This is a genomic window from Acidovorax sp. GW821-FHT10E04, assembly GCF_059415185.1.
The window spans coordinates 56542-113650 of sequence record NZ_JBWKMT010000001.1; the positions used below are offsets into that span (position 1 = coordinate 56542).

Here is a 57109-nt window from a genome sequence, read left to right on the forward strand (position 1 = left end):
AGGAGAGGACTCGAACCTCCACGATGTTACTCGCTAGTACCTGAAACTAGTGCGTCTACCAATTCCGCCACCTGGGCTTTCAGATCAGCCTCGAATTATAGAACAAGTAATTGCGGCTTCTGGCGAGTGGATGAAGATTTTTTTAAATTCATTCCGCCAGCGTCCCGGGAAGCGGCGTCGGGGTATGGAGGCGGGAAATAAAAAAGCCGCTGTATTCACAGCGGCTTCGATATTTTGAAAACCTTCACAGGTTCTCGTTAAACTTGGTGCCCAGGAGAGGACTCGAACCTCCACGATGTTACTCGCTAGTACCTGAAACTAGTGCGTCTACCAATTCCGCCACCTGGGCATTTCAGGAAAGACTAAGATTGTATATCAAAAAAACCACCCCCGGCGCGCAGTCCGCGCATCTGTCGGACGAAATTGAAGGCAGCGTGCAGGGGCACCGTGACGGACACGGTTTTGTCATCCGCGACGATGGCGAAGGCGACATCTATATCCCCCCCAACGAAATGCGCGCTGTCCTGCACAAGGACCGCGTGCGCGTGCGCATCGTGCGCCAGGACCGGCGCGGCCGCCCCGAGGGCCGCGTGGTCGAGATCATCGAGCGCCCGCCCCAGCCCATCATCGGCCGCCTGCTGCAGGAAAGCGGCGTGTGGCTGGTGGCGCCCGAGGACAAGCGCTACGGGCAGGATGTACTGATCCCCAAGGGTGCCACCGGCGCCGCCAAGCCCGGCCAGGTGGTCGTGGTCGAATTGACCGAGCCGCCGGCCCTGTTCGGCCAGCCCGTGGGCCGCATCACCGAAGTGCTCGGCGAGGTGGATGACCCCGGCATGGAGATCGAGATCGCGGTGCGCAAGTACGGCGTGCCGCACGAGTTCTCGGCCGAGTGCCTGGCCCAGGCCAAGGAACTGCCCGACAAGGTGCGCGCGCAGGACAAGAAGCGCCGCGTGGACCTGACCGACGTGCCCCTGGTCACCATCGACGGCGAGGACGCGCGCGACTTCGATGACGCCGTGTACTGCGAGCCCGCCAAGGTCGGCCGCGCCAAGGGCTGGCGCCTGCTGGTGGCCATCGCCGACGTGAGCCACTATGTGGAGACCGGCAGCGCCATCGACATTGATGCCTATGACCGCGCCACCAGCGTCTACTTCCCGCGCCGCGTGATCCCCATGCTGCCCGAGAAGCTCTCCAACGGCCTGTGCTCGCTCAACCCCGAGGTCGAGCGCCTGTGCATGGTCTGCGACATGCTGGTCACCGCCAAGGGCGAGGTGCATGCCTACCAGTTCTACCCGGCCGTGATGTTCAGCCATGCGCGGTTCACGTACACCGAGGTCGCGGCCATTCTGGCCAACACGCGCGGGCCCGAGGCCAGCAAGCGCAAGGACCGCGTGAAGGACCTGCTCAACCTGCATGACGTGTACCGCGCCCTGCTGGTGGCGCGCCAGCAGCGTGGCGCGGTGGACTTCGAGACCACCGAGACGCAGATCATCTGCGACGAGAACGGCCGCATCGAGAAGATCGTGCCGCGCACCCGCAACGATGCGCACAAGCTCATCGAAGAGGCCATGCTGGCCGCCAACGTGTGCAGCGCCGACTTCATCGCGCAGGGCGGCCAGCCCGGCCTGTTCCGCGTGCACGAAGGCCCCACGCCCGAGAAGCAGGAAATCCTGCGCAACTACCTCAAGGCCATGGCCGTGGGCATGACCATCGGCGACGATCCCAAGCCCGCCGAGTTCCAGGCCATCGCCGAGGCCACCAAGGACCGGCCGGACGCGCAGCAGATCCACACCATGCTGCTGCGCTCCATGCAGCAGGCCATCTACACGCCCGTCAACAGCGGCCACTTCGGCCTGGCGTTCGAGGCCTACACGCACTTCACCAGCCCCATCCGGCGCTATCCCGACCTGCTGGTGCACCGGGTCATCAAGGCCATCCTGGGCAAGACCAAATACGCGCTGCCGTCGCTGCCGACGCCGGGCGAGGCCCACGCCAAGCTGGCCAAGCGCCTGGCCGCCCGCGTGGCGGCGCCCGGCACCAAGCCGCGCAAGGAAGTGAAGCCGCCGAGCCGCGATACGCAGGCCTGGGAGGCCGCGGGCCTGCACTGCAGCGCCAACGAGCGCCGTGCCGACGAGGCCAGCCGCGACGTGGAAGCCTGGCTCAAGTGCAAGTACATGCGCGAGCACCTGGGCGAGGAGTACAGCGGCGTGGTCAGCGCGGCGACGAGCTTCGGCATCTTCGTCACGCTCGACGCGATGTACGTCGAAGGCCTGGTGCACATCACCGAGCTGGGTGGCGAGTACTTCAAGTTCGACGAGGCGCGCCAGGAGCTGCGCGGCGAGCGCACCGGCATCCGTTACGCCATCGGCGCGCGGGTGCGGGTGCAGGTCAGCCGCGTGGACCTCGATGGCCGCAAGATCGACTTCCGCCTGGTGCGCGAGGGGGAGGAGCTGCTCGGCCGCGCGCTCAAGGACAAGGGCGTTGCCTCCGACGGCCCCGGCGGCGCGCGCAAGGCGGGGGGCCGCCCGGCAGCCCGCAAGCGTGGCCCCGCGCCCGAGGCGTCCAGCACCGAACTCGCATCGCTCACGCGTGAGCGCGCGGCCCGCTCGCCCATCCAGGAGCTCAAGGCCTCGGTGAAAAAGGCCGCGGCCGGCAGCAAGTCCGGCAAGGGCAAGGGGCGCAAGCCGCGCCGTGGCTGACCCCCGCGGCTTCCACCCGGGGTGAACCGTCTCCCGGGCGGGAGTTTGCTATATATTTGATAGCTTCCAGCGCTTTCCAGAAGAGCGCCAGGGGTCGATTCAATGGGATTTTTCTGGCATGGAGCGGGAGGGCCGCGCCCCGGGGTGTCGCAGGAATTCCGCATACCGCAGCGCCGTGTCCCGGGGCGCTTCCATCATCGGCAGGTGGCCCACCCCGCGCAGTGCCTCCACCTGTGCTCCCGGCAGGGCCGCCTTCAGGGGCCGCATGCCGGAGGGGTGGAAGACGCGGTCACTTTCGCCCCACAGGACCAGAGTGGGGTGCTGCTCGAGGGCGGCGAGCTTTTCCTGCAGCAGATAGCGGTCCTTGAGCTGTGCATCCCAGAGCCGCGCATTCGATGCCGCGTTGCGCAGCGCGTCCTGCTGCGTGGCGTGCAGGATGGGATACGGCAGGAAAGGGTGTTTCTCGAACACCAGCGCCATCATGGCGTCGAACGCCGCGGGGTCGTGCGCCACGAGCGGGCGCTGCCCGCTGTCGATGAGGTGGTCCATGGCGCTGGGTTGCGGTGAACGGATGCCGTGTGGTGCTCCGATGAAGGCCACGCTCGCCACGCGCTCGGGGTGTGTTGCGGCGAACAGCGCCGCGATCGTGCCCCCCATGGAGTTGCCTGCCAGATGGGCCTTTTCAATGCCCAGTGCATCGAGCAGGCTGCGCAGGCGTTCGGTGTGGGCGGCGTAGTCATAGGCCTGGTCCTCGCGGCGCGTGCTTTCTCCGAACCCCGGCAGGTCTGGCGCGATCACCCGGTGGGTGGCTGTGAGCGGGCGGGCGAACTCCACCCAGTGGTCCTTCTCTGCAAAGATGCCGTGCAAGAGGACGACCGGAACGCGGGGGGAACTGGTGGCGCCCTGCGCCGGGGGCCCTGGCGTGGCGCCGCTGTCCAGGTAGTGGATCTGGTGCATCGCGGCGGCGACGGTCTTTTCCTCCAGGCCCGACAGGCTGCGATTGAGCGCGAGCAAGGGCTCCGTGAACAACGAGGGGGCACCGTGGTACAGCGCCGTGGCGGCGAGCGCGAAAGCTGCCACGGCAGCAAGGACAATGCGTTTCAAGGATGGGTCTCCAGAGGTTGTCGTGGGTGGGCCGGCGCACGCCTGTCCTGCCCGCGCGGGGGCATTGGAATGGGGGGCATGGACGGGGATGGCGAAGGCTATCGGGAACCGTGCGAGAAAACTTGTATGTTTGGGCTATGCGCATGCCAGCACGGAACACACTGACCTTGGGCGCCGACCTTGCGCTGTATCTGGGCGACCTTCCCTCCACGGGCTGGCACTGCCATGCGTCGCCGGTGCTGCTCATCGGCCTGTCGGGGCGCTTTGCCTTGCACTGGCAGCCGGGGCGGGTGGAGACGTGCCATAGCGCGCTGGTGGCCGCCGGGGTGGAACATGTGTTCGACCCCTGCGGAGAGCACGTGGCGCTGATGTACCTGGAGCCCGACTCTCCCGAGGCGCGGGGTCTGCGGGGCCCGTTCCAGCAGCACGATGGCGTGGTCCTCGACGCGGCCAGGGCCGTGGGTTCGCGCAGCGCCATGGACGCTTACCTGCGCCACTTCGATCTGCAGGCCCTGCTGCGGTGCGGGGGCGGGCATGCGGCGGCGCCCCTGGATCCGCGCGTGGCGCGCAGCCTGCTGGCCCTGCGAAGCCCCCGGGACGGGCGGTGGGCGCGCGAGGGGCTGGCGTCGTCCGTGCAGCTGTCGGCCTCGCGCTTCAACCACCTGTTCCGGGCAGAGATGGGCGTCAGCCTGCGCCGCTACCAGGTGTGGTCGCAGGTGCGGCTGGCCATGGCGAACCTCGCGGTCAGCCCCCGGCTGACGGATGCTGCGCTGCAGGGCGCGTTCTCCGATTCGGCGCATTTCAGCCGCATGTTCCGGCAGAACTTTGGCATGACCCCCTCCAGCGTGCTCAAGCCCCTGAAGGAGGTCACGCTGGTGGGCCGGTGAAGGCCTCCTTGGCGGCGGTGGGCGGCGTGCGGCCTCGGCCGTGGCGCGGACAACGCGCTGGCCGTGCCGTCAGCCGCCCGCGCGCCGCGCGAGCCCGCTGGCGGTGAGCGCCAGCCCGGCCGGCCAGGCATCTGCCGCCAGCCCGTGGCCATACACCGCCTCGCAGGCGGCGCGCAGGGCACTGGCCCCGGCGGCCATGTGCGCCGCGACCATGCCGGCGAGCACATCCCCCGTGCCCGCGGTGGCCAGCCGTGCATTGCCCGTGGGGTTGATCGCGGGCACGCGGCCCGGGGCCGCCACCACCGTGCCCGAGCCCTTGAGCACGGCCACGCAGTTGAACTGCGAGGCCAGTTGCTGGGCCGCGTCCAGGCGGTCCGCCTGCACCTCGGCGGTGGACAGGCCCAGCAGCCGGGCGGCCTCCAGAGGGTGGGGCGTCAGCACCGTGGGCAAGCCGTGCTGGCCGCGCGCCACCACCAGCGCGTGCAGGGCAGCCTGGCTGGCGATGGTGTTGAGGGCATCGGCGTCCAGCACCAGCCGCGCCGAGCGCGTGATGACGCCCGGCAGCACATGGGCGACGGCCTGGCCGCCGCCGCAGCCGCAGACCACGGTGAGCTGTTCCAGCGCCAGGGCGTCGAAGCGGCGGAACATCAGCTCGGGTTGCTGCAGGTCCAGCTCCAGATGGCCGCCGTCGAGCAGGGCCACCAGCACACGCCCCGCGCCGCCATGCAAGGCCGCGGACGCGGCCAGCAGGGCGGCGCCCGCCATGCCCATGCCACGCCCCGCCAGCCCCTCTCCCCCCACCACGGCCACGTCGCCATAGCTGCCCTTGTGGCTGGCATGGGCGCGTGGTGCCGCCAGCGCGGGGCCACAAAGCCAGGCGCTGGGGGGCTCGTGCCCGGCCTCCGTGCCCAGCGCGTCAAACCACACCCTGCCCGTGGCGTCACGCCCCGCGCCGGTGAAGAGGCCGGGCTTGAGGGTGAGCAGGCTCAGCGTGTGCCGCGCGGCGCGCGGCGGGTGGGCCGCGTCGGGCGCGAAGCCCGCCGCGAACTGTCCCGTATCGGCGTCCAGACCGCTGGGCAGGTCCACCGCCAGCACGGGCGCGGGGCTGCGCTGCAGGGCCTCCAGGCAGCGGCGCAGCCGCTCGTCCGGTGCGCGGGCCGGGGGGCTGGCGGGGTTGGTTCCCACACCGATGCCCAGCAGCGCGTCGATGCACAGGTCGGAGGCCGTGAGGTCTTCGGGGGCGCTGTCGGCCCACAGCACGCCCGCGTCCCGCGCGCGTTCCCACGAACGGCGGGCATCGGCGGGGGCGCGGTCCGGGTTGCCCAGCCAGGTGACCACCACGCGCCGTCCGTCGCGCTGCAGGTGCAGGGCGGCCTCCAGGCCGTCGCCGCCGTTGTTGCCGGGGCCACAGGCTATCCACACGGTGCGGGCATGGGGCGCGAGCGCCCGGGCCAGGCGGGCCACGGCCAGGCCCGCCCGCTGCATCAGCGTGTGCGGGGGCAGGGCGGCGGCGGCCTGCTGCTCCATGCGCCGCGTGGCTGCCGTGTTGAACAGAGGGTGCGGCTGCTGGGGCGTGATGGGGTGCATGGGCGGGGGCTGGCAGGTGGTGGCGGGTGGTGGTCGGGGTAGGTGCCGGGGGCGGCGGGCTCAGGGCTTCGCCGTGGAGCGGTGGTCGTAGGCCAGCTCCATCCGGTAGGCCAGGCCCAGGAACAGCGATTGCGCGAGGCTCAGCGTGCTGGTGAGCGAGCGGAAACCAAAGGTGGCACCGTCCTGCGCGATCAGGGTGGCGCTGGCCAGGGCCGCGAGCGGGCTCAGCTGGCTGTCGGTGATGGCAAGCAGGCGCGCGCCGCGCGCCACCGCCGCCTGCGCGAGCTCCAGAGTCTCCTGCGCGTAGGGCTCGAACGAGACGGCGACCAGCACATCGCCGGGCGCCAGCGCGCGCAGCTCGCCCTGGTGCATGAAACCCAGCCCGTGCAGCCAGTGCACCGGCTTGGCCGTGTGCTGCAGCGCGTAGGCCAGGTAGGCGCCCACCGGAAACGCGCGGCGCGATGCGGCCAGCCAGAGCGCGGGGGCCTGCAGCATCAGCTCCACCGCCGCATCGAACTGTGCGTCCGGCAGGTTGCGCTGCAGCGCCTGCAGGCTGTCGATGTTGCCGTCGATCACCTCGTGCGCGAGCTGGGCGGCCGACCGCGCGCTGCCGCCGGGCACGATCAGTTCGCGGATGCGTTCCTGGTAGTTGCGGTTGGGGGCCAGCTGCCGCACGGCTCCGGCGCGGAACAGGGCCTGCATTTCCGTGTAGCCCGAAAACCCGAAATGCTTGGCAAACCGCACCAGTGCCGACGGCTGCACGCCGCATTGCGCGGCCGTGGCCTGCACGCCATCGAGCGCCAGCTGGTCGCGTTGCTTCTCGACATAGCGCGCGATGGTCTTGAGCTGGCGGCTCAAGGGCTCGAAGCCCGCATGCACGGCCGCCAGGAACGCGTCCGCGTCGGGGTAGGGGGCGGACGCGGTGCCGGGGGGCGTGGCAATGGGATCGGCCAGGGTATTTCTATTTTTCATTAAATTGGAAAATATTTTCTATTTTGGGCTATCATAGGCGCAACGAACCATTATCCGGCGCGCGCTTTCCCGCCGCCGCGCCCTTGCGGAGACCCGTGCATGCTCTCTTTTCCTTCCAACCGGTCCTTTGACGTGGCCTGCCTGGGCCGGCTGGCCGTGGACCTCTATGCCCAGCAGATCGGCTGCAGCCTGGAGGCCGCGACCAGTTTCGCCAAATACCTGGGAGGCTCGTCGGCCAACATCGCCTTTGGCACCGCCCGGCTGGGGCTGCGCTCGGCCATGGTGTCGCGCGTGGGCAATGAGCAGAACGGCCGCTTCCTGCTCGACACCCTGCGGCGCGAGGGCTGCGACGTGAGCCAGGTGCAGGTGGACGACCAGCGCCTGACGGGCATGGTGCTGCTGGGCATCAAGGACCAGGACACCTTCCCCCTGCTTTTCGCCCGCGAGAACTGCGCCGACATGGCGCTGGACGCCGACGCGATCAGCGAGGAGTTCCTGGCGCGCTGCCGCAGCCTGGTGGTCACAGGAACGCACCTGAGCACGCCCACCGTGCTGGCCGCGAGCCGCCGCGCGCTGGACATCGCGCAGCGCCATGGCCTGGTGCGGGTGCTGGACATCGACTACCGCCCCGTGCTGTGGGGGCTGGCCGCCAAGGGCGATGGCGAAACGCGCTACGTGGGCAGCGACGCGGTGAGCCGCCACCTGCAGGCGCAGCTCGGATCGTTCGAACTCATCATCGGCACCGAAGAGGAGTGGCTGATCGCCGGCGGCGTGCCCGGGGACCTGATGGCCAGCCTGCGCGCAGTGCGCGGGCACACACAGGCCGTGCTGGTGGTCAAGCGGGGCCCGCTGGGCTGCAGCATCATCGAGGGGGCGGTGCCCGCCGCCCTGGACGATGCGCCCACGGTGCTGGGCGAGCGCATCGAGGTGCTCAACGTGCTGGGCGCGGGCGATGCCTTCGCGTCGGGCCTGCTGTCGGGCCTGCTGCGGGGCAAGACCCTGGTCGAGTCGGCGGCGATCGCCAATGCCTGCGGGGCCATCGTGGTGTCGCGCCACGGCTGCGCGCCCGCCATGCCCACACCGGCCGAGCTGGCCCACTGGTTCTCGGGGCACCGCCACCCCCGGCCCGACCAGGACCCGCAACTGGCCCATCTGCACCGGGTGACGGCGGCGCGGCCGCAGTGGCCCGAGCTGTTCGTGCTGGCCTACGACCACCGCGCCCAGTTTGAAGACCTGGCGCGCCAGGCCGGAGCGCAGGGCGCACGCCTGCCCGTGCTCAAGCAGCTGCTCAACGCCGTGGTGGCCGAGGTCGAGCGGGATCCCGGGTGCGGGGGGCGCATGGGCGTGCTGATCGACGGACGCATCGGCGAGGCCGCGCTGCACGGCGCCACGGGCCGGGGCTGGTGGCTGGGGCGCCCGATCGAGCGGCCCGGCTCGCGCCCGCTGCGTTTCGACGGCACGCATTCGCTGGCCTCGCAGCTGGTGCACTGGCCGCGCGAGCAGGTCGTGAAATGCCTGGTGTTCTACCACCCGGACGACGCGGCCGCGCTGCGCGCCGAGCAGGACGAGTGGCTGCAGCAGGTGTGGGAGGCCACGCGCGCCAGCGGGCATGAACTGCTGCTGGAGGTGATTCCGCCCAAGGACATGCTGGCCCCGGGCGATACCGGCGAGGCCGTGCTGCGCGCCATCCGCCACTTCTACGGGATCGGCCTCAAGCCCGAGTGGTGGAAGGTCGGCGCCATGGCCGCGCGCCACTGGGAGGCGCTGGACGCCCTGGTGCGCGAGCGCGACCCGTACTGCCGTGGCGCGGTGATCCTGGGGCTGTCGCAGCCGGTGGAGCAGCTCATCGCAGGCTTTGTCGAGGCGCGCGCGCCCATCGTCAAGGGCTTCATGATCGGGCGCACCGTCTGGGCCGGGCCCAGCCTGGCCTGGCTCAAGGGCGAGATCGACGACGCCGGGCTGCAGGCCCAGGTGGCCGCCAATTTCCGCCGCCTCATCGCGGGCTGGCGCGACAGCCGCCCGGCGCAGGCCGCCACCGCCCCCGACGCCGCGGGAGTGCCCGCATGACACTGCTTGTCAAGGCCAACCCGTCGGGCCGGGTGGTGGTGGATGTGACGCCGGCCACGGCCGGATGGACCCACGTGGGGTTCAAGGCCCTGCGCCTGGGCGCGGGGGACGAGGAGTCGCTGGCCACCGGCGTGCGCGAGCTGTGCATCACGGTGCTCAGCGGGCAGGTGGACGTGCACGTGGGGGCACAGGCCTACCGGGCCCTGGGCAGCCGTGCCTCGGTGTTCGAGGAGGCCTCGCCCACGGCCGTGTATGTGCCGCCAGACCGGGCGGTGCGCATCGTGGCGCGGGGCGCCGCCGAGGTGGCGTTGAGCAGCGCGCCGGCGCGCGGCCTGTATCCCGAGCGGGTGATCGAACCCGCGCAGATGCAGCGCAGCGTGCGCGGGCAGGGCAGCAACACGCGCCACGTCTGCGACATCCTGCCCGAGTCGCAGCCCGCCGAAGGCCTGCTGGTCGTGGAGGTGATCACCCCGGCCGGGCATTCATCGAGCTATCCGCCGCACAAGCACGACAGCGCCGACGCGGGCCAGCCACACGCCGAAACCGTGCTCGAGGAAACCTACTACCACCAGCTCCATCCCGCGCAGGGATTCGCCTTTCAGCGCGTGTACACCGACGACCGCTCGCTGGACGAATCCATGGCCGTGGAACACCGCGACACGGTGATGGTGCCGCGCGGCTACCACCCCTGCGTGGCCCCGCATGGCTACGACCTGTACTACCTCAACACCATGGCGGGGCCCGAGCGCCGCTGGGCGTTCAGGAACGATCCCGCGCATGCCTGGATGGTCGCGCCGCGCTGATGCTATTTATTTGATAGCTGCTGGCGCAATCGCATCAAGCGCAAGAGCGCAAAAACACCAAAAATTTCCGAAAAGGTTCACAGAAAACCTTGCCCCTGAACCGCCAACCTCTGGAGACAAACACACCATGAAACGCAACACCCTTCGCATCCTTGCCGGTGCACTGCTCGCCTGCACGCTCGGCGCCCAGGCGCAGACCGCCGCCTACCCGTCCCAGCCCGTCAAATGGGTGGTTCCCTATGCGCCCGGCGGCACCACCGACGTGATCGCGCGCAGCCTGGCCGTGCGCATGGGGCAGGACCTGGGCCAGCCCGTGGTGGTGGACAACAAGCCGGGCGCGGCCAGCATCATCGGCGCCACCTTCATCGCGCGCTCCGCGGCCGACGGCTACACCGTGGGCACGGCCGATTCGGGCACGCTGGCCTTCAACCCGGCCATGTATTCCGCGCTGAGCTACAACGCCGAGAAGGACTTCAGCTTCATCGGCGGCCTGGGCCGCATGCCCCTGGTGCTGGCCGTGCACCCCGACTTCCCGGCCCGGAACATGCAGGAGTTCCTGGCCCAGGTGCGCAAGAGCCCGGGGACCGTCTCGTCGGCCTCGTCGGGCCCGGGCTCTCCGCTGCACGTGGCGCTGGAACTGTTCAAGCAGCGCACCGGCACGGACATCCTGCATGTCCCCTACAAGGGCTCGGCCCCGGCGCTGCAGGACCTCATGGCGGGCCAGGTGCAGTCGATGTTCGTCGACCTTCCGCCCAGCCTGTCGATGATCAAGGCGGGCAAGGTGCGCGTGCTGGCCGTGGCCACGCCGCAGCGGCTGTCCATCCTGCCCGATGTGCCCACCATGGCCGAGGCCGGCGTACCCGGCTTCGAGGCCTATGCGTGGCAGGGGTTCGTGGGCCCGGCCCGGATGCCTGCGGCGGTGGTGGAGCGCCTGAACAAGGACCTGGCGGCCGCCCTGCGCCATCCCGAGACGCGCGCCAAGCTCGAAGAGATCGGCATCCAGCCGCTGTCCATGACGCCCCAGCAGTTCACCGACTTCGTGCGCAGCGAACAGAAGCTGTGGGCGGGCGTGATCCGCGCCGCCAACATCCGCCTTGATTGACCGGGCCGATACGACCCCAGATTCCCGACACGAGACACCACGCCATGACCGTTTCCCTGAACCGCCGCCATGCCTGCGCTGCCCTGGCCAGCCTGGCCGCAGGTACCATGCTGCCCGCCGCCGCCCAGACCGCGGCCTATCCCGGCAAGCCCATTGAGCTCATCGTGCCCTTCGCCGCGGGCGGCGGCACCGATGTGCTGGCCCGGGCGCTGGCCGAGGCGGCGCGCAAGCACCTGCCGCAGGACCTGATCGTTCTCAACAAGGCGGGCGCCAGCGGCGCCGTGGGCTGGACCGAGCTGGCCAATGCCCGGCCCGACGGCTACAAGCTGGCCATCATCACGGTGGAGATCACGATGATCCCCCACATGGGCATCACCAGGATCACGGCCGACAGCCTGACCCCCATCGCGCGGCTGAACGCCGACCCGGCCACGCTGGCCGTGCGCGCGGACTCCCCCCTGCGCACCATCGAGGACCTGCTGGCGGCCGCCCGCAAGAACCCGGGCGGCGTGCGCGTGGGCAATGCGGGGCCGGGCTCGCTGGGGCATCTGGCGGCCGCGGCGCTGGAGGACAAGGTGGGCGTGTCGTTCAACCATGCGCCGTACCGCGGTGCCAACCCCGCCGTGCTGGACCTGCTGGGCGGGCACATCGAGGTGGTGGCCGTCACGCCGGTGGAGGTGGCCACCTATGTGGCGGCGGGCAAGATCCGCCCGCTGGCCGTGATGTCCGAGCAGCGCATCGCCGCCGGGTGGGAGGCGGTGCCCACGCTCAAGGAACGCAAGATCGACCTCGTGATCGGGGGCTGGCGCGGTCTGGCCGCGCCCAAGGGCACTCCGCCCGAAGTGGTGGCGGTATTGCGCGCCGCCATCGCCAAGACCCTGCAGGAGCCCGCGCTGCGCGACACCATGGCCCGCCAGAACATGGGGGAGGGCTACCTGGACCAGGCGGACTTCAACGCCCTGATCGCACGGGACAACGCCACGTTCAAGCAACTGGTGGACAGGCTGGGCATCAAGGCCTGAGAAGCCGCCGAACCTGCAGGCCCGCCCTGCGGCGCCCCACGGGGCCGCTGCGGGCGGTTTTCTTTTTTTGGGTGTGCGTCCGCCGGGTCCACGGTGTCCGCCTCGCGGTGGGCATGGCCGCACGGCTTCCCCCGTCCCGGGGGCCGCGGCCCGCGCACGGCCTCATGTCCCGAAGCCGGGGGCAAAGGCCTCGCGCAGCCATTCCACGAACACCGACACCGAACGCGGCACATGGGCCGAGTAGGGACGTATCGCGTGGATCGTCTCGCTGAAGGTGCCCACGGAGCGCCAGTCGGGCAGCACCTGGATGAGCTTGCCCGACTGCAGCGCGGCCTGCGCGCTGAAGTCGGGGACCAGCGCGATGCCCAGGCCCGCCAGGGCCGCGTCGCGCAGGGCCTCGCTGTTGCTGGCGGCCAGCGGCCCGGCCACGGGCACGGTCAGTCGGGGGGCGGTGCCCGGCACCACGGGCTCGAAGGTCCAGGCCGGAGCTTCCTGGGTGCGGGGGTAGTGCAGGCAGTCGTGCCCGCGCAGGTCGCCGGGCGTGCGGGGCAGACCGGCGCGGCGCAGGTAGGCGCGGCTGGCCACCAGCACGGACCGCGTGGTGCACAGCAGCCAGGCCACATGGGTGTCGGGGGCCACGGCGGTGTGGCGGATGGCCAGGTCCAGCCCTTCGAGCGTCAGCGAGCGCAGGTTGTCCGACAGGTCCAGCTCCAGCCGCACTTCGGGATAGGCGCGCACGAACACGGGCAGCCGGGGCACCAGTTGCTGGCGTGCCAGCGCGACGGGGGCGGTCACGCGCAGGCGGCCCTGGGGCACGCCGGCGCGGTCGCGCACGCTCGCAAAGCTCTCGGCGATGCTGTCGAACGCGCCCCGCGTGTCGTCCACCAGCTGCCGCCCCGCCTCGGTCAGGCCCACGCTGCGCGTGGTGCGCCGCACCAGCGGCACGCCTGCCGCGCGTTCCAGCTCCGCGATGTGCTGGCTCATGGCCGCCTTGCTCACGCCCAGGCGCGCGGCGGCGCCGGTGTAGCTGCCCTGTTCGCCCAGCACGACAAGCCAGTGCAGGTGCGACCACAGGGCTTCGGGTTTGGGATGGATTGTCGATTTCATGGCGCTATTGTTCATCAATGTGAACAATCAATTCACCGCCACGGTCTTGGCGCGGCGGGTTGTCGCTCCTAGACTGCAGGCCACTTTCCACCGTTCTTTGAAAGAGGTTTGCATGACCACCGCCACCCAGCCGGCCCCCATTGGCCACTACATCCACGGCCAGCGCACCATGGGCACCAGCACACGCAGCCAGGACGTGACCAATCCCGCCACGGGCGCCGTGACGGGCCGCGTGGCGCTGGCCCACCGCGCCGATGTGGATGCGGCCGTGGCCGCCGCGCAGGCCGCCTTTCCCGCCTGGGCGGACACGCCGCCCATCCGCCGCGCCCGCGTGCTGTTCAAGTTCCTGGAGCTGGTCAACCAGCACAAGGATGCGCTGGCCCGCGCCATCACGGCCGAGCATGGCAAGGTGTTCACCGATGCGCAGGGCGAGGTGGCGCGCGGCATCGACATCATCGAGTTCGCCTGCGGCGTTCCGCAACTGCTCAAGGGCGATTTCACCGACCAGGTGAGCACCGGCATCGACAACTGGACGCTGCGCCAGCCCCTGGGCGTGGTGGCGGGGATCACGCCTTTCAACTTTCCGGTCATGGTGCCCATGTGGATGTTTCCGGTGGCCATCGCGACCGGCAACACCTTCGTGCTCAAGCCCAGCCCCACCGATCCCACGGCCTCGCTGCTCATGGCCGACCTGTTCCGGCAGGCGGGCCTGCCCGACGGCGTCTTCAACGTGGTGCAGGGCGACAAGGAGGCGGTGGATGCGCTCATCGAGCACCCCGATGTCCGGGCGATCAGCTTTGTCGGCTCCACCCCCATCGCCAACTACATCTACGAGACCGGCGCCCGCCACGGCAAGCGTGTGCAGGCCCTGGGCGGCGCCAAGAACCACATGATCGTCATGCCCGATGCCGACATGGACCAGGCCGTGGACGCCCTCATTGGCGCGGGCTACGGATCGGCCGGTGAGCGCTGCATGGCCATCAGCGTGGCCGTGCTGGTGGGAGATGCCGCCGACAAGGTGGTGCCCAAGCTCGTCGAGCGCGCGAAGGCGCTCAAGGTGCTCGACGGCACGAACTTGGCGGCGGAAATGGGCCCCATCGTCACCCGCGCGGCCCACGAGCGCATCTCGGGCTACATCGACCTGGGCGTGAAGGAGGGCGCGCAATTGCTGGTGGATGGCCGCGGCTTTGACGCGGCGCAGGCCGGCGAGGGCTGCGAAGGCGGCTTCTGGATGGGAGGCACCCTGTTCGACCATGTCACGCCGCAGATGCGCATCTACCGGGAGGAGATCTTCGGCCCGGTGCTGGCGGTGGTGCGCGCCAAGGATTTTGGCGAGGCCGTGAAGCTGGTCAACGACCATGAGTTCGGCAACGGCGTGGCCTGCTTCACGCGCGACGGCAACGTGGCCCGCGAGTTCGGCCGCCGCATCCAGGCTGGCATGGTCGGCATCAACGTGCCGATTCCCGTGCCCATGGCCTGGCATGGCTTTGGCGGCTGGAAGCGCAGCCTGTTTGGCGACATGCACGCCTACGGCGAGGAAGGCGTGCGCTTCTACACCAAGCAAAAGAGCATCATGCAGCGCTGGCCTGAAAGCACGCCCAAGGGGGCCGAGTTCGTGATGCCGACGGCCAAGTAGGACCCGGCGCGCGGTCGCTGGAATGGGGCTTTGGCCCCATTTTTTCGTGGCCGCCGCGCGTTGCCGCGGGCCCTTTCTATCCCCGCGCCCAGCGTCCCTGGCGGGTTTGCCGGGCCTCCCGTTCCGGGGGGACTCCAGCACGCTCTAGAAACGCTGGATGCCGAACTCCTCGAGGCCGATCTCGGGGCTGCGCTGGCCGATCAGGTCCGCCACGGCCCGGGCGCTCCCGCAGGCCAGGGCCCAGCCGCCGGCGCCGTGGCCCGTGTTGAGCCACAGCCCCGGCACCCCGCTGGGGCCCACCACGGGGGCCGCGTCGGGGAGCATGGTGCGCGCGCCGCGCCAAACCTGCAGCCCCGAGGACAGCTGCGCCCCTCCGGGGAACCAGTCGTTGAGCGTGCGGTACAGGCGCTGCAGGGTGGGCGCATGGTGGTCCGCGTCGGCGCCCGCCAGCTCCGCGCCACCGGCAATGCGCACACGCTGCCCCAGGCGGGTGATGGAGATCTGCTGGGCCATGTCCACCACGCTGGCGCGTGGCGCGTGCGTGGACTCGCGCAGGGGCGCGCTGACCGAATAGCCGTACACGGCGGTCATCGGCAGGCGCAGCCCCAGCGGCGGCAGCAGCGCGGCCGAGGCCATGCCCGCGCACAGCACCACGGCATCGAAGCGGCGCAGCTCGGGCTCGCCTGGCACCGCAATGCCCAGGGGGCTGGTGCCGATGCGTTCGACACGGGTGTTGAACGCGAACTGCACGCCCGAACCTTGCGTGCCCTGGCGCAGCAGTTGCGCGAACAGGCGGCAGTTGCCGGCGCTGGCGTCCGGCAGGTGGATGGCGCAGGCCAGCGGGGCATCGGGGGACAGCCCGGGCTCGATGTGGCGCGCCGTCGCGGCATCGATCTCGCGTGCCGCCACGCCGCAGTCGCGCAGCACCTGCAGGGCCGGCTGCAGCGCGGCCTGCTCCTGCTCGCTGCGCAGCAGCACCAGGCGTCCGTCACTGGATTCGAAATCCAGCTCGTGCTGGCTGGCGATGGCCTTCAGGCGCTCCTGGCTGTACCGCGCCAGTTGCTCCAGAGCCGGGGCCGGCGCGCTGTTGGCGCGTGCCGCGCGGCGCCAGCGCCACAGCCAGGCCAGATGGTCCTGGCCCAGGCCGGACGCCAGCCGCAGCGTGGCGTGGGCGCCCATGAGCCGCAGCGCCTGGCCGAAGCCGGGCAGGGCCCAGGGGCTGAGCACGTGGGAGCCCAGCAGGCCGGCCGTGGCAAAACTGGCTTCTTCGGCGGCAGCGCTGCGCTGCTCGAACACGGTGACCTCGTGGCCGTCGCTGGCCAGCTCATAGGCAGTGGTGACGCCGACAATGCCGGCGCCCACGATGGCAATCTTCATGAATTTGGGTGTTTTTAGCCTCTAGAGCTTGATTATCAAGCGCTTGCAGCTATTGTTTTTGTAGTATTTTTTCGATTTGCAGGCCCGTGTTGAGCACGGTGTCATCCCGCAGGGCCCCGTGCCAGACCATCAGGCCCACCGGGAGTTCCCCCGGTACATGGCAGGGCAGGGACAGCGCGCAGCCGTCCAGCAGATTGACGGCGCTGGTATTGCGCAGCAGCAGGGTGTTGACGCGGAAGAACTCGGCGTCGCGCGCCGCATCCTGCGCGGCGTCCTGGCCGCCGGCCGGGGCCACATCCGCCAGGGCGGGGGCCACGATGGGCACGGTGGGGGACAGCAGGACGTCGTAGCCTTCCATGCACGCGTGCATGCGGGCCATCCAGTGCTGGCGGGCCTGCAGCAGGTCGATGTATTCCCATGCCATCAGCGCCGCACCCTTGTCGATGCGCGCACGCACACGGGGGTCGTAGCGCGTGCCCGCGCGCTGCAGCAGTTCGCGGTGCCAGGCGTAGGCTTCGGGCGCGGAGAAGCCATGCACCGGCTGCTCCTGCATGGGGGACATGTCGATGGTGTCGATGGTGGCGCCCGCCGCGCGCAGCGCGGACAGGGTGCGCTCGAACGCCCGGGCCACCGTGGCGTCCATGCCGTCCAGGAAGACCGTCGAGGGGACGGCCAGGCGGTATTGCGACAGCGGTGCCAGGCTGCGCGTGACGCTCCGGGCGGCCAGCACCTCGTGCGCCACGATGGCATCGCGCACGCTGCGGGTCATGGCGCAGGCCGTGTCGAGCGTGGTGGACAGCGGGACGGCCCCGGCCGTGGGGACCAGCCGCGCGGTGTTCTTGAAGCCCACGATGCCGTTGAGCGCCGCCGGAATGCGGATCGACCCTCCCGTGTCCGACCCCAGTCCGATGAACGCCGCCCCCGTGGCCACCGATACGGCGGCACCCGACGACGAGCCGCCGGGAACCCGTGGCGCGCCGGGCAATGCGCCCGATCGGGCATCGAAGGCCGCGGGCGTGCCGAAGTGCGGATTCACCCCCACGCCTGAAAACGCGAACTCCACCATGTTCGTGCGGCCGATGACAACGCCACCCGCGGCACGCAGGCGCGCCACCGCGGGGCTGTCGGCCGCTGCGGCGGGCGCATCCGCCAGCACCGTGGAGCCGGCGGGCGTGGGCTGGCCGGCGATGTCGAACAGGTCCTTGACCGATACCGCCAGGCCGGCCAGGGGCAGGCGGTCCAGGCCGGCTTGCACCGCCTTGGTGCGTGCTTCCGCGAACAGCGTGCGCGCGAAACTGTGGGTGTTCGCAGGGGACTGGGCGGCTTCGATGCAACGTTCCAGCTCTGCGGGCACGGCGGTGGTGCCGTCCCGCAGGCGGTCGCGGGTGGCGATCAGGTCAGGGAGCATGGGTGTGCTAGAATCTTTGGGTTTTGCTGGGAGCGGTAACGCGGGCAAGGGGCAGTGCAATCCGGTGTGATCGGGCATTGTCGCAATGTGCGTGTGGCGGCTTGCGCAGAACCAATCGCAAACCAGCCCTGTCAAGGTGTTGCGTCTTTCGTGAGAAACCACGGCGGCGCAAGTATTGGGGCTGGATTTTAGACCCAACCTTTGGAGTATTTTTATGTCCGTTACCATGCGCGAAATGCTGGAAGCCGGTGTCCACTTCGGTCACCAGACCCGCTTCTGGAACCCCAAGATGGCCCCCTACATCTTCGGCCATCGCAACAAGATCCACATCATCAATCTGGAAAAGTCGCTGCCACTGTTCCAGGAAGCCCAGAAGTTCGCCAAGCAACTGGCTGCCAACCGCGGCACGATCCTGATGGTCGGCACGAAGCGCCAGGCCCGTGAGATCCTGTCCACCGAAGCCCTGCGCGCTGGCGTGCCCTTCGTGGACCAGCGCTGGCTGGGCGGCATGCTGACCAACTTCAAGACGGTCAAGACCTCGATCAAGCGCCTCAAGGACATGAAGGCCCAGCAAGAAGCTGGCCTCGACAGCCTGAGCAAGAAGGAGCAGCTGACGTTCTCCCGCGAGATCGAGAAGCTCGAAAAGGACATCGGCGGCATCCAGGACATGGCTGCGCTGCCCGACGCCATCTTCATCATCGACGTGGGCTTCCACAAGATCGCCGTGGCCGAAGCCAAGAAGCTCGGCATCCCGCTGATCGGTGTGGTCGATACGAACCACTCGCCTGAAGGCATCGACTACGTGATCCCTGGCAACGACGACTCGGCCAAGGCCGTGACGCTGTACGCCCGTGGCATCGCCGACGCGATCATCGAAGGCCGTGCGAACGCCGTGAACGAAGTGGTCAAGGCCGTGACGGCCGAGAGCTCCGACGAGTTCGTGGAAGTGCAAGAAGCCGCCGCCTGATACCCGGCTGCGCGATCCGTCGCGAATGAAAGCGGGGCCCCTGGTGAGCCCCCTTTTTTTTAGGCTGAATCTAATCGATTGAACTGAACACTGAAGGAATAGAGATGGCTGCAATTACCGCAAGCATGGTGGCTGAACTGCGTGGCAAGACCGACGCGCCCATGATGGAATGCAAGAAGGCCCTGACGGAAGCCGACGGCGACATGGCCAAGGCCGAAGAGCTGCTGCGCGTCAAGCTGGGCACCAAGGCGGGCAAGGCTGCATCGCGCATCACGGCCGAAGGCGTGGTGGCGAGCTACATCGACGGCACCACCGGCGCCCTGGTCGAAGTCAACAGCGAAACCGACTTCGTCTCCAAGAACGACAGCTTCATCGCCATGGCCAATGCCGCCGCGAAGTTGGTGGCCGAGCACAACCCCGCCACCGTCGAAGCCCTGGGCGCGCTGCCCTACAGCCAGGACAGCTTCGGCCCCACGCTGGAAGACGTGCGCAAGGGCCTGATCGGCAAGATCGGCGAAAACATGTCGTTCCGCCGCTTCAAGCGCTTCAGCGGCTCCAGCCTGGCAGCCTACCTGCATGGCTCGCGCATTGGCGTGGTCGTCGAGTTCGACGGCGATGCCGCTGCCGCCAAGGACGTGGCCATGCACGTGGCCGCCATGAAGCCCGTGGCCCTGACCAGCGCCGACGTGCCTGCCGACCTGATCGCCAAGGAGCGCTCTGTCGCCGAAGGCAAGGCCGACGAAGCCAACAAGGAACTCGTGGCCGCCGGCAAGCCCGCGCAAAGCGCGGAAATCACCGCCAAGCGCATCGACGGCGCCGTGCAGAAGTACCTCAAGGAAGTCTCGCTGGCTGACCAGGTCTTCGTGAAGGCCGCCGACGGCAAGCAGACCGTGGCCCAGATGCTCAAGGCCGCCAACACCAACGTGAAGGGCTTCACGCTCTACGTCGTGGGTGAAGGCATCGAGAAGAAGGTCGACGACTTCGCCGCCGAAGTGGCCGCCCAGGTGGCTGCTGCCAAGGCTGCTGCCTGATCGTTTCCGCAACCCCCCAAGCCCCGCATCTATCACCGGAGAAATTTCCCATGTCCCACGCCGCACCAGCCCACAAGCGCATCCTGCTCAAGCTGTCTGGTGAGGCGCTGATGGGGGATGACGCCTTCGGCATCAACCGCGCCACCATCGTCCGCATGGTGGAGGAGATCGCCGAAGTGACGCGCCTGGGTGTCCAGGTGGCCGTGGTGATCGGTGGGGGCAATATTTTCCGTGGCGTGGCCGGCGGCTCGGTCGGCATGGACCGTGCCACCGCCGACTACATGGGCATGCTGGCCACCGTCATGAACGCGCTGGCCCTGGCGGACGCCATGGACAAGCAGGGCTTGGTGGCCCGTGTGATGTCCGCCATCGCCATCGAGCAGGTCGTCGAGCCCTACGTGCGTCCCAAGGCCCTGCAGTACCTCGAAGAGGGCAAGGTCGTGGTGTTCGCGGCCGGTACGGGCAATCCGTTCTTCACCACCGACACGGCGGCTGCCCTGCGCGGTGCCGAGATCGGCGCCGAGCTGGTGCTCAAGGCCACCAAGGTGGACGGCGTATATACTGCCGACCCCCAGAAGGACCCCACGGCCACGCGCTACACGAAGCTCAGCTTCGACGAGGCCATGTCCCGCAACCTGGGCATCATGGATGCGACCGCCTTCGCGCTGTGCCGCGACCAGAAGCTGCCGGTGCGGGTGTTCTCGATCATCAAGCATGGCGCCTTGAAGCGCGTGGTGATGGGCGAAGACGAAGGTACGCTGGTTTACGCTTGACGACGACGATGATGGCTTGCGGCCTGCACCGGATGCAGGCCGGCCCCGAGGAGAAAACATGACGATTGCCGACATCAAGAAGAATGCAGAGACCAAGATGGACCAGTCCATCGCGGCGTTCAAGAACAACCTGCAGAAGATCCGCACCGGCCGTGCCAACCCCGCCTTGCTCGACACCGTGCAGGTCGAGTACTACGGCTCCTTCGTGCCCCTGAGCCAGGTGGCCAACGTGGCGCTGATCGATTCGCGCACCATCAGCGTCCAGCCCTGGGAAAAGGGCATGGGCGCCAAGATCGAGAAGGCCATCCGCGAAAGCGATCTGGGCCTGAACCCCGCGTCCATGGGCGATCTCATCCGCGTGCCCATGCCCCCCATGAGCGAAGAGCGCCGCAAGGAAATGACCAAGCTGGCCCGCAATGAAGGCGAAAGCGCCAAGATCGCCGTGCGCAACCTGCGCCGCGATGCCAACGAGTCCGTCAAGAAGCTGGTCAAGGACAAGCTGGCGTCCGAAGACGACCAGAAGCGCGCCGAAACCGACGTGCAGAAATTCACCGACAGGCACATCGCCGAGATCGATGCGCTGGTGGCGGCCAAAGAGCAGGAAATCATGGCGGTTTAAGCCTTGAGGGCTTGAACGTTCACATGTCTGTATCTCCGGTGGTGCCGCACCACATCGCCATCGTCATGGATGGCAACGGCCGCTGGGCCACGCGCCGCTTTCTGCCGCGCCTGGCCGGCCACAAGCAGGGGGTTGATTCACTGCGCCGCTGCGCGCGCGCCTGCGTGCAGCGTGGCGTGGGGGTGTTGACCGTCTTCGCGTTCTCGTCCGAAAACTGGAACCGCCCGGCGGATGAGGTCTCTGGCCTCATGGAACTCCTGGCGATGGCGCTGGCACGCGAAGTGCCGCAGCTCAAGAAGGATGGCGTGCGCCTGTATTTCGTGGGTGAGCGTGCTGGCCTGTCGCCCAAGGTGCGCGATGGCCTGGCGCAGGCAGAAGCCGCCACGGCGCAAAACACCCGCCTCGTCCTCAACGTCTGTTTCAACTATGGCGGCCGCTGGGACATCGCCCAGGCCGCCGCATCGCTGGCAGCGCGCGGCGAGCCCATCACCGAGGCCAGCCTGCACGGTGCTATGGGCCTGGCCCATGTGCCCGATCCGGACCTGGTGATCCGCACCGGGGGGGAAATGCGGATCAGCAACTTTCTGCTGTGGCAGGCCGCATACTCCGAGTTCTTCTTCAGCGACCGGCTGTGGCCGGATTTCGACGAGTCGGCGCTGGACGAGGCGATTGCTGCCTTTGGCGGCCGCGAGCGCCGTTTTGGCAAAACCTCCGAACAGATCCTGTCCGCGCATCCCCATCCGATGCCGGGCTGAAAGGCCCCATGCTCAAACAGCGCGTCATCACAGCCCTTGTCCTGCTGGCCATTCTGCTGCCGGCGCTTTTTTATTCATCGTCCACCGTCCCGTTCACCCTGGTGGTGCTGGTGCTCATGGCGGCCGGCGCCTGGGAATGGGGCCGTTTGAGCGGTTTCGGACAGGCGGGCTCCGTGGCGGTGGGGGGCGCGTGCGTCGCCCTGTGCGCCGGGTCGTGGGCCCTGGGCTGGATTGACCGCCCGCTGGCGGGGCTCTGGGTGGCGGGGGGTGGCCTTTGGGTGCTGTCCGCGGCCTGGCTGCTCAGGGCCGGCGTGCCCGGCTGGCCTCGCATTCCGGCGGCGGTGCGCCTGGTGGCCGGGGTGCTGGCCCTCTGGCTTGCGTGGCTGGCGGTCGTGCAGGCGCGCAACGTGGGCGTCAACTTCCTGCTGTCGGTGCTGCTGCTGGTGTGGGTCGCCGACATCTTCGCGTACTTCGCGGGCCGTGCTTTTGGCCTGCGCTTCACCAAGGGCAAGCTGGCCCCTTCCATCAGTCCCGGCAAAAGCTGGGAGGGCGTGTGGGGCGGCCTTGCCGGCGTGCTGGCCATGGCGTTCATCTGGGTGGCCGCCGATGCCCACTGGCAGGCGGCCGTTCCCAGCTTCTACAGCCGCATGGCGCAGCAAGGCTGGTGGCTGCTCGTGATCGCGGCCCTGTTCATGGTGGCCATGAGCGTGTCGGGTGACCTGGTGGAGTCCCTCATCAAGCGCAGCGCGGGCGTGAAGGACAGCAGCGGCCTGTTGCCCGGGCACGGTGGCGTGCTCGACCGGGTGGACGCCTTGCTGCCCACCCTGCCGCTGGCCATGATGCTCACGAGCCTGACAACGCAATGATGAAACAACGACTGACTGTCCTGGGTTCCACGGGCTCCATCGGTACCAGCACGCTCGACGTGGTGGCCCGCCATCCCGAGCGCTTCGAGGTGTTCGCGCTCAGTGCCGCGACCCAGGTGGACCTGATGCTGGCGCAGTGCGCGCAGTTCCGCCCCCGCTACGCCGTGATGGCGAGTGCCCCCCATGCGGCCCTGCTGGCTGAAAGACTGCAGGCAAATGCCCTTCCAACGCATGTCCTTCAAGCGCAAGATGCTCTTGAAATAATAGCATCCCACCCTGACGTGGATGCCGTGATGGCGGCCATCGTGGGCGCTGCCGGCCTGGCGCCGTGCCTGGCTGCAGCGCGCGCGGGCAAGCGGCTGCTCCTGGCCAACAAGGAGGCCCTGGTGGTGGGCGGCGGGTTGTTCATGCAGACCGTGCGCGAGGGCGGCGCGACGCTGCTGCCCATCGACAGCGAGCATTCCGCGATTTTCCAGTGCCTGCCCGAAGATCCGGCGACCTGGGCCGAACGCGTCGACAGCATCCTGCTGACCGCGTCTGGCGGTCCCTTCCGCCAGCGGGATCCGTCCACGCTCTCGCAGATCACGCCCGACCAGGCCTGCGCGCACCCCAATTTCTCGATGGGCCGCAAGATCTCGGTGGATTCGGCCACCATGATGAACAAGGCGCTGGAAGTGATCGAGGCGCGCTGGCTGTTCGACCTGCACCCCGACCAGATCAAGGTGGTGATCCATCCGCAGCAGATCATCCACTCGATGGTGCAGTTCAAGGATGCATCGATCCTCGCCCAGCTCGGCACCCCCGACATGCGCGTGCCGATCGCCTGCGGCCTGGCCTGGCCGGAGCGCATCGCCAGCGGTGCCAGCCGGCTCGACTTCTCTGCCTTGACGGCGCTGGCGTTTGAGGATGCCGACGCGGCCCGTTTTCCCGGGCTGCACCTGTCCTGGCAGGCGCTCAAGGCGGCCGAAGGCACGACCGCCGTATTGAACGCCGCCAACGAGGTCGCGGTCGGGGCCTTCCTGTCGGGGCGGCTGCGTTTCGACCGTATCCATGCCGTGAATCTTGCAACTTTGGACGCGGTTTCTCCCTCCAAGCCGGATTCCCTCGAAGCCCTGCTGGACCTGGATGCCCAGGCACGCAATGCTGCCGAGCACGCCGCGGGCCGCCTGGCGGCCTGAGTTCTCACAGCACCACGGACCCGTACATGCTCCTTACCATCGTTGCCTTCATCGTGGCCCTGGGCCTTCTGATCGCCGTGCACGAATATGGCCACTACCGGGTGGCCGTGGCGTGCGGGGTCAAGGTGCTGCGCTTCTCGGTGGGCTTTGGCAAACCATTGCTGCGCTGGCAGCCCAAGGGGTCGCCCACGGAGTTCGTGCTGGGGGCTTTTCCGCTGGGGGGCTATGTGCGCATGCTGGACGAGCGGGAAGCGCCCGTGGCCGCCGAGGAGCGGCATCTGGCTTTCAATACCCAGCCGCTGCGCTCCCGCGCGGCCATCGTGGCCGCGGGGCCGCTGGCAAACCTGCTGCTGGCGGTGCTGCTGTATTCCATTGTGAACTGGAACGGGGTGGACGAGCCCAAGGCGGTGCTCGCCAGTCCGGTGGCCGGGTCCGTCGCGCAGAGTGCCGGCCTGCGGGGCGGCGAGCTGGTCGCGCAGGCAGCGCTGGGGTCGGACGAGATGGAGCCCGTGCGCTCGTTTGAAGAACTGCGCTGGCTGCTCACGCGCGGTGCGCTGGAGGGTGTGAACGTGCGCCTCGACGTGCAGCCGCAGTCGGGCGCCGTGCACCGGGAAATCCTGCTGGACATGTCGAAGATCGACAGCCGGGAGGCGGACGCCCAGCTGTTTCGCAAGATCGGCATCCTGGGGCCGTGGACACGGCCGGTGCTGGGCGAGGTCATGCCTGACGGGGCCGCAGCCCGCGCTGGATTGCGCCAGGGAGACGTGGTGCTCAGGATCGGTGCCAGCGACGTGGTGGACGGCCAGCAGCTGCGCGAGCTGATCCGCCAGTCGGTGCGGGGAAGCGAGCCATTGGCACAGTCCTGGCGCATTGATCGCTCAGGCCAGGTGCTGAGCGTGGACGTGTTGCCCGAGGCCAAGCCGGAACTGGGCGCCTCCGTCGGCCGCATCGGGGCGTATGTCGGGGCCCCCCCTGAATTCGTGACGGTGGAATATGGCGTGTTCGAGGGGGCCTGGGCCGGCGTGGTCAAGACCTGGGATGTCTCCATCCTCACGCTTCGGATGATGGGGCGCATGGTGATCGGCGAGGCATCGCTCAAGAACCTCAGCGGCCCCCTGACGATCGCCGACTACGCAGGGCGCTCCGCCAGCCTGGGACTCTCGCAGTACCTTGTCTTCCTTGCGCTGATCAGCGTGAGCCTGGGCGTGCTCAACCTGCTGCCGCTGCCTGTCTTGGACGGAGGGCACCTGATGTATTATCTTTGGGAGGGTGTCACGGGCAGGGGGGTGTCGGATGCATGGATGGAGCGCCTGCAGCGTGGAGGCGTTGCGGTCCTGCTTCTCATGATGTCCATTGCCCTGTTCAACGATATCACCCGGCTCTTTGGCTAACACTTTTGCCGCGCTTGCCCTGCAACTGCGGCTCCAGCTTCATTCATGAAAAAACACATCAATCGCCTGGGCGTGCGTACCGCATCGGCCGTTGCAGCCATGATTTTTGCCGCCAATGCGGCATGGGCTCTGGAGCCTTTCAAGGTGCAGGACATCCGCGTCGAGGGCCTGCAGCGCGTGGAGCCCGGCACCGTGTTTGCCTCCATGCCGCTGCGGGTTGGTGACGACTACAACGACGAGAAGGGCGCCGCGGCCATCCGCGCTCTTTTCGGACTGGGCCTGTTCAAGGACGTGCGCCTGGAGGCGGCCGGCAACGTGCTGGTGGTGGTGGTGGAAGAGCGGCCCACCGTCGCCGACGTTGACTTCGCCGGCACGCGCGAGTTCGACAAGGACGCGCTCAAGAAGGCCATGCGCGATGTCGGACTCACCGAGGGCCGGCCCTACGACAAGGCGTTGACGGACCGCGCCGAGCAGGAGCTCAAGCGCCAGTACATCAACAAGAGCCTGTACGGCGCCGAGGTCGTCACCACTGTGACGCCGATCGAGCGCAACCGCGTCAACCTGACCTTCACCGTGGTCGAGGGCGAGCCTGCCCGCATCAAGGAAGTGCGCCTCGTCGGCAACAAGGCCTTCAGTGAATCCACGCTCAAAGGCCTGTTCGACCAGGACACCGGGGGCTGGCTCAGCTGGTACACCAAGTCGGACCGCTACTCGCGCGCCAAGCTCAATGCCGATCTGGAGACGCTGCGTTCGTACTACCTGCAGCGCGGGTATCTGGAGTTCCGGGTCGACTCCACGCAGGTCGCCATCTCGCCCGACAAGCAGGACATCTCCATCACCGTCAACGTGACGGAAGGCGAGCGCTACGTGGTCTCGGGCGTCAAGCTGGAGGGCAACTACCTGGACCGCGAAGACGAGTTCAAGTCCCTGGTCACCATCCGCGCGGGCGAGCCCTACAACGCGGACCAGGTCACGGAAACGACCAAGGCGTTTTCAGAGTATTTCTCGCGTTTTGGCTTCGCCTTCGCGCGCGTGGAAGCCGTGCCCGAAATCGATCGCGAAAACAACCGGGTCGCCTTCGTGCTGCAGGCCGAACCTTCGCGCCGCGCCTATGTGCGCCGCATCAACGTGAGCGGCAACAACCGCACGCGCGATGAAGTGATCCGCCGTGAATTCCGCCAGTACGAAGCCTCGTGGTACGACGGCGAGAAGATCCGCCTGTCGCGCGACCGCGTGGACCGCCTGGGCTTCTTCACCGAAGTCAATGTGGAAACCCAGGAAGTGCCGGGTTCCCCCGACCAGGTCGACCTCGTGATCAACGTGGCGGAAAAGCCCACGGGCTCGCTGCAGATGGGGGTGGGTTTCTCCAGCGCCGAAAAGGTGTCGCTGTCGTTCGGCATCAAGCAGGAAAACATCTTTGGTTCCGGCAACTACCTGGGCATCGATGTCAACACCAGCAAGTACCGTCGCACGCTGGTGTTCAGCACTACCAATCCATACTTCACGCCGGAAGGCATCTCGCGCACGCTGGATGTGTACTACCGCACGGACAAGCCCTACGAAGACCAGGGCGGCAACTACGAGTTGGTGACCACCGGAACGTCGGTGCGATTCGGTGTTCCGTTCAGTGAAACCGATACCGTGTTCTTTGGTGGGGGGCTGGAGCAGACCAAGATCAAGGCGGGTACGAACATTCCCGCCACCTACCTGGCCTATGCCGACCAGTTTGGCTACAGCAGCACCTCCATTCCTTTGACGATCGGTTGGTCGCGGGACGACCGCGACAGCGCTCTGGCGCCGAATTCCGGCCGCTATCAGCGCCTCAATTCAGAATGGTCGGTGGCGGGGGATGCTCGCTATGTGCGGGCCAACTACCAGTACCAGCAGTACGTGCCACTGAACAAGCGCTTCACCATCGCCTTCAACGGCGAGGTGGGCATCGGCAAGGGCATGAACGGCAGGCCGTTCCCCGTGTTCAAGAACTTCTATTCGGGTGGGCTGGGATCCGTGCGCGGCTTCGACCAGGGTACGCTGGGGCCGCGTGACGTGACGGGCGCGTCGTTGGGGGGACCCAAGAAGGTCACCTTGAACGCGGAGCTGATCGCACCCTTCCCGGGCGCGGGCAACGACCGGACACTGCGTGTATTCACTTTCTTTGATGTGGGTAATGTGTACGGAGAGAACGAAAAAGTTACTTTCAGTGACATGCGTTCCTCCGTCGGCCTGGGCCTGAGCTGGATTTCCCCGCTGGGTCCGTTGCGCCTGGCCTTTGCGCAACCGGTGCGCAAGTTCGCCGGCGATAGAATCCAGAAACTGCAATTCCAGATTGGAACGTCTTTCTAATGAAATCCTTTTCTCGCCATATCTCTCTGGCCCTGCTGCTTGGCACGCTTGCCATCGCAGCGCCTGCACAAGCGCAAGAGTTCAAAGCCGGGTTTGTCAACACCGACCGCATCTTCCGCGAGGCCAGCACCGCCAAGGCTGCACAGGCCAAGCTGGAGCAGGAATTCTCCCGCCGTGAGAAAGAACTGGTGGACATGGGCAACACCCTGAAGACCGCCACGGAGAAGTTCGAGCGCGAAGCTCCCACGATGGCTGAAAGCCAGCGCACCACCCGCCAGCGCCAGCTGGTGGACCAGGACCGTGAATTCCAGCGCAAGCGCCGCGAATTCCAGGAAGACCTGAGCGCCCGCAAGAACGAGGAACTGTCCCAGGTGCTCGAACGTGCGAACAAGGTGGTCAAGCAGGTGGCAGAGGCGGAGAAGTACGACGTGATCCTGCAGGAGGCCGTCTACATCAACCCCAAGCACGACATCACCGACAAGGTGATCAAGGCGCTGAATGCCGCTGCCGGCAAGTAAGTCCCAGCGCTGGACAGGTGGCGCGTGAGCTTGCTTCTCGGGCACATAGTTGATGCGCTCGGTGGCTCGCTGGAAGGAGGTGCGGCACGGGATGCCGTCATTTCCCGCATCGCGCCCCTGGAGGTTGCAGGGCCGGGAGACCTCAGTTTCCTGAGCAACCCCCGCTACCAACAGCAACTGGCCGCCTCCCGGGCGGCCTGTGTCATTGTGGCGCCTGCCATGCGCGATGCCGCCCTGGCCCGTGGCGCCTGCATCGTGGCGGACAACCCCTACGTGTACTTCGCGCGGGCCACGCAGCTTTGGCGCCGGCTCAATGCCCCCGCAGTGCAGGGCGGTGTGCACGCGAGCGCGGTGGTGGACCCGTCGGCGCAGGTCGATGCCACCGCCACCATCGGTCCCCTGTGCGTGGTGGAACGCGGTGCGCGCATTGGCGCAGGAACCGTGCTCAAGTCCCGTGTCACGGTGGGCGAGGGCTGCCGCATCGGCGCGCGCTGCATCGTGCACCCCGGCGTGGTGATCGGCGCCGACGGCTTTGGTTTTGCGCCCGAGAACGGGCAGTGGGTCAAGATCGAGCAACTGGGGGCCGTGCACATTGGCGACGATGTCGAGATCGGCGCCAACACCTGCATCGACCGTGGTGCGCTGCTGGACACCGTCATCGAAGACGGCGTCAAGCTCGACAACCTGATCCAGATCGGGCACAACGTGCGCATCGGCAAGCACTCGGCCCTGGCGGGGTGCGTGGGCGTGGCCGGCAGCGCGACCATTGGCGCGCACTGCACCGTGGGCGGCGGCGCCATCGTGCTGGGCCATCTGGAGATGGCGGACAACGTGCACATCTCTGCCGCCACGGTGGTCACGCGCTCTTTGAGCCAGCCTGGGCAATACACGGGCATGTTTCCCATCGACGACAATGCGCGTTGGGAAAAAAACGCTGCAACACTCAAACAACTGCACAGCTTGCGAGAGCGCATCAAGGCGCTGGAGCAAGCTCTGAAAGCAGCATGAACGGAAGAACAACTCGATGATGGATATCCACGCAATTCTCAAGCAACTGCCCCACCGCTACCCGTTCCTGCTGGTGGACAAAGTGATCGAGCTTGAGAGCAACACCCGCATAAAGGCGATCAAGAACGTGACGTTCAACGAGCCTTATTTCATGGGGCACTTTCCAGGGCGCCCGGTGATGCCGGGTGTGTTGATCCTCGAGGCCCTGGCGCAGGCCGCCGGCCTGCTGGCGTTCGACGCGATGGGCAAGGTGCCCGATGAAAACAACATCTACTACTTCGTCGGCATCGATGGCGCGCGCTTCAAGCGGCCGGTGGAGCCGGGCGATCAGCTGATTCTCTCCATCACGATCGACCGCGTGCGCGGCGGCATCTGGAAGTTCAAGGGCGTGGCCAGCGTGGGCGAGGAAGTGGCCTGCGAGGCCGAACTCATGTGCACCATGCGCAGCGTGGGTTGATCCGCTCAGACTTGCAGATCGTGAGCAATATTCATCCCACGGCCATAGTCGCGCAAGGCGCCAGTCTGGATCCCACGGTCACGGTGGGCCCCTACGCGGTGATTGGTCCCGACGTGGTGATCGGGGCGGGAACCACGGTGGGGCCGCACTGCGTGATCGAAGGGCGCACCACGATCGGCGCCGACAACCGCATTTTCCAGTTCGCATCGCTGGGTGCCGTGCCGCAGGACAAGAAGTACGCGGGCGAGCCGACCGAACTCGTCATCGGCGACCGCAACGTGATCCGCGAGTTCTGCACCTTCAACCTCGGTGTGCCGGGAGCCGGCGGTATCACGCGCGTGGGCAGCGACAACTGGATCATGGCGTACACCCACATCGCGCACGACTGCCGCGTTGACAACCACACCACGCTCTCCAACAACACCACGCTGGCAGGCCATGTGCACCTTGCCGACTGGGTCACCATCGGCGGGCTCACCGGCATTCACCAGTTCGTCTCGATCGGTGCCCATGCCATGGTCGGCTTTGCCAGCGCCGTGTCGCAGGATGTGCCCCCCTTCATGCTGGCCGACGGCAATCCGCTGGCGCTGCGCGGCCTCAACATCGTCGGGCTGCGCCGCCGGGGCTTCTCGGCAGAGCGTGTGGCGGGCATCAAGCAGATGCACCGCCTGCTCTATCGCCAGGGGCTGACACTGGAGGCCGCACGCGCAGGCGTGGCCGAGTTGCCAGCCGCCCATCCGGAGGCTGCGCCCGACATCGCCATGATGCTGGGTTTCCTGGATACCTCCACGCGCGGCATCGCGCGCTGAGGGGCAATGATGAAGGCTTCCCCCCGCGTCGCCATGGTGGCGGGCGAGACCTCCGGCGACCTGCTTGCCGGCCTGCTGATCGACGGCATGCAGGCCCATTGGCCGGGCCTGCAGTCCTGCGGCATTGGTGGCCCGCAGATGCAGCGCCGGGGTTTTGCCGCCTGGTGGCCCAGCGAGAAGCTCGCCGTGCATGGGTACAGCATGGAGGTGCTGCGCCGCCTGCGCGAACTGCTGGGCATTCGCAAGCAACTGCGTGAGCGGCTGCTCAAGGAGCGTCCGGACGTGTTCATCGGCGTGGATGCGCCTGACTTCAACCTGAAGCTGGAGGCCGACCTGCGTGCCGCGGGTGTCAAGACCGTGCACTTCGTGTGCCCGTCGATCTGGGCCTGGCGCGCGGACCGTGTCGAGAAGATACGCCGCAGCGCCGACCACGTGCTGTGCATCTTTCCGTTCGAGCCCGAGCTGCTGGCGCGGCACGGCATTGCGGCGACCTATGTGGGCCACCCGCTTGCCGGCGTGATTCCCATGGTGCCGGACCGCGCTGCCGCCCGCGCCCAGCTCGGCCTGCAGGATGCCGACGAGGTGCTGGCCATTCTGCCGGGCAGCCGCTCCTCGGAGATCGCCTACATCACGCAGCCTTTCTTTGAGGCTGCAGCGCTTGTCCTGAAAGCGCGTCCAGCTATTAAATTGATAGTTCCTGCCGTCCCGGCGCTGCGGGAGCGCATCGTGCAGGCGGCACGGGCCGCGGGTCTGGGTGGGGCGGTGCAGATCGTGTCCGGCCAGTCCCATGCCGTGCTGGCCGCCTGCGACGCCACGCTGATCGCCAGCGGCACCGCGACGCTGGAGGCGGCGCTGTTCAAGCGTCCCATGGTCATCGGCTACCACATGCACCCGTTGAGCTGGTGGCTCATGCGCCGCAAGCAGCTGCAGCCCTGGGTGGGGCTGCCCAATATCCTTTGCGGAGAATTCGTGGTCCCCGAGCTGATCCAGGATGCCGCGACACCCCAGGCGCTCTGCGCGGCAACGCTGCAATGGCTGGATGCGCGCCAGCACAATCCTGAGAAAATCACGGCCCTGGAGCAGCGCTTTACGGCGCTGCACGAAAGCCTGCAACGCAATACCCCCCAACTGGCTGCCGATGCGATCCAGAAAATCCTTCACCCAGCTGCCTGAACAGGCCTGCCTGCCATGGCACCCGCCGGGTCTTGTGTCCGGCGTGGACGAGGCGGGCCGCGGCCCGCTGGCGGGGCCCGTGGTGGCGGCCGCGGTCATTCTGGATGACCTCAATCCGATCGCCGGCCTTGCCGATTCCAAGAAGCTCACGCCTGCCCGGCGCGAGAAACTCTACGACGAAATCCGTGCCAAGGCGCTGTGCTGCAGCATTGCCGAGGCCAGCGTGGAAGAGATCGACCAGCTCAACATCCTGCAGGCCACGCTGCTGGCCATGCGGCGGGCCGTGATGGGGCTGCGCCTGAAGCCCGTCATGGTGCTGGTCGATGGCAACCGCCTGCCCACGCTGGGCATCCAGGCCGAGGCCATCGTCAAGGGCGATGCGCTGGTGCCGGCCATCTCGGCCGCCTCCATCCTGGCCAAGGTGCACCGCGACCGCTGGTGCGTGCAGGTGCATGAAGAGTTTCCGCAGTACGGGTTTGCCGGCCACAAGGGCTATGGCACCGCGGTGCACATGGCCGCCTTGCGCGAGCACGGGGCCTGCGTCCATCACCGGCGTTCCTTTGCGCCCGTGGCGCAGAGCCTGCTTGCCTGACGGAACCTGCTCGCCCCATGACCTCTCCGTCCATCACCGCGATCCATTCGCGGGACAACACCTTCGTGAAGGAACTGCGCCGGCTCGCGCAGGACACCACCGCCTACCGCAAGCAGGGCAGGGTGTGGCTGGAGGGTGACCACCTCTGCCGCGCCGCCCTGGAACGGGGTCAGCGGGCATCGATCGCGGTATTTTCCGAGTCTTTTTGGCCTCAGGCGCAAGTGGAATGGGCGCAGGCAGCTATGAAAACCATAGTGCTCGCCGATGCCCTGTTTGCCGACATCAGCGGTCTGGAGTCGCCTGCCCGCATGGGCTTCATCATCGATCTGCCCGCTGCCGCCGCATTGCGCATGGACGCCGCCACCGTCGTGCTGGACCGGGTGCAGGACGCCGGCAATGTGGGTTCCATCCTGCGCAGCGCGTCGGCATTCGGATTCCGTCAGGTGGTCGCCGTCAAGGGCAGCGCCGCCCTGTGGTCCCCCAAGGTGCTGCGCGCCGGCATGGGCGCGCATTTCGCGCTGGACCTGATCGAAGGCGTGGAGCACGGCGAACTCCAGTCCCTGAAGGTGCCCATGCTGGTGACCAGTTCGCACGCCGGGGACTGGCTGCACCGGGCCGCGCTGCCCTGGCCCTGCGCATGGGTCATGGGCCATGAAGGGCAGGGCGTCTCCGCCGTGCTGGAGGAGCGGGCTGCGATGCGCATCCGCATCGCGCAGCCCGGCGGCGAGGAGTCGCTGAACGTCGCGGCGGCGGCGGCGATCTGCCTGCATGCGAGCGGCGCCGGGCGCTGAACACCTCCCTTCGCAGCCGGCTCCGGGGGGCCGCGGAAGGCCCGCCTTCTCCCGTTTTTCTAGAGGTTGCGCAGGAACTGGCGCACGAAATCGCCCTGGTTGGGCGCATCCTTCTCGGTGCTGAACAGCACCTGCTGGTTTTCCACGCGGATCTTGAGCTGTGGCGCGAACCTGCACTGCACCTGGAGCCCGGACGCAGTGCTCTTGAAGGCGGGCGTGTTGCGGCACATGGAGTCCAGCTCCGAGGCCACCACGCCGCAGAAGCTGCCGATGCTCAGGGTCTGCAGCTTCTCGTCATCGATCGTGCTCCAGTCGACCGTGGTCTTCACCGGCGTGCCGCAGGCCGCGGAGGCTTCCTGGTCGGCCCTGGCCAGCTCGGCCTGCGCTCCCGCGAGGCGCTTGCTGCGGTCAAAGCGGGCCAGCTTTTCCTGCACGCCCTGCTTTTGCTGGCTCTGGTAGCTCGCCTGCAGGTCCGCCAGCTTGAAGGCCTTGCTCTTTTCCTCGCTGAAGGACAGCGGCAGGCCGTCGCGCTTGCCGGGCAGGTACACCATATACTGCTCGCCGTGGCGATAGGCGTGGCTCTGCTTTTGCAGCAGGCCGTAGCTGCGGCCGTCGAGCCGGGTGGCATAGACCTCCCGCGCGGAGCCCTGTTGCTCCAGCTGGCTCAGGAACACGACCTGGTCAATGGGATCGTTGATGCCGCTCACGCGCACCAGGGCCTGTTTGCCATCCGCGCTGGGCGCCAGCACCACTTCCACCCCCTGGGGGGCCACGAAGACCTGGGGGTACCTGGCCAGTTCCAGGGCCTGGGCGGCGACGGCGGCGCACAGGCCGGCCAGGGAAAGGGCAAGAGGGCGGAGAAAAGTGCGCATCGGGAGGGTTCTCTGTGGGAGTGGCGGGAGGCGTCGGGCAAAGTCTAGGCGGACCGTTGTCACCTGAAATGCCTGGAACACTTGCTTACGTAACAAGGTTATGCAAGGCATGCATTTGTGAGTGAATGCGCCGCGATGGGTATAATCGGGAGCTTTTCTCGCAACAGCGTCGCCCGACCGCACCCAAAGCAACAACCCATCTGAGAGCAGCCACCGGCACTTGCGTACCTTTGCGTGCACGAGTGGCCTGCAGGCGCCGGGCGACCGTAACCATCCGGAGAACCCAGTGCTTTTGTCTCTACAGGGAAATTTCCCGCCCGCCATCCTGGCGCTCGCAGACGGCACGGTCTTTATCGGCAATTCGATTGGTGCCACCGGCACCACCGTCGGCGAAGTGGTGTTCAACACCGCGATCACCGGCTACCAGGAAATCCTCACCGACCCCAGCTACTGCCAGCAGATCGTCACGTTGACGTATCCGCACATCGGCAACTACGGCGTCAACGTGGAGGACATCGAAGCCGACAAGGTCCATGCCGCGGGCCTGATCATCAAGGACCTGCCCCTGCTGGCCAGCAATTTCCGCTCCACGGAAACGCTCTCGCAGTACCTCGTGCGCGAGAACACCGTGGCCATCGCCAACATCGATACCCGCAAGCTCACGCGCCTGCTGCGCAGCAAGGGTGCGCAAAACGGCGCCATCATCGGACTGGCCGCCGGGCAGCCGGTCACGCAGGCGCTCATCGACGAAGCCATCGCCAAGGCCAAGGCCGCCCCCAACATGGCCGGGCTGGACCTGGCCCAGGTGGTGACCACGGCGTCGCGCTACGAGTGGACGCAGACCGAGTGGAAGCTGGGCTCGGGCTACGGCGAACTCGCGGCGCCGCAGTTCCATGTGGTGGCGTACGACTTCGGCGTGAAGAAGAACATCCTGCGCATGCTGGCCGAGCGCGGCTGCAAGGTCACCGTGGTGCCTGCCAAGACGCCCGCCGCCGATGTGCTGGCACTCAAGCCCGATGGCGTGTTCCTGTCCAACGGCCCCGGCGATCCGGAGCCCTGCGATTACGCCATTGCCGCCACCCGCACCATCGTGGACAGCGGCGTGCCCACGTTCGGCATCTGCCTGGGGCATCAGATCATGGCCCTGGCCGCCGGCGCCAAGACCTTCAAGATGACCCACAGCCACCACGGGGCCAATCACCCCGTGAAGGACCTGGACACCGGCCGCGTGAGCATCACGAGCCAGAACCACGGTTTCGCGGTGGACATGGAATCGCTGCCTGCCAACCTGCGCGCCACGCACATCAGCCTGTTCGACGGCACGCTGCAAGGGCTGGTCCACAAGGACAAGCCGGCATTCTGCTTCCAGGGCCACCCTGAGGCTTCCCCTGGGCCGCACGACATCGCCTACCTTTTCGACCGATTCACCGATGCCATGCGCGCGGCGAAAGCCGGTTGAACCCGGGAAGGAATAGCCCCATGAAACTGTTCAGCTTTCCCCTCGCATCGCTGGAAAAGGCGATCCACAAGCGTGTCCTGACCCTGCCTTCGCCCCACCGCGAGTGGTTCACGGAACGCTGGGCGCAAAAGCCCTACAAGAAGGCGTTTGTCGAGAACAAGGCCATGCCCCTCGTCACGCTGGTGGCCAAGGGCAAGACCCTGGACGATGCCGCCTTCGCAGAACTGCTGCAGGAATGGGAAGTGACGTTTTATGACGCGGAAGAAGAGGTCCTGCGCCCGCTGATCCAGGGCGACGGCCTGCTGCAGCTGATGCAGAAGAACCTTCCTCCCGAACGGGCCCAGGCGCTGCTTGCCAAGTTGACCGAGCGGCGCCCGCCATCGGACGCAGCAGCCTCTGCCCCGACCCCCAGCCCCCAGGCAGCCGAACCCACGATCGACTGATCGACGCACCATGCCAAAACGCACAGACATCAAAAGCATTCTCATCATCGGCGCCGGCCCGATCATCATCGGCCAGGCCTGCGAGTTCGACTACTCCGGCGTGCAGGCCTGCAAGGCCCTGCGCGAGGAAGGCTACAAGGTCATCCTGATCAACAGCAACCCCGCGACGATCATGACCGACCCGGCCACGGCCGACGTGACCTACATCGAGCCCATCACCTGGCAGACGGTCGAGAAGATCATCGCCAAGGAGCGCCCCGACGCCATCCTGCCCACCATGGGCGGCCAGACCGCGCTCAACTGCGCACTGGACCTGTGGCACAACGGCGTGCTCGACAAGTACAAGGTCGAACTGATCGGCGCCACGCCCGAAGCCATCGACAAGGCCGAGGACCGCCTGAAGTTCAAGGATGCCATGACCAAGATCGGTCTGGGCTCCGCGCGCTCAGGGATCGCCCACAGCATGGACGAAGCCTGGGCCGTCCAGAAGAGCGTGGGCTTCCCCACCGTGATCCGCCCCAGCTTCACGCTCGGTGGCACGGGCGGCGGCATTGCCTACAACCCCGAAGAGTTCGAGACCATCTGCAAGCGCGGCCTGGAAGCCTCGCCCACCAACGAGCTGCTGATCGAGGAGTCGCTGCTCGGCTGGAAGGAGTACGAGATGGAAGTGGTCCGCGACAAGGCGGACAACTGCATCATCATCTGCTCCATCGAGAACCTCGACCCCATGGGCGTGCACACGGGCGACTCGATCACCGTGGCCCCCGCGCAGACGCTGACCGACAAGGAATACCAGATCATGCGCAACGCCAGCCTGGCGGTGCTGCGCGAGATCGGCGTGGACACGGGCGGCTCCAACGTGCAGTTCTCGGTGAACCCGAAGGACGGCCGCATGATCGTCATCGAGATGAACCCCCGCGTGTCGCGTTCGTCGGCGCTGGCCTCCAAGGCCACCGGCTTCCCGATCGCCAAGGTCGCCGCCAAGCTGGCCGTGGGCTACACGCTCGACGAGCTCAAGAACGAGATCACCGGCGGCGCCACACCCGCGTCGTTCGAGCCCTCCATCGACTACGTGGTCACCAAGATCCCGCGTTTCGCGTTCGAGAAATTCCCCACGGCCGACAGCCGCCTGACCACGCAGATGAAGTCGGTGGGCGAGGTCATGGCCATGGGCCGCACCTTCCAGGAATCCTTCCAGAAGGCCCTGCGCGGCCTGGAAGTGGGCGTGGACGGCATGAACGAGAAGACCCAGGACCGTGAGGTGCTCGAAAAGGAGCTGGGCGAGCCCGGCCCCGAGCGCATCTGGTACGTGGGCGATGCGTTCGCCATGGGCCTCTCCGTGGACGAGGTGTACGACCTCACCAAGATCGACAAGTGGTTCCTGGTGCAGATCGAAGAGATCGTGAAGATCGAACTGGAGCTGGACCAGCTGGCCGTGGACAAGGGCGATGCGGCACTGGCCAGCCTGGATGCCGGCACGCTGCGCTCGCTCAAGAAGAAGGGCTTCTCGGACCGCCGCCTGGCCAAGCTGCTCAAGACGACGGAAAAAGCCGTGCGCGAAGCCCGCCGCGCGCTGAACGTGCGCCCGGTGTACAAGCGCGTGGACACCTGCGCCGCCGAATTCGCGACCAACACCGCCTACATGTACTCGACCTACGAGGACGAGTGCGAGGCCGAGCCGACCAACAACAAGAAGATCATGGTGCTCGGTGGCGGCCCCAACCGCATCGGCCAGGGCATCGAGTTCGACTACTGCTGCGTGCACGCCGCGCTGGCCATGCGCGAGGACGGCTACGAGACCATCATGGTCAACTGCAACCCCGAAACCGTGTCCACGGACTACGACACCTCGGACCGCCTGTACTTCGAGCCCCTCACGCTCGAAGACGTGCTCGAAATCGTGGACAAGGAAAAGCCCACTGGCGTGATCGTGCAGTACGGCGGCCAGACGCCGCTCAAGCTGGCGCTGGGCCTCGAAGCAGAGGGCGTGCCCATCATCGGCACCAGCCCCGACATGATCGATGCCGCCGAGGATCGTGAGCGCTTCCAGAAGCTGCTGCACGACCTGGGGCTGCGCCAGCCCCCCAATGCCACGGCCCGCACCGAGGCCGAGGCGCTGGAAAAGGCCGCCGCCCTGGGCTACCCGCTGGTGGTGCGCCCCAGCTACGTGCTGGGCGGCCGTGCGATGGAAATCGTGCACGAGCAGCGCGACCTGGAGCGCTACATGCGCGAGGCCGTGAAGGTGAGCAACGACTCGCCCGTGCTGCTGGACCGCTTCCTGAACGATGCCATCGAGTGCGACGTGGACTGCCTGCGCGACCCCGAGGGCAAGACCTTCATCGGTGGCGTGATGGAGCACATCGAACAAGCCGGTGTGCACTCGGGCGACTCCGCCTGTTCGCTGCCGCCGTACTACCTCAAGCAGGCCACGGTCGATGAACTCAAGCGCCAGTCCGCGGCCATGGCCGAAGGCCTGAACGTGGTGGGCCTGATGAACGTGCAGTTCGCCATCCAGGAAGTGGACGGCAAGGACGTGATCTACGTGCTGGAAGTGAACCCCCGCGCCTCGCGCACCGTGCCGTTCGTCTCCAAGGCCACGGGCATCCAGCTGGCCAAGGTGGCCGCGCGCTGCATGGCCGGCCAGACGCTGGCCTCGCAGGGCATCACCAAGGAGGTGACGCCGCCCTACTTCAGCGTGAAGGAGGCCGTGTTCCCGTTCGTCAAGTTCCCCGGCGTGGACACCATCCTCGGCCCCGAGATGAAGTCCACCGGCGAGGTGATGGGCGTGGGCAAGACCTTCGGCGAAGCCTTCGTGAAGAGCCAGTTGGGCGCGGGCACCAAGCTGCCGACGTCGGGCAAGGTGTTCCTCACCGTGAAGAACAATGACAAGCCCCGCGCGGTGGACATTGCCCGCCAGCTGGTGGCGCTGGGCTTTGACCTGGTGGCGACCAAAGGCACCGCTGCAGCCATTGCCGAGGCGGGCGTCCCGGTGGTGGTGGTCAACAAGGTCACGGAAGGCCGTCCGCACATCGTGGACATGATCAAGAACAACGAGATCGTCATGGTCATCAACACGGTGGAAGAGCGCCGCAACGCGATTGCAGACTCGCGCGCGATTCGCACCTCGTCGCTGCTGGCCCGCGTGACCACCTTCACGACCATCTTCGGCGCCGAGGCAGCCGTGGAGGGCATGAAGTACCTGGACAAGCTCGACGTGTACTCGGTGCAGGAGCTGCACGCCCAGCTGGTGGCCTGAGCCCCGGCAAAAGCGGCATAATCTTCGCCTGACCAGACACCGCCGCGCGGCAACGTGCGGCGGTTTCCTTTTGTAGACTTGCCATTCACGAAGTCCGGCACAGCCCGGGCGTGACGTGGTGACTGACCGGTGGAAGTGCCTTGGCGCTTTCACCGTTTTGACTTATGGAGACTCGACAGAATGGCCACCATTCCGATTACCAAGCGCGGCGCTGAAAAGCTCAAGGAAGAGTTGCACCGCCTCAAGACCGTGGAACGGCCCGCGGTGATCACGGCGATCGCCGAAGCGCGTGCGCAGGGGGACCTCAGCGAAAACGCCGACTACGACGCCGCCAAGGACCGCCAGGGCTTCATCGAGGGCCGCATCCAGGAGATCGAGGGCAAGCTCTCGGTCGCGCAGGTCATCGATCCCAGCGCCGTCGACGGCGGCGGCAAGGTGGTCTTTGGCGCCACGGTCGAGCTGGAAGATGAAGAGTCTGGCGACACCGTGAAGTACCAGATCGTGGGCGAGGACGAGGCCGACCTGAAGCAGGGCCTGATCAATATCTCCAGCCCCATCGCCCGTGCGCTCATCGGCAAGGAAGAGGGCGATACCGCCGAAGTGCTGGCGCCCGGCGGCGTTCGCCGCTATGAGGTGGTGGCGGTCAGCTACCAGTGAACAGGCGCGGCATGCTCCATCGCCTTCCTGCCCTGGTGGCCGCCCTGTGGTGGGGAAGCCTGACCACCATCGGCTTTCTGGTCGTGCCCATGCTGTTTGCCCACCTTCCGTCGCCGACGGTGGCGGGCAACATGGCGGCCAGGCTGTTTGCGGCACAGACCTGGGTGGCGGTGGCCTGCTGCCTGGTGCTGCTGCTGGTCTCCAGGCCCAGGCAGGCTGTAGCGCAGCACCCATGGGCGCAAGCTGCTATGGTTTTCATACTGGGCGGCATGTTGCTGGCACTGCTCACGCAGTTTGGCGTGGCACCGCGCATCGTGGCGCGGCAGGATCTGCGCGTGTGGCACAGCGTGGGAACAGTGATGTACGCGCTGCAATGGTGCTGTGCGTTGGCCGTGCTGTGGCAAACGCTTCGCCACGACCCTCAGGCGCCCGCCGGGGGCGGCTCCGCCGGAGCCTGAAGCGCATGCATCGCGGCGGCTCGGCCAGCGCCAGCGCCAGCGCCGACGCCGCCTACTCGTGCCAGTGTTCCGCCACCCAGGTGGCGGGGCGAATGTAGCGAAAGCGGCGGTTGCGCCGTCCCGCGAGTGCGTCCGGTGGATTGCACTCCCCGTGAAAGATCACGATGCGCGCACCGGGCGGCACGAACGGCGCGCGCCAGTAGTTGGTGGGCCAGGGCGGTATGCCGTGGTACTTGAAGCTCGGGCACCACGCTGCGGGCCAGTACTGCAGCTTGCCCTGCCGGTGCAGAAAGTCCGACAGGTAGGCCTGTTCGTTGCGGAACTGCGCGCGGATTTCTGCGAAGTGGGCGCGAAAGTGTGCCAGCACGTCAGGGTGCGCCCCCAGTTCGAACCGGTAGACCGATGAATTGCCCGTGACGCGCCAGGGGCGCTTGTAGTCATGGATGATCAGGAATTCGCCCGGCTGGGTGAAAAAATCGTCCAGGCTGCCGGTGACGACCACGTCCACATCCAGGAACAGGGCCGTGCCGCGGAGCCCGTGCAGGTCCTGGCTGAAGGTGGCCAGCTTGGTCCAGCCCCGCTCGGGAATGCCGGGTGGCAGATCGAGCGCGGGGATGGGCAAGCACTGCACCTCGCTGCGGATGCCGGCGCTGTCGTCGGTCAGGCAGACGAAGCGGAAGTCGCCACGCAGGTGCCGCCGAACCATCGCGTACAGCCGATTGACATATTCGGGGCCGTATTTCGTGCCCCACTTCATGCAGAGGATGTGGCGCGCGTGGGCGGCCGTGCCGGCAGGCGCTGCAGAAGCTGCAGGTACTGCAGAGACTGCGGGGGGGCTCATCAGTCTGCCTGGCGCTTCTTGATCGACTTTTGCTTGGGTTTGGCGCGCTTGATCTGGCCGCCCGAGGTCAGGCGCTGGTTGCCCAGCACGCGCAGCTGCTTGATTTCGGGACGCTGGCCGCCGCGCTTGCTGAACTTCAGCACCTTGACGTCGCGCGGGCCCGGCATCCGGTCTTCATCGACCACGCGCTCCTTGACGGGCTGAGGGCGCCAGAGCACCAGCAGCTTGCCGATATGCTGGATGGGGGCGGCGTTGAGGTCGGCCGTGATCTGCTGGTACATCAGCTCGCGGGCCGCGCGGTCGTCATTGAAAACACGCACCTTGATCAGCCCGTGGGCATTCAGGGCGGCGTCGATCTCCTTCTTGACGGCGGGGGTCAGGCCATCGCCGCCAATCAGGACGACGGGGTCCAGGTGGTGGGCATTGGCGCGTTGTTCCCGGCGCTCGGCGGGAGTCAGTTGAATTTGGGGCATGGGCCGTATTATGTCTGCGGCCCGCCGCGGGGTGCCTTCGCGTCGCCGCGCGAAATGGGCCTTGTGTCCAATCGGCTGTGCCGATTGTCGAGAGACAATGGAGCCGTATGAAAGTCAAAACCCAGAGCAAGAAGGTCAACAAGGCATGGTTGAACGACCACGTCAACGACACCTATGTCAAATTGGCCCAGAAAGAGGGATACCGCGCGCGCGCGGCCTACAAGCTCAAGGAGATCGACGAGCAGCTGGGCCTCATCAAGCCCGGCTACACGGTGGTGGACCTGGGCTCCACGCCCGGCGCATGGAGCCAGTACCTGCGCAGGCGTATGTCGCCCTCGGGTGCGGCGGCGGGGCAGCTCAATGGCACCATCATCGCCTTGGACATCCTGCCCATGGAGCCCATCGAGGGGGTGACCTACCTCAATGGCGATTTTCGCGAGGCGCAGGTGCTCGAGCGCCTGGAGCAGGCGCTCGGCGGCCGCGCGGTGGATGTCGTGGTGTCGGACATGGCGCCCAATCTTTCGGGCATTGGATCGGCCGATGCGGCCCGCATCGCCCACTTGGTGGAGCTGGCGGTGGATTTCGCTTGCAACCATTTGAAACCGGACGGTGCGCTGGTGGTCAAACTCTTCCACGGCGGCGGGTACAGCGATCTGGTGACGCTGTTCAAGCAGACCTTCAAGGTGGTCAAGCCCTTGAAGCCCAAGGCGTCGCGCGACAAATCTTCGGAGACCTTCCTGGTGGGAATGGGCCTCAAAAAGGCCGCCTGAAAGGTCTTGCCCCAGGTCATGAATCCGTGAAATTCGCCCGTAAAGCCCGTGCTGTTTCCATGGCGGCTAGGGGGAATAGGGATGGCTGGGTGGCTTGAAAGACCTAAAATGGGCCGCACATGCGTGCCATGACGGCAGTGTGTCCGTTTTCTGTTCCCTGCAACTGGAGCCCCGCTTGAACAATCAGTGGTTTTCAAAAATTGCCGTGTGGCTGGTTATCGCCATGGTGCTGTTCACGGTGTTCAAACAGTTTGACACCCGTGCCGGCGCCAGCGCAGGCCACGTCGGCTACTCGGAATTCCTCGAGGAAGTCCGCAGCAACCGCATCAAGAGCGCAACCATCCAGGAAGGCCAGGGCGGCACCGAGATCGTGGCCGTCACCAACGACGACCGAAAGATCCGCACCACCGCGACCTATCTGGACCGCGGCCTCGTGGGCGATCTCATCAACAACAACGTCAAGTTCGACGTCAAGCCCCGCGAAGAAGGCTCCCTGCTCATGACCCTGCTGGTCAGCTGGGGCCCCATGCTGCTGCTGATTGGCGTGTGGGTGTACTTCATGCGCCAGATGCAGGGCGGCGGCAAGGGCGGCGCCTTCAGCTTCGGCAAGAGCAAGGCGCGCATGCTCGACGAGAACAACAACCAGGTCACGTTCGCGGATGTGGCCGGTTGCGACGAGGCCAAGGAAGAAGTCAAGGAAGTCGTGGACTTCCTGAAAGACCCACAGAAGTTCCAGAAGCTGGGCGGCCGCATTCCGCGCGGCCTGCTGCTGGTGGGCCCTCCGGGCACCGGCAAGACCCTGCTGGCCAAGTCCATCGCGGGCGAAGCCAAGGTGCCGTTCTTCAGCATCTCGGGCTCCGATTTCGTGGAAATGTTCGTCGGCGTGGGCGCGGCCCGTGTGCGCGACATGTTCGACAACGCCAAGAAGAACGCCCCCTGCATCATCTTCATCGATGAAATCGACGCCGTGGGCCGCCAGCGTGGCGCGGGCCTGGGCGGTGGCAACGACGAGCGCGAGCAGACCCTGAACCAGATGTTGGTCGAGATGGACGGTTTCGAGACCAACCTGGGCGTGATCGTGGTGGCTGCCACCAACCGCCCCGACATCCTGGACGCGGCCCTGCTGCGCCCCGGCCGCTTCGACCGCCAGGTCTACGTGACGCTGCCCGACATCCGGGGCCGCGAGCAGATCCTGAACGTGCACATGCGCAAGATCCCGATCGGCCAGGACGTGGCCCCCGGCATCATCGCGCGCGGCACGCCCGGCATGAGCGGTGCCGACCTGGCGAACCTGTGCAACGAAGCCGCCCTGATGGCCGCCCGCCGCAATGCGCGCACGGTGGAGATGCAGGACTTCGAGAAGGCCAAGGACAAGATCCTCATGGGCCCCGAGCGCAAGAGCATGGTCATGCCCGAGGAAGAGCGCCGCAACACGGCCTACCACGAGTCCGGCCACGCGCTCATCGGCAAGCTGCTGCCCAAGTGCGACCCGGTGCACAAGGTCACCATCATTCCCCGTGGCCGTGCCCTGGGCGTGACGATGAGCCTGCCCGCACAGGACCGCTACAGCTATGACCGCGAATACATGCTCAACCAGATCAGCATGCTGTTCGGCGGCCGCATCGCCGAGGAAGTGTTCATGAACCAGATGACCACCGGCGCCAGCAACGACTTCGAGCGCGCCACGCACATCGCCCGCGACATGGTCACCCGCTACGGCATGACGGATGCGCTGGGCCCCATGGTCTATGCGGAAAACGAAGGCGAGGTGTTCCTGGGCCGCTCGGTCACCAAGACCACGACCATGAGCGAGCAGACCATGGAAAAGGTCGACATGGAAGTGCGCCGCATCATCGACGAGCAGTACAACCTCGCCCGCCGCCTGATCGAGGAGAACAGCGACAAGATGCACGCCATGGCCAAGGCCCTGCTCGAATGGGAAACCATCGATACCGAGCAATTGGACGACATCATGGCTGGCAAGGAGCCTCGTCCACCCAAGGACTGGACGCCCCGCACGCCTCCCTCGGGCGGCGACAATTCCAGCGGCGGCACGCCCGCCGTGGCAACGGACACCGCGCCTTCGGCAGCCTGAGGAGCCCGTTGCAGTTCCAGCCGTTCCAACGGGGCCTTGTGCCCCGTTTTTCATGGTCTGTTTGGTCCCCTTGCTGATCCCCGCGGCGGCACGCCCCTATCTCTTTTCCCCAAGGACCATGCTCTGGCAGACCTCCCGCTTTTCCATCGATCTTTCCGAGCCCCGCGTCATGGGGATCGTCAACGCCACGCCGGATTCGTTTTCCGATGGCGGACGCCATGGCTCCACGGCGGGGGCCCTGCGGCATTGTGAACAGCTGCTCAAGGACGGGGCGCACATCCTGGATATCGGGGGGGAGTCCACGCGGCCCGGCAGCCCCGCGGTGCCCCTGGACGAAGAACTCGCGCGCGTGGTGCCCCTGGTGCGGGACGCGGTGTCCCTGGGTGCCCCGGTCTCCGTCGATACCTACAAGCCCGAGGTCATGCGGGCGGTGCTGGACCTTGGCGCCGACATCGTCAACGACATCTGGGCGCTGCGCCAGCCAGGCGCGGCGCAGGTTGTGGCATCGTACCCGCAGTGCGGCGTGTGCCTGATGCACATGCACCGTGACCCCCAGACCATGCAAGCGGCCCCCATGCAGGGGGATGTGGTCCGGCAGGTGCTATTGTTCTTGCAGCAGTCAGCGCTTGATCTGCAAGCGCTGGGGGTCAAGAATACCCGGATCGTGCTGGACCCTGGCATTGGATTCGGCAAGACGCCGGAGCAGAATTTTGCGCTGCTGGCCCATCAGCCTGCATTGTTGCGCGCGGGCTACCCCCTCCTGGCGGGCTGGTCGCGCAAGTCGTCCCTGGGGGCCGCGACGGGGCTGGCGGTGGAGCAGCGCATGGTTCCGAGCGTGGCCGCGGCCGTGCTGGCCGTGGAGCGCGGGGCTTCCGTGGTGCGCGTGCACGATGTGCGAGAAACCGTGTCGGCGCTGGCGGTGTGGAGCGCCATGCAGCGAGAGCGTTGAGGCCGGGCGCTGCAAGGAGAGGGCAGCATGCCGGGCGGCCCGCATCCACTTATTAATAGACAACGAGAGATTCACACGAGGAGACACCAGAACATGACGCGCCAATACTTTGGAACCGACGGTATCCGTGGCACCGTCGGGCAACCTCCGATCACCCCGGATTTCGTCTTGCGCCTGGCCCATGCCGTCGGGCGCGTGCTGCGCAGGGCCGAGGACCGGCCCACGGTGCTGATCGGCAAGGACACCCGCATTTCAGGCTACATGCTGGAGAGTGCGCTGGAGTCGGGTTTCAATTCCGCCGGCGTGGACGTGGTGCTGCTGGGCCCCTTGCCGACCCCGGGTGTCGCGTACCTGACCCGTGCCCAGCGCGCGAGCCTGGGGGTTGTCATCAGTGCCAGCCACAACCCTTACCCCGACAACGGCATCAAGTTCTTCAGCGCCCAGGGCACCAAATTGCCCGACGCCTGGGAGCAGGCGGTCGAAGCCGCCCTGGCAGAGCCCCCGGTGTGGGCCGACTCGGCCAGCCTGGGCAAGGCGCGCCGGCTCGATGACGCCGCGGGCCGCTACATCGAGTTCTGCAAGAGCACGTTCCCGCAGGACCTGACCCTCAAGGGCCTCAAGATCGTGGTGGACGCGGCCCATGGCGCGGCGTACCAGGTGGCGCCCAAGGTCTTTCACGAACTCGGTGCCGAGGTGCTGTCGATTGGCTGCTCGCCCGATGGCCTCAACATCAACCACGAGGTGGGCGCCACCCACCCTGACGCGCTCGTGCGCGCCGTGCGCGCCAACCGCGCCGACTATGGCATCGCGCTTGATGGCGATGCCGACCGGCTGCAGATCGTGGATGCCACCGGGCGGCTGTACAACGGCGACGAGCTTCTGTACCTCATGGCGTCGGACCGCATGGGCCGTGACGAGCATGTGCCCGGCGTCGTCGGCACCCTGATGACCAACATGGCGGTGGAGGTGGCGCTGCAGGCACGGGGCGTGAAGTTTGTGCGCGCCAAGGTGGGCGACCGCTATGTGCTCGAAGAGCTGGCGCGGCACCAGTGGGTGCTGGGCGGCGAGGGGTCGGGCCACCTGCTCGCGCTGGACCGCCACACCACCGGCGACGGCCTGGTGAGCGCGCTGCAGGTGCTGCAGGCCAGCGTGCGCAGCGGGCGCACGCTGGCGCAGCTGCTGGCGGACATCACGCTCTACCCCCAGGTGCTGCTCAATGTGCGTCTGGCGCCCGGGCAGGACTGGAAGTCCAACCGCCGCCTCGAGGAGACCACCCGCGCCGTGGAGCAGGAGCTGGGCGCCACGGGCCGGGTGCTGATCCGCGCGAGCGGCACCGAACCGCTGCTGCGCGTGATGGTCGAGGCGCGCGATGCGCAGCAGGCCAGCGCGTGTGCGCAGAAGCTGGCCGACGCGGCCCGTGCCGGCTGATGGTGGCGCCGCGCGCCATCGCCACTGTGGGGCGCGCCGTGCGATCGGCTACGCTGCTGTCTTTGCCGCCAGCCTGGAACCGTTGCTGATGCCTTCCACCACCACCGATGCTCTCACTCCCATCACCGTCCGGCGCGTGGACTATGGCGATGCCCGCCAAGCCCGGGCGTTGGTTGAACTGCTCGACAGCTATGCGAAGGACGTGGCGGGGGGAGGCGTGCCGCTCAGCGCCGAGGTCCTGCGCGGCCTGCCCGAAGCCTTGCGGCGCAGGCCCCAGGCTTTCAGCGTGATCGCATGGGCGGCCGACGCCGCGGCGCCGCACGGCGAGGTGCCCGTGGGGCTGGTCAATTGCCTGGAGGGTTTTTCGACCTTTGCCTGCCGGCCCCTGGTCAACGTGCATGACGTGGTGGTGGCCCCCGGCTGGCGCGGCCACCGCATTGCCCAGCGCATGCTGCAGTCGGTGGAGGCGCTGGCGCGCGAGCGGGGTGCCTGCAAGCTCACGCTGGAAGTGCTTTCGGGCAACCGCAGCGCCCTGCGCGCGTACGAACGGGAAGGCTTCGCCGCCTACACGCTGGACCCCAGCATGGGACAGGCGCAGTTTCTGCAGAAGATGCTGGACGGGGCAGGGCCTGTGCCACCCGCGGTACTCTGAATCACTTTTCCGGGAGACAAGACCGTATGAAGACATCTCTGGGCCAGATCGCCGCGGTGGGCGCCACCGCATTGGCGGCGTTGCTCGCGGCGCCCGCTGCCCATGCGGGCAAGACGCTTGACGGCATCCGGGCGCGCGGGCAGGTGGTGTGCGGCGTCAACACCGGGCTGGCCGGGTTTGCGATCGCGGACTCCAGTGGCCGGTGGTCGGGCCTGGACGTCGACATCTGCCGGGCGCTTGCGGCCGCGGTGCTGGGCGACGGCCAGAAGGTCAAGTACGTGCCGCTGGACGTGCCGCAGCGCTTCACCGCGCTGCAATCCGGCGAGGTGGACGTGCTTTCGCGCAACACCACATTCTCGCTGGCGCGCGACGCATCGCTGGGCCTGCACCAGACGGCCGTGACCTACTACGACGGCCAGGGCTTCATCGTGCCGGCCAGGAGCAAGATCAAGAACCTCCGCCAGCTCAAGGGGCAGACCGTGTGCGTGCAGTCAGGCACCACGACGGAAAAGAACCTGGCCGACTATTCCCGTGCCCACGACCTCGACATCAAGCCCGTGATGTTCGAGAAGGTGGACGCGGCAACGTCGGCCTACCTGTCGGGGCGCTGCTCCGCGTTCACCACCGATGCCTCGGGCCTGGCATCCCTGCGCAGCGGCGTTCCGCAAGGCGCGGCAACGCACACCATCCTGCCCGAGCTCATCTCCAAGGAGCCTCTGGGCCCCATGGTGCGGCGGGGGGACGACGAGTGGTTCGCGGTGGTCAAGTGGGTGATCTACGGCCTCATCGAAGCCGAAGAGCAGGGCGTGACACAGGCCAACGCGGACCAGCTGAAAACCAGCAGCAGCCACCCGGTGGTGCAGCGCATGCTGGGGACCTCGGAAGACACCGGAAAGCTGCTCGGCCTGGACCGCGACTGGCTGCTGCGCGCCGTCAGGACCACCGGCAACTATGGCGAGATCTTCGAGCGCAACGTCGGGCAGAAGTCGGCGCTGGCGCTGCCGCGCGGCCTCAACAACCTGTGGAACAGGCAGGGCCTGATGTACGCCTTTCCGATCCGCTGAGCGTTGCCTGGAGGGATCTGCTCGCGCGGTGCGGACGACAGCTCGGGCATCGCGGCAGTGCAATGCAATACAGTGCATTTGCTATTATATTTATAGCTGCTCGCGCTTGTCCATAAAGCGTCAGGGGCTGATTTTATTCAAAATTTCCCCGTGTGGAGGCCTGTTGCCCGGGCGGGTCTGTGAGAGCCGGTCCGGCGGGTCCGGGCCGCGGCACGATCGTGCTGCCGGCCGGCCGGCTCAATGCAGCTGCCGCCGCATGAAGGCTTCCAGCTCCGGTGCCGACAGCGGCATGCTGAAGTGGTAGCCCTGCGCCTCGTCGCACCCCTGCTCGCGCAGGAAGGTCAGCTGGCCTTCGGTCTCCACGCCTTCGGCCGTGGTGCGCATGCCCAGCGCCTGCGCCATGCGGATGATGGCGCTCACGATGGCGCGGTCGTTGTTGTCGTTGCCCAGGTCGCGCACGAACGACTGGTCGATCTTGAGCTTGAAGATCTGAAATCGCTTGAGCTGGCTCAGCGATGAATAGCCGGTGCCGAAGTCATCCATCGACATGCGCACGCCGCGCGCGTGCAGCTGGTCCATGGTGGCCACCGCGGCATGCGGGTCGTCCACGGCCACGCCTTCGGTCAGCTCCAGCTCCAGGCAATCCGGCGGCAGGTCGAATTCGGCCAGCATGCGGCTTACCAGTTCGGGCAGTTGGGGCTGGCGGAACTGGATGGCCGAGAGGTTCACGGCCATCGTCAGGCCCGGGAACCCGCAGGCCCGCCAGGTCTTGAGCTGCGAGAGCGCGGTGCGCAGCACCCATTCGCCGATCTGCAGGATCTGCCCGCTGTCTTCTGCAATGGGAATGAATTCGGCGGGCGACACCCCACCGAGCTGCGGGTGCTGCCAGCGCAGCAGGGCTTCCACGCTGCGCACGGCCCCGGTGGTCAGGCTCATCTGCGGCTGGTAGTGCAAGTGGAACTGGTTGCGCTCCAGCGCCCGGCGCAGGGCGTTTTCGAGCTGCAGCGCGCGCACCGACTGCGCCTGCATTTCCGGGGTGAAGAACTTGAATGTGTTGCGCCCGTCGAGCTTGGCGCGGTACATGGCCACGTCGGCCGACTGCGTCAGGGTGTCGAAGTCCTTGCCGTCCTGGGGGAACAGCGCGATGCCCATGGACGGGGCCATGGTCAGTTCATGGTGGTCGATCTGGTAGTGCTGGCGCGAGGCCTCCTGCAGCTTGCCGGCCACGCGGGCCGCGCCGTGCGCATTGGCGCCGGGCAGCAGCAGGATGAACTCGTCGCCACCCAGGCGCGACACCGTGTCCTTGTCGCGCACCACGGCGCGCAGCCGCTTGGCGATCTCCACCAGCAGCGCATCGCCCACCCGGTGGCCCAGCGAGTCGTTCACGTGCTTGAAGTGATCCAGGTCCAGGAAGATCAGGGCCAGGGGCATGTTGCCCTCCTGGGCCACGCGGATGGCCTGCTGCGCGCGCTCGGACAGCAGGGCTCGGTTGGGCAGGCCCGTGAGGGCATCATAGTGGGCGAGCCAGTAGATGCGCTCCTGGTCGGCCTTGCGGTCGTTGATCTCGCGGTGCAGGTTGTCTACGGTCTCGCGCAGTTCGCGGGTGCGGTCCTGCACCTGCCGTTCCAGGTCCTCGTGCGTGCTGGCCAGGACGGCCTGTGCCTGCTTTCGCTCCGTGATGTCCATGGTGATCCAGATGGAGCCTTGCGATGGATCGGCGGGATCTATGGATTTGCTGCGCACCTCGCAGATCACGGGGGTGCCGTCCTTGCGGCACAGTTCCAGCTCGCCTTCGTACGAATGGCCGGCGGCCAGCTGCGGATAGCACCGGCGGCCGACTTCTTCCCACGCGGCGTCGCTGGCATACCAGCGGCGCGACGGGCTGCCCGCCAGTTCCCCCGGCTGGTAGCCCAGCATCTGCTCGAAGTGGTGGTTGCACCGGGTCAGGCGCCGGTCGCGCAGGAACACGATGCCCACCATGGCGCTGTCGAACAGCAGCTGTTTTTCGCGGACCGCGGCGCCCAGCGCGGCCTGCGCGCGCCGTTGCTCGTCGATATCGTCCAGGATCCAGATGGAGCCTTCGGTCGTGTCGTGCGGATTGATGAGCCGCCCCGTCAGGCTGCCCCAGAACAAGGAGCCGTCGCGCCGGCGCAATTGGCGCTCCACGCGGAAGGCCTGGCCCTGGGCGAGCACCGGGTAGGCGGTGCGGCCCAGATCGCGAAAGGCATCGCGCGAAGGGTAGAACGCCTCGGTGTTGAGGCCCACCAGCCCTTCGGCGCTGGCGTAGCCGAAGATCTCGGCGTACCGCTGGTTGCAGCGCACCACGCTGCGCTGGCGCAGGAAAACAATGCCCACGCCCGCACTGTCGAGCAGGGTTTGCTGTTCGCGCAGCGCGCGTTGCAGGGGGGTGTCGGTGGCAACTCCAGGACGCTGCAATTCTGGAGAGCTGTACGGCGCAGACATGGAAACCGGTACGGGCGGGAGGGCCAGGCGGCCTTGGTAATTTGTACCAAAGTGTAGCAGCGCTCCCTTACAAGCCTTTCGGCGGGGCGTCCGGCCCTTTCCCGTGCAGGGTCGGGGCGGCTTCAGTGGTCCCGCTGAGCGCGCAGGTACGCCTCGAACTCCGGCGCGGGCAGGGGGCGGCTGAAGTAGAACCCCTGGCCCTCGTCGCAGCCCTGGGCCTGCAGGAACTCGACCTGGCCGTCGGTTTCCACCCCCTCCGCCGTGGTCTGCATGCCCAGGGCCTGCGCCATGCGGATGATGGCGCTCACGATGGCCCGGTCATTGGCATCGTCTTCCAGATCGCGCACGAACGACTGGTCGATCTTGAGCTTGTAGATCTGGAACCGCTTGAGGTAGCTCAACGAGGAATATCCGGTGCCGAAGTCGTCCATGGACAGGCGCACGCCGCGGTCGTGAAGCTGGTCCATCATGGCGAGCGCGGCGGCGGGGTCGTCCACCGCGGCGCCCTCGGTCAGCTCCAGCTCCAGCCGGCGCGCGGGCAGGCCTGCCTGTTCCAGGCAGCGCGTGACCATCTCGGGCAGCTGGGGATGCCTGAACTGGACGGCGGAGACGTTCACGGACACCGCCCGCAAGGGCAGCTGCAGATCCAGCCAGCGTTTGGCGTCCTTCACCGCGGTGTGGATCACCCATTCCCCGATCGCCACGATCATGCCGCTGCTTTCGGCCACCGGAATGAACTCGGCCGGCGACACCATGCCCAGCTCGGGATGGCGCCAGCGCAGCAGTGCCTCGGCCCCCACCACCTGGCGCGCGGTGAGCGAGACCTGGGGCTGGTAGTGCAGTTCGAACTGGTTGCGCTCCAGCGCGCGGCGCAGGGCGTTCTCGATCAGCAGGGCGCGCGCCGTGCGCGCCTCGAGGTCGGCGGTGAAGAAGCCGTACCGGTTGCGCCCGTTCTGCTTGGCACGGTACATGGCGGCATCGGCCCGCTGGTACAGCGTGTCGAACGAGTCGCCATCGGCGGGATACATCGCGATGCCCACCGACAAGGTGGTGGTGAGTTCGTACGGGTCCACCTGAAACGGCTGGGCGATGGCCGCGAGCAGCCGGGTTGCCATGTCGGCCGCGGAGGGTGCCGAGGTGGCGGGCAGCAGCAGCAGAAATTCATCGCCCCCCAGGCGCGAGACGGTGTCCTGAGGCCGCAGCAGGGACTGAAGGCGCTGCGCCACCGCCACGAGCAGGATGTCTCCAATGCGGTGGCCCAGCGAATCGTTGACGTTCTTGAAGTGGTCCAGGTCCAGGAACAGCATGGCCAGGGTGCCGCCTCGCGCCTGCTCGTTGGCAATGAGGTGCTGCGCGCGCTCGGCCAGCAGCGCGCGGTTGGGAAGGTTCGTGAGCGGGTCGAAATGCGCCAGGCGCTGGATGCGGTCCTGGGCCTCGCGCTGCTGCGTGATGTCGCGAAACAGCGTGATGGAGTGCGTGGCGACGCCATTGCCATCGCGCACGCTGCTGACCGACAGCCACTGGGGGTAGGTGGACCCATCCTTGCGGCGGCCGCAGGCCTCGCCCTCCCAGTGGCCGTCCTGGGACAGCCGTGCGTACACGGCGTCGGCGCTGGCGTTGTCTGCCGGCCGGGCGACCGTGAGCAGGCGCACGGACTGCCCCACGGCTTCGGTTTCCGTGTACCCCGTGATCCGCGTGAAAGCCCGGTTGATGCGCACGATCGTATGGGCCGCGTCGGCGATCACGATGGCTTCGCTGCTCTGGTCGAACACCTGGGCGGTCAGCTGCAGTTGCTCCTGGGACCGCTTGCGCTCCGTGATGTCGCGCGACAGCAGGATGAACCGTGGCTTCGCGCCCGCGGACGTGGCCTTGCGCGCGGCGGACAGCTCAAACCACGTGGTGCCCACCCCGGGCAGGTCGAGCATGATCTGCCGCCCGGAGGACCAGCCCTGCGCCTGGGCATCGCTCAGCACGTCCAGCACCGACAGGGCCGCCAGCGCTGGCAGCACCTCGGTCACGTTGCGTCCCACCAGCGTTTCGGCGGGGCCCATGAGCAATTCGGCGCGCTGGCTGTGCACGCTGCAATAGAACCCGTCCTGGTCGAGTTCGAAGAGAGGGTCCGGGATGGCGTCGATGGTGGCGTGCAGCTGCTGCTGGGTGGCCTGGATTTCCGAGGTGCGCTGGGCCACCTGATAGGCCAGCCCGCGCTCGTGGGCCTTCAGCTCGAAAAGAAGCCGGGCCAGGTAGGTCATCATCAAGGCAAACAGCAGGCCCACCGCGCAGCGCATGAGCAGCACGGCCGGGTCGCCCCAGCCCTTGATGGGGACCAGGCTCAGGGTCCATTGCCCGTTGGGCAGGGTCAGCGACCGGCCCACCGCGTCCGCGCCTGGGGGCGGGTCGGATGCGGCAATGGTCTGTTCCTCGCCCGTGTCGGGCCGGACGCGCCACAGCCGGTAGTGGTAGCCGCGCAGCGTCAGCTGCGGCAGGCGCGCCGCGGCCAGCACTTCGGGCAGGCGGATGGTGACGTAGGTGAACCCCCAGAAGGCGCGGTGCCCCTGGGCATCGTCGAGGTAGACGGGCTGGCGCCCCACCACGCCCAGGCCGCCTTGCACCAGCTCCATGGGGCCGGCCAGGGTCAGCCGGCCCGACTCCCGGGCCCTGGCGGATTCGGGGCCCTGCCGGGGGTCGTTGAGCTGGTCGAAACCGATGGAGTTCTCGTTGCCCTGGCGCGGCACGACCTGTTTGACCACCCCCCCGGGAGAGAGGCCCATGGCCGTGATGCCCGGGTAGAAGGGCAGCATCTGCGTGCCGATCTCCTCGAACTGCGTCACCTCTCCCCGGCCCTGGCGCACCAGCGCCACCAGGGTGTTGTTGGCCGACAGGGCCAGCTCGATGGCGCGTTGCAGCGCCTGGACGTGGTCACCCGCCATGTCCGTCACCTGCGTGCGGTGCTGGGCGCGCTCCTGGCGCTCAAGGGCCCACACCACCACCCCGGCACAGGCCGCCGCCAGAACAAACACGACCAGCGAGCCCGCAAGAGGGCTTCGGGAGCGGGTGGGGGCGGATGCGTGCACGGTGCGGTTTCCTGAACCAATTATGCAGGCCCGTTGGAGCCGATGCGGGGTTCTGCGCGGCGATCCGCTGTCATGGGATTGACATGCGGCCGACATGGCGGCGTCACGCGGCAATTTCACACTCGTGCCCAGGGAAAACGGTTCCCAGCCCATGGTTGGGGCCTCCAGCCGAACCCGTCCTGACACAAGGAGATGTTGCACCATGAATGAGCTGCCCACCTTGACGCCGCCCCTGTCCGCCGAAATCGTTCCCCAGCGGCCGCTTCGCGGCACGGCTGCCATGCCCGGCGCCCTGCAGCCGGTGGCGGCGCGGGGGGCCATCGAGGTGGCATGGGCGCGGCATGAAGATGAGGTGCGCCAGGCGCAGCGGTTGCGGTTCGATGTGTTCGCGGCGGAGATGGGCGCTCGATTGACGACCCCCATCCCCGGCCACGACGTGGACCTGTTCGACGACTATTGCGAGCACCTGCTGGTGCGCGACGCCCAGAGCCAGCAAGTCATTGGGACTTACCGCGTGCTCACTCCCGCACAGGCCCGGCGCGTCGGCGGCACCTACAGCGACACCGAGTTCGACCTGACGCGGCTGCGCTCCCTGCGCCCGCGCATGGTGGAGCTGGGCCGCAGCTGCGTGCACCCCGACCACCGCCACGGCGGCGTGATCATGGCGCTGTGGAGCGCGCTGGCGGACTTCATGGTGCGCAACCAGCTCGACACGATGATCGGCTGCGCCAGCATCCCCATGCTGCACAACGGCGTCGTCAGCGGCGACGCGGCCGCGAGCATCTGGCAGCAGGTGCGCAAGACACACCTGGCCCCCATCGAATACCACGTGCTTCCCCGGCTGCCGCTGCCCGTCGAGCAGCTGGACGGCTCGATCACGGTGGAGCCCCCGGCGCTCATCAAGGGCTACCTGCGCTTGGGCGCGCGCGTGCTGGGCGCTCCAGCCTGGGACCCGGACTTCAACACCGCGGACCTGCCGATGCTGATGCGCCTGGCGGACCTGCACCCCCGCTACCGCAAGCATTTCCTGGGGGCCTGATGCGCACCGCGTTCGATGCCCTGGGCCCCTGGATGGAACCGTCCGTGGGCCACGAGGACATGGCCGACGACGCACATGCCTTCGCGGCGGGTCATCGCCGGTACCGCGCGGTCTTCATTTCGGATTTGCACCTGGGCACTCCGGGGTGCCAGGCAGTCGCGCTGCTGGACTTTCTCAAGCACCACCCCAGCGACCACCTCTACCTCGTGGGCGACATCGTCGACGGCTGGCAACTGCGCCGCAAGTGGTTCTGGCCCCAGGCCCACAACGATGTCGTGCAAAAGCTCCTGCGGCGCGCGCGCAAGGGATGCCGGGTGGTCTTCGTGCCTGGCAACCATGACGAGTTTGCACGCGCCTTTGTCGGCCACTCGTTCGGCGGCATCGAAGTGCTGGCCGAGGCGGTGCACACCACGGCGGACGGCCGCAGCCTGTGGGTCACGCACGGAGACCACTTTGACGGAGTGATCCAGTGCGCCAAGTGGCTGGCCTACCTGGGGGACAACCTGTATGAGTTCACGCTGCGGCTCAACCGGCACCTCAACACCTTGCGCGCCCGCATGGGGCTGCCCTACTGGTCGCTGTCGGCCTACCTGAAGGGCAAGGTCAAGAAGGCGCTCAATTACGTGACCGACTTTGAAGTGGCCGTGGCCGCCGAGGCGCGCCGCAGGGGACATGACGGCGTGGTGTGCGGCCATATCCACCGCGCGGAGATGCGGGAGATCGGCGGAACCCTGTATTGCAATGACGGCGACTGGGTGGAAAGCCACACCGCGCTGGTCGAACACCTGGACGGCCGGCTGGAACTGCTCCAGTGGCCCGCTTCTCCCTTCGCCGACACATCGCGGACCGAGGCCGCCGTTGCCCTATGAAAATCGCCTTGCTGACAGATGCCTGGCTTCCCCAGGTCAACGGGGTCGTCACCACGCTGCTGGAGCTGGTGCGGGAGCTGGAAGCCGCCGGGCACGCGGTCCAGGTGCTGCATCCCGGCCAGTTCGCAACGCGCCCGTGCCCTGGCTATGCAGGGATCGATCTGGCCGTGCGGCCCGCGCAGCGCGTGGCAGGGATGCTGGATGCGATGGAGCCCGACGCCATCCACCTTGCCACCGAGGGGCCGCTGGGCTGGGCGGGGCGCCGCTACTGCCTGCGCAAGGGCCTGGCATTCACCACGGCATTCCATACCCGTTTCCCGGAAATACTGAACGCGGCCTTGCGGGTGCCGCTTGGATGGGGGTACGCGCTGTTCCGTCATTTCCATCGCCCGTCATCGGGCGTGATGGTGCCGACGCACGGCGTCCTGCAGATGCTGGAGCACCGGGGATTTCGCAACCTGCGCCTGTGGACCCATGGCGTTGACACGCAGGCTTTCGCGTTCCACGGCGCCACCACCCCCAGCCCGCTCATGGGGGCCCTGGCCCATCCCGTGGCCTTGTACGTGGGACGGATCTCGTACGAAAAGAACATCGAGGCCTTCCTCCGGCTGGACATGCCCGGCTCCAAGGTGGTGTGTGGTGTCGGCCCGCTGGAGGCGCGCCTGAAGGCCAGGTACCCGCAGGTCCGCTGGCTGGGCATCCTGGACCGCCCGGCACTGGCACAGGTGTATGCGGCGGCGGATGTTTTTGTGTTTCCCAGCCGTTCTGAAACCTTCGGGCTGGTCATGCTCGAGGCCATGGCCTGCGGAACGCCGGTGGCCGCTTTCCCCGTGGACGGGCCGATGGAAGTGCTGGGTGCACATCCTGGCCAGCCGGCACGGGGGGGCGTGCTGCATGACGATTTGCTGACTGCAAGCCAGGAGGCGCTGGCGATTGCCCGCTCCGACGCCCGGGCGCGTGCGCTCGATTTCACATGGGCCCACGCCGCGCGGCTGTTCGAGCAGTACCTGGTTCCTGCCCGGACACAGGGCGTGGCGCGTGTGACTGTCACGGAGTCTGTCACATCTTTGTCATCTGGGCGTTAAATACTGCAGCCATCCTGCACTCGCCGCGCTTGCGTATCCATGTTGCCCTTGCCCCCCGATGACGCTGTTGCCCTGTCGTGTGACAGTCCCGATGCCACGCCGGCGCCACGCGACGGCGGC

Annotated in this window: 49 protein-coding genes and 1 tRNA gene (1 of these 50 cut by a window edge); 38 read left to right on the plus strand and 12 right to left on the minus strand. The window is 67.3% G+C overall.

The genetic code is table 11. From position 1 onward, the window contains the following. Positions 1-264 precede the first annotated feature (264 nt). A tRNA-Leu gene (locus AC07OC_RS00250) sits at positions 265-349 on the minus strand. Between the two features lie 19 nt (positions 350-368). On the opposite strand from AC07OC_RS00250, the gene rnr reads away from it, so the two are divergent. Continuing rightward, entirely contained in the window at positions 369-2699 is a 2331-nt protein-coding gene (rnr, locus tag AC07OC_RS00255) for a ribonuclease R (RefSeq protein WP_369642801.1), read from the plus strand. A gap of 99 nt (positions 2700-2798) precedes the next feature. Here the strand turns inward: rnr and AC07OC_RS00260 are convergent, their stop codons facing one another. Beyond that, positions 2799-3803, minus strand: a complete 1005-nt coding sequence (locus AC07OC_RS00260; protein WP_494600301.1) for an alpha/beta fold hydrolase — start codon at positions 3801-3803, stop codon at positions 2799-2801. Between the two features lie 167 nt (positions 3804-3970). Here AC07OC_RS00260 and AC07OC_RS00265 point away from each other — a divergent pair, with 167 nt between their 5' ends. Next, positions 3971-4690: a helix-turn-helix transcriptional regulator gene (locus tag AC07OC_RS00265; RefSeq protein ID WP_494600302.1), complete on the plus strand. Its 720-nt coding sequence runs from the start codon at positions 3971-3973 to the stop codon at positions 4688-4690. A 69-nt stretch (positions 4691-4759) separates the two neighbouring features. Here AC07OC_RS00265 and AC07OC_RS00270 read toward each other — a convergent pair whose 3' ends face one another. Together AC07OC_RS00270 and AC07OC_RS00275 are read right to left on the minus strand one after the other, a co-directional pair. Beyond that, positions 4760-6277 (minus strand): NAD(P)H-hydrate dehydratase, encoded by a 1518-nt coding sequence (locus AC07OC_RS00270; protein WP_494600303.1) that lies wholly within the window; start codon positions 6275-6277, stop codon positions 4760-4762. A gap of 60 nt (positions 6278-6337) precedes the next feature. Beyond that, the gene (locus AC07OC_RS00275) at positions 6338-7249 is read right to left on the minus strand and encodes a MurR/RpiR family transcriptional regulator (protein ID WP_494600304.1); all 912 of its coding nucleotides are present in this window, start codon (positions 7247-7249) and stop codon (positions 6338-6340) included. A 99-nt stretch (positions 7250-7348) separates the two neighbouring features. Here AC07OC_RS00275 and AC07OC_RS00280 point away from each other — a divergent pair, with 99 nt between their 5' ends. The 4 genes from AC07OC_RS00280 (at position 7349) to AC07OC_RS00295 (ending at position 12243) form a co-directional block, all read left to right on the plus strand. Next, a complete protein-coding gene (locus AC07OC_RS00280) occupies positions 7349-9316 on the plus strand; it encodes a bifunctional 5-dehydro-2-deoxygluconokinase/5-dehydro-2-deoxyphosphogluconate aldolase (RefSeq protein WP_494600305.1) in 1968 nt (655 codons plus the stop codon). Continuing rightward, entirely contained in the window at positions 9313-10119 is an 807-nt protein-coding gene (iolB, locus tag AC07OC_RS00285) for a 5-deoxy-glucuronate isomerase (RefSeq protein WP_494600306.1), read from the plus strand. The genes AC07OC_RS00280 and iolB overlap by 4 nt, the downstream gene beginning before the upstream one ends. A 127-nt stretch (positions 10120-10246) precedes the next feature. Beyond that, positions 10247-11221 carry a Bug family tripartite tricarboxylate transporter substrate binding protein gene (locus AC07OC_RS00290; protein ID WP_218297703.1) on the plus strand — a complete coding sequence of 325 codons (975 nt, stop codon included), beginning with the start codon at positions 10247-10249 and terminating at the stop codon, positions 11219-11221. 44 nt (positions 11222-11265) lie between these two features. Next, on the plus strand, positions 11266-12243 hold the full coding sequence (locus tag AC07OC_RS00295; protein ID WP_492245432.1) for a tripartite tricarboxylate transporter substrate binding protein: 978 nt from the start codon (positions 11266-11268) through the stop codon (positions 12241-12243). Between the two features lie 162 nt (positions 12244-12405). On the opposite strand, the gene AC07OC_RS00300 is transcribed toward AC07OC_RS00295, so the two are convergent. Then, entirely contained in the window at positions 12406-13350 is a 945-nt protein-coding gene (locus AC07OC_RS00300; protein WP_494600307.1) for a LysR family transcriptional regulator, read from the minus strand. A gap of 112 nt (positions 13351-13462) precedes the next feature. On the opposite strand from AC07OC_RS00300, the gene AC07OC_RS00305 reads away from it, so the two are divergent. Beyond that, positions 13463-14986 carry a CoA-acylating methylmalonate-semialdehyde dehydrogenase gene (locus tag AC07OC_RS00305; RefSeq protein WP_218341586.1) on the plus strand — a complete coding sequence of 508 codons (1524 nt, stop codon included), beginning with the start codon at positions 13463-13465 and terminating at the stop codon, positions 14984-14986. A gap of 144 nt (positions 14987-15130) precedes the next feature. Here AC07OC_RS00305 and AC07OC_RS00310 read toward each other — a convergent pair whose 3' ends face one another. Further along, positions 15131-16363, minus strand: coding sequence for an FAD-dependent oxidoreductase (locus tag AC07OC_RS00310; RefSeq protein WP_218341587.1), 1233 nt, complete (start codon positions 16361-16363; stop codon positions 15131-15133). A 49-nt stretch (positions 16364-16412) separates the two neighbouring features. Next, complete coding sequence (locus AC07OC_RS00315) at positions 16413-17771, minus strand: amidase (RefSeq protein WP_494600308.1); 1359 nt, start codon at positions 17769-17771, stop codon at positions 16413-16415. A 214-nt stretch (positions 17772-17985) separates the two neighbouring features. Between AC07OC_RS00315 and rpsB the strand changes: the two genes are divergently transcribed. From rpsB to AC07OC_RS00395, 16 genes are all read left to right on the plus strand, one after another. Then, on the plus strand, positions 17986-18738 hold the full coding sequence (gene rpsB / locus AC07OC_RS00320) for a 30S ribosomal protein S2 (protein ID WP_218297697.1): 753 nt from the start codon (positions 17986-17988) through the stop codon (positions 18736-18738). A gap of 104 nt (positions 18739-18842) precedes the next feature. After that, positions 18843-19769 (plus strand): translation elongation factor Ts, encoded by a 927-nt coding sequence (tsf, locus tag AC07OC_RS00325; protein WP_218297696.1) that lies wholly within the window; start codon positions 18843-18845, stop codon positions 19767-19769. Between the two features lie 50 nt (positions 19770-19819). Beyond that, positions 19820-20542: a UMP kinase gene (pyrH, locus tag AC07OC_RS00330; protein ID WP_056413356.1), complete on the plus strand. Its 723-nt coding sequence runs from the start codon at positions 19820-19822 to the stop codon at positions 20540-20542. A 58-nt stretch (positions 20543-20600) separates the two neighbouring features. Beyond that, positions 20601-21161 carry a ribosome recycling factor gene (gene frr / locus AC07OC_RS00335; protein WP_218297695.1) on the plus strand — a complete coding sequence of 187 codons (561 nt, stop codon included), beginning with the start codon at positions 20601-20603 and terminating at the stop codon, positions 21159-21161. A 23-nt stretch (positions 21162-21184) separates the two neighbouring features. Continuing rightward, positions 21185-21916: a polyprenyl diphosphate synthase gene (gene uppS / locus AC07OC_RS00340; protein WP_218297694.1), complete on the plus strand. Its 732-nt coding sequence runs from the start codon at positions 21185-21187 to the stop codon at positions 21914-21916. A gap of 8 nt (positions 21917-21924) precedes the next feature. Continuing rightward, entirely contained in the window at positions 21925-22782 is an 858-nt protein-coding gene (locus AC07OC_RS00345) for a phosphatidate cytidylyltransferase (protein ID WP_218297693.1), read from the plus strand. Continuing rightward, entirely contained in the window at positions 22782-23960 is a 1179-nt protein-coding gene (ispC, locus tag AC07OC_RS00350) for a 1-deoxy-D-xylulose-5-phosphate reductoisomerase (protein ID WP_218341642.1), read from the plus strand. Before AC07OC_RS00345 ends, ispC begins: the two co-directional genes overlap by 1 nt. 26 nt (positions 23961-23986) lie before the next feature. Next, positions 23987-25351 (plus strand): RIP metalloprotease RseP, encoded by a 1365-nt coding sequence (gene rseP, locus AC07OC_RS00355; protein WP_218341589.1) that lies wholly within the window; start codon positions 23987-23989, stop codon positions 25349-25351. Positions 25352-25396: 45 nt separating this feature from the next. Then, positions 25397-27694, plus strand: a complete 2298-nt coding sequence (gene bamA, locus AC07OC_RS00360; protein WP_218297691.1) for an outer membrane protein assembly factor BamA — start codon at positions 25397-25399, stop codon at positions 27692-27694. Beyond that, entirely contained in the window at positions 27694-28212 is a 519-nt protein-coding gene (locus tag AC07OC_RS00365) for an OmpH/Skp family outer membrane protein (RefSeq protein WP_218297690.1), read from the plus strand. Before bamA ends, AC07OC_RS00365 begins: the two co-directional genes overlap by 1 nt. Before the next feature lie 24 nt (positions 28213-28236). Then, positions 28237-29220: a UDP-3-O-(3-hydroxymyristoyl)glucosamine N-acyltransferase gene (lpxD, locus tag AC07OC_RS00370; RefSeq protein WP_218341590.1), complete on the plus strand. Its 984-nt coding sequence runs from the start codon at positions 28237-28239 to the stop codon at positions 29218-29220. Positions 29221-29236: 16 nt separating this feature from the next. Then, positions 29237-29677, plus strand: a complete 441-nt coding sequence (gene fabZ / locus AC07OC_RS00375) for a 3-hydroxyacyl-ACP dehydratase FabZ (RefSeq protein WP_010457855.1) — start codon at positions 29237-29239, stop codon at positions 29675-29677. A 20-nt stretch (positions 29678-29697) separates the two neighbouring features. Beyond that, entirely contained in the window at positions 29698-30486 is a 789-nt protein-coding gene (gene lpxA / locus AC07OC_RS00380; protein ID WP_218341591.1) for an acyl-ACP--UDP-N-acetylglucosamine O-acyltransferase, read from the plus strand. A 9-nt stretch (positions 30487-30495) separates the two neighbouring features. Continuing rightward, a complete protein-coding gene (lpxB, locus tag AC07OC_RS00385; protein ID WP_218297687.1) occupies positions 30496-31659 on the plus strand; it encodes a lipid-A-disaccharide synthase in 1164 nt (387 codons plus the stop codon). Next, a complete protein-coding gene (gene rnhB, locus AC07OC_RS00390; protein ID WP_218297686.1) occupies positions 31625-32251 on the plus strand; it encodes a ribonuclease HII in 627 nt (208 codons plus the stop codon). The genes lpxB and rnhB overlap by 35 nt, the downstream gene beginning before the upstream one ends. A gap of 17 nt (positions 32252-32268) precedes the next feature. After that, positions 32269-33042, plus strand: a complete 774-nt coding sequence (locus tag AC07OC_RS00395) for a TrmH family RNA methyltransferase (RefSeq protein ID WP_218341592.1) — start codon at positions 32269-32271, stop codon at positions 33040-33042. A gap of 59 nt (positions 33043-33101) precedes the next feature. On the opposite strand, the gene AC07OC_RS00400 is transcribed toward AC07OC_RS00395, so the two are convergent. Further along, positions 33102-33914, minus strand: coding sequence for a hypothetical protein (locus AC07OC_RS00400; protein ID WP_494600309.1), 813 nt, complete (start codon positions 33912-33914; stop codon positions 33102-33104). Positions 33915-34200: 286 nt separating this feature from the next. On the opposite strand from AC07OC_RS00400, the gene carA reads away from it, so the two are divergent. The 5 genes from carA (at position 34201) to AC07OC_RS00425 (ending at position 40187) form a co-directional block, all read left to right on the plus strand. After that, positions 34201-35373 carry a glutamine-hydrolyzing carbamoyl-phosphate synthase small subunit gene (gene carA / locus AC07OC_RS00405; protein ID WP_218297683.1) on the plus strand — a complete coding sequence of 391 codons (1173 nt, stop codon included), beginning with the start codon at positions 34201-34203 and terminating at the stop codon, positions 35371-35373. 20 nt (positions 35374-35393) lie between these two features. Next, the gene (locus AC07OC_RS00410) at positions 35394-35816 is read left to right on the plus strand and encodes a hypothetical protein (protein WP_218297682.1); all 423 of its coding nucleotides are present in this window, start codon (positions 35394-35396) and stop codon (positions 35814-35816) included. Between the two features lie 10 nt (positions 35817-35826). After that, positions 35827-39072: a carbamoyl-phosphate synthase large subunit gene (gene carB, locus AC07OC_RS00415; RefSeq protein WP_218297681.1), complete on the plus strand. Its 3246-nt coding sequence runs from the start codon at positions 35827-35829 to the stop codon at positions 39070-39072. Positions 39073-39252: 180 nt separating this feature from the next. Next, positions 39253-39729, plus strand: a complete 477-nt coding sequence (gene greA / locus AC07OC_RS00420; RefSeq protein WP_218297680.1) for a transcription elongation factor GreA — start codon at positions 39253-39255, stop codon at positions 39727-39729. Positions 39730-39740: 11 nt separating this feature from the next. After that, entirely contained in the window at positions 39741-40187 is a 447-nt protein-coding gene (locus tag AC07OC_RS00425) for a DUF4149 domain-containing protein (RefSeq protein ID WP_218341594.1), read from the plus strand. 52 nt (positions 40188-40239) lie between these two features. Here the strand turns inward: AC07OC_RS00425 and AC07OC_RS00430 are convergent, their stop codons facing one another. Both AC07OC_RS00430 and AC07OC_RS00435 read right to left on the minus strand, forming a co-directional pair. Then, positions 40240-41028, minus strand: coding sequence for a glycosyltransferase (locus AC07OC_RS00430; protein ID WP_218341595.1), 789 nt, complete (start codon positions 41026-41028; stop codon positions 40240-40242). Then, the gene (locus tag AC07OC_RS00435) at positions 41028-41501 is read right to left on the minus strand and encodes a YhbY family RNA-binding protein (protein ID WP_218297678.1); all 474 of its coding nucleotides are present in this window, start codon (positions 41499-41501) and stop codon (positions 41028-41030) included. The genes AC07OC_RS00430 and AC07OC_RS00435 overlap by 1 nt, the downstream gene beginning before the upstream one ends. A gap of 107 nt (positions 41502-41608) precedes the next feature. Here AC07OC_RS00435 and AC07OC_RS00440 point away from each other — a divergent pair, with 107 nt between their 5' ends. From AC07OC_RS00440 to AC07OC_RS00465, 6 genes are all read left to right on the plus strand, one after another. Continuing rightward, positions 41609-42271 carry an RlmE family RNA methyltransferase gene (locus AC07OC_RS00440; RefSeq protein WP_218297677.1) on the plus strand — a complete coding sequence of 221 codons (663 nt, stop codon included), beginning with the start codon at positions 41609-41611 and terminating at the stop codon, positions 42269-42271. Positions 42272-42446: 175 nt separating this feature from the next. Beyond that, a complete protein-coding gene (gene ftsH, locus AC07OC_RS00445) occupies positions 42447-44366 on the plus strand; it encodes an ATP-dependent zinc metalloprotease FtsH (RefSeq protein ID WP_218297676.1) in 1920 nt (639 codons plus the stop codon). 118 nt (positions 44367-44484) lie between these two features. Beyond that, the gene (gene folP, locus AC07OC_RS00450) at positions 44485-45315 is read left to right on the plus strand and encodes a dihydropteroate synthase (protein WP_218341596.1); all 831 of its coding nucleotides are present in this window, start codon (positions 44485-44487) and stop codon (positions 45313-45315) included. A gap of 93 nt (positions 45316-45408) precedes the next feature. Continuing rightward, a complete protein-coding gene (gene glmM / locus AC07OC_RS00455; RefSeq protein ID WP_218297674.1) occupies positions 45409-46743 on the plus strand; it encodes a phosphoglucosamine mutase in 1335 nt (444 codons plus the stop codon). 88 nt (positions 46744-46831) lie between these two features. Next, positions 46832-47395 carry a GNAT family N-acetyltransferase gene (locus AC07OC_RS00460; RefSeq protein ID WP_492807738.1) on the plus strand — a complete coding sequence of 188 codons (564 nt, stop codon included), beginning with the start codon at positions 46832-46834 and terminating at the stop codon, positions 47393-47395. Between the two features lie 26 nt (positions 47396-47421). Then, positions 47422-48459 carry an amino acid ABC transporter substrate-binding protein gene (locus AC07OC_RS00465; RefSeq protein WP_494600310.1) on the plus strand — a complete coding sequence of 346 codons (1038 nt, stop codon included), beginning with the start codon at positions 47422-47424 and terminating at the stop codon, positions 48457-48459. A 237-nt stretch (positions 48460-48696) separates the two neighbouring features. Here AC07OC_RS00465 and AC07OC_RS00470 read toward each other — a convergent pair whose 3' ends face one another. Together AC07OC_RS00470 and AC07OC_RS00475 are read right to left on the minus strand one after the other, a co-directional pair. Next, positions 48697-50922 (minus strand): EAL domain-containing protein, encoded by a 2226-nt coding sequence (locus tag AC07OC_RS00470; RefSeq protein WP_494600311.1) that lies wholly within the window; start codon positions 50920-50922, stop codon positions 48697-48699. 122 nt (positions 50923-51044) lie between these two features. Then, a complete protein-coding gene (locus tag AC07OC_RS00475; protein ID WP_218341598.1) occupies positions 51045-53996 on the minus strand; it encodes a bifunctional diguanylate cyclase/phosphodiesterase in 2952 nt (983 codons plus the stop codon). 202 nt (positions 53997-54198) lie between these two features. Here AC07OC_RS00475 and AC07OC_RS00480 point away from each other — a divergent pair, with 202 nt between their 5' ends. The 4 genes in view from AC07OC_RS00480 to ppk1 are tightly spaced (at most 39 nt apart) and all read left to right on the plus strand, a layout consistent with a single transcriptional unit that may run on beyond the window. Beyond that, positions 54199-55035, plus strand: a complete 837-nt coding sequence (locus tag AC07OC_RS00480; RefSeq protein ID WP_218341599.1) for a GNAT family N-acetyltransferase — start codon at positions 54199-54201, stop codon at positions 55033-55035. Further along, positions 55035-55904, plus strand: a complete 870-nt coding sequence (locus AC07OC_RS00485) for a UDP-2,3-diacylglucosamine diphosphatase (protein WP_218297668.1) — start codon at positions 55035-55037, stop codon at positions 55902-55904. Before AC07OC_RS00480 ends, AC07OC_RS00485 begins: the two co-directional genes overlap by 1 nt. Continuing rightward, positions 55901-56989, plus strand: a complete 1089-nt coding sequence (locus AC07OC_RS00490) for a glycosyltransferase family 4 protein (RefSeq protein ID WP_218341600.1) — start codon at positions 55901-55903, stop codon at positions 56987-56989. Before AC07OC_RS00485 ends, AC07OC_RS00490 begins: the two co-directional genes overlap by 4 nt. Positions 56990-57028: 39 nt before the next feature. After that, positions 57029-57109: the beginning of a polyphosphate kinase 1 gene (gene ppk1 / locus AC07OC_RS00495; RefSeq protein WP_494600312.1), read on the plus strand. 2106 nt of this gene lie beyond the right edge of the window; 81 of the gene's 2187 nt are visible here — the first part of the coding sequence; it begins with the start codon at positions 57029-57031; its stop codon lies beyond the right edge, outside the window.

Excerpts from the sequence above, each read along its gene's own strand:
- AC07OC_RS00315 (WP_494600308.1), bottom strand. The coding sequence starts at position 17,771 with ATGCTCCCTGACCTGATCGCCACCCGCGACCGCCTGCGGGACGGCACC.
- AC07OC_RS00295 (WP_492245432.1), top strand. The coding sequence starts at position 11,266 with ATGACCGTTTCCCTGAACCGCCGCCATGCCTGCGCTGCCCTGGCCAGC.
- carB (WP_218297681.1), top strand. The coding sequence starts at position 35,827 with ATGCCAAAACGCACAGACATCAAAAGCATTCTCATCATCGGCGCCGGC.
- AC07OC_RS00275 (WP_494600304.1), bottom strand. The coding sequence starts at position 7,249 with ATGAAAAATAGAAATACCCTGGCCGATCCCATTGCCACGCCCCCCGGC.
- AC07OC_RS00345 (WP_218297693.1), top strand. The coding sequence starts at position 21,925 with ATGCTCAAACAGCGCGTCATCACAGCCCTTGTCCTGCTGGCCATTCTG.
- AC07OC_RS00490 (WP_218341600.1), top strand. The coding sequence starts at position 55,901 with ATGAAAATCGCCTTGCTGACAGATGCCTGGCTTCCCCAGGTCAACGGG.
- fabZ (WP_010457855.1), top strand. The coding sequence starts at position 29,237 with ATGATGGATATCCACGCAATTCTCAAGCAACTGCCCCACCGCTACCCG.
- AC07OC_RS00410 (WP_218297682.1), top strand. The coding sequence starts at position 35,394 with ATGAAACTGTTCAGCTTTCCCCTCGCATCGCTGGAAAAGGCGATCCAC.
- AC07OC_RS00280 (WP_494600305.1), top strand. The coding sequence starts at position 7,349 with ATGCTCTCTTTTCCTTCCAACCGGTCCTTTGACGTGGCCTGCCTGGGC.
- AC07OC_RS00365 (WP_218297690.1), top strand. The coding sequence starts at position 27,694 with ATGAAATCCTTTTCTCGCCATATCTCTCTGGCCCTGCTGCTTGGCACG.
- AC07OC_RS00395 (WP_218341592.1), top strand. The coding sequence starts at position 32,269 with ATGACCTCTCCGTCCATCACCGCGATCCATTCGCGGGACAACACCTTC.
- AC07OC_RS00305 (WP_218341586.1), top strand. The coding sequence starts at position 13,463 with ATGACCACCGCCACCCAGCCGGCCCCCATTGGCCACTACATCCACGGC.
- AC07OC_RS00435 (WP_218297678.1), bottom strand. The coding sequence starts at position 41,501 with ATGCCCCAAATTCAACTGACTCCCGCCGAGCGCCGGGAACAACGCGCC.
- AC07OC_RS00480 (WP_218341599.1), top strand. The coding sequence starts at position 54,199 with ATGAATGAGCTGCCCACCTTGACGCCGCCCCTGTCCGCCGAAATCGTT.
- greA (WP_218297680.1), top strand. The coding sequence starts at position 39,253 with ATGGCCACCATTCCGATTACCAAGCGCGGCGCTGAAAAGCTCAAGGAA.
- AC07OC_RS00485 (WP_218297668.1), top strand. The coding sequence starts at position 55,035 with ATGCGCACCGCGTTCGATGCCCTGGGCCCCTGGATGGAACCGTCCGTG.
- folP (WP_218341596.1), top strand. The coding sequence starts at position 44,485 with ATGCTCTGGCAGACCTCCCGCTTTTCCATCGATCTTTCCGAGCCCCGC.
- lpxB (WP_218297687.1), top strand. The coding sequence starts at position 30,496 with ATGAAGGCTTCCCCCCGCGTCGCCATGGTGGCGGGCGAGACCTCCGGC.
- bamA (WP_218297691.1), top strand. The coding sequence starts at position 25,397 with ATGAAAAAACACATCAATCGCCTGGGCGTGCGTACCGCATCGGCCGTT.
- AC07OC_RS00400 (WP_494600309.1), bottom strand. The coding sequence starts at position 33,914 with ATGCGCACTTTTCTCCGCCCTCTTGCCCTTTCCCTGGCCGGCCTGTGC.
- AC07OC_RS00290 (WP_218297703.1), top strand. The coding sequence starts at position 10,247 with ATGAAACGCAACACCCTTCGCATCCTTGCCGGTGCACTGCTCGCCTGC.
- AC07OC_RS00440 (WP_218297677.1), top strand. The coding sequence starts at position 41,609 with ATGAAAGTCAAAACCCAGAGCAAGAAGGTCAACAAGGCATGGTTGAAC.
- AC07OC_RS00300 (WP_494600307.1), bottom strand. The coding sequence starts at position 13,350 with ATGAAATCGACAATCCATCCCAAACCCGAAGCCCTGTGGTCGCACCTG.
- AC07OC_RS00425 (WP_218341594.1), top strand. The coding sequence starts at position 39,741 with ATGCTCCATCGCCTTCCTGCCCTGGTGGCCGCCCTGTGGTGGGGAAGC.
- frr (WP_218297695.1), top strand. The coding sequence starts at position 20,601 with ATGACGATTGCCGACATCAAGAAGAATGCAGAGACCAAGATGGACCAG.
- AC07OC_RS00470 (WP_494600311.1), bottom strand. The coding sequence starts at position 50,922 with ATGTCTGCGCCGTACAGCTCTCCAGAATTGCAGCGTCCTGGAGTTGCC.
- AC07OC_RS00465 (WP_494600310.1), top strand. The coding sequence starts at position 47,422 with ATGAAGACATCTCTGGGCCAGATCGCCGCGGTGGGCGCCACCGCATTG.
- AC07OC_RS00270 (WP_494600303.1), bottom strand. The coding sequence starts at position 6,277 with ATGCACCCCATCACGCCCCAGCAGCCGCACCCTCTGTTCAACACGGCA.
- AC07OC_RS00430 (WP_218341595.1), bottom strand. The coding sequence starts at position 41,028 with ATGAGCCCCCCCGCAGTCTCTGCAGTACCTGCAGCTTCTGCAGCGCCT.
- pyrH (WP_056413356.1), top strand. The coding sequence starts at position 19,820 with ATGTCCCACGCCGCACCAGCCCACAAGCGCATCCTGCTCAAGCTGTCT.
- glmM (WP_218297674.1), top strand. The coding sequence starts at position 45,409 with ATGACGCGCCAATACTTTGGAACCGACGGTATCCGTGGCACCGTCGGG.
- AC07OC_RS00460 (WP_492807738.1), top strand. The coding sequence starts at position 46,832 with ATGCCTTCCACCACCACCGATGCTCTCACTCCCATCACCGTCCGGCGC.
- rseP (WP_218341589.1), top strand. The coding sequence starts at position 23,987 with ATGCTCCTTACCATCGTTGCCTTCATCGTGGCCCTGGGCCTTCTGATC.
- tsf (WP_218297696.1), top strand. The coding sequence starts at position 18,843 with ATGGCTGCAATTACCGCAAGCATGGTGGCTGAACTGCGTGGCAAGACC.
- AC07OC_RS00310 (WP_218341587.1), bottom strand. The coding sequence starts at position 16,363 with ATGAAGATTGCCATCGTGGGCGCCGGCATTGTCGGCGTCACCACTGCC.
- uppS (WP_218297694.1), top strand. The coding sequence starts at position 21,185 with ATGTCTGTATCTCCGGTGGTGCCGCACCACATCGCCATCGTCATGGAT.
- ispC (WP_218341642.1), top strand. The coding sequence starts at position 22,782 with ATGAAACAACGACTGACTGTCCTGGGTTCCACGGGCTCCATCGGTACC.
- rpsB (WP_218297697.1), top strand. The coding sequence starts at position 17,986 with ATGTCCGTTACCATGCGCGAAATGCTGGAAGCCGGTGTCCACTTCGGT.
- rnhB (WP_218297686.1), top strand. The coding sequence starts at position 31,625 with ATGCGATCCAGAAAATCCTTCACCCAGCTGCCTGAACAGGCCTGCCTG.
- iolB (WP_494600306.1), top strand. The coding sequence starts at position 9,313 with ATGACACTGCTTGTCAAGGCCAACCCGTCGGGCCGGGTGGTGGTGGAT.